Origin of the sequence: Amycolatopsis sp. NPDC059657, from assembly GCF_042734395.1 — a bacterium.
Lineage (GTDB): Bacteria > Actinomycetota > Actinomycetes > Mycobacteriales > Pseudonocardiaceae > Amycolatopsis.
This window is the reverse complement of record NZ_JBHWEB010000072.1, coordinates 1-48,929: the sequence shown is the minus strand read 5'-3', so window position 1 is coordinate 48,929 and position 48,929 is coordinate 1. Positions and strand designations below refer to the sequence as shown.

Genomic DNA, 48,929 nt, shown 5'->3' with positions numbered 1-48,929 from the left:
CGGTTAGAACCGCCCGCAACGCTCACGAGCCTGCCCAGTTCGTCGACGCGTAGACGACGATGTTGTCCCGATACGACCGTTTCGCCGCGTCGAAGCTGCCGCCGCAGGTGATCAGCCGCAGCGCGCTGCCCGGTGCCGGGCCGTAGACGGCGGCGGTCGGGAACGCGTCCTTCGGGTACCGCTGCACGGTGTCGACGCTGAAGGTCGCGGCCTGCCCGTCCGAGCGGCGCACGGTCACCTGGTCACCGGGTTTCAGGTCGCGCAGCCGGAAGAAGACCGCGGGACCCGAGTGCGAGTCGACGTGCCCGGCGAGCACGGCCGGTCCCGCGTCGCCGGGCACGGGCGCGCCGGTGTACCAGCCGACGCGTTTGAAGTCCGACGGCGGCGTGAGCTGCCCGGCTTGATCGAGGCCGAGCGGGACGATTTCCGACTCCTCCAGGCCGATTGCCGGGATGGACAGGCCGACCGGGCGCACGTCGGCACGCCGCGGCAGCGATTCCACACTGGCCGGAATCGGTGCCGCCGTCAGCGAGGCCTGCGGGAGCGGCTGCGGGGGCGCGGGTGTACAGCCTGCGGCGAAGACCAGGCACAGCAGGAAAAACTCAGCGCGTCGCACGGCGCCAGGTGAGCCAACCGAGTCCTAAGAGGACGCTCGCGGCCAACGCGAGCCAGCCGCCGTAGCCACCGGGTGCGGTTCCGCCACCGCCGGTCTCAATGCCCATCTTGGGCGGATCGGCCATGGTGGCGCCATCGGCGAGTGTCTCGGTTTTCAAGCCACCGCCCGGATTCTCGGTCACCAGCACGGTCGTCACCGAGCCCGCGCGGACGTCGACCGAGGCCTGCGACGAGGTGCCCCCGCCGGACAGCTGGAACGGCCACCGGCCTTGCGGGACGTCCGTGTACGGTGTCGCCAGCCCGTAGGCCGCGTCCTTCGCGACGACCATTCCGTTGGGGCCGTTGACGGTCACCGGCGCGACCGCGGCCGAACCCTGCACCAGCCGCACCCGGCCGGAGCCCGCTTTCGGCGGGGTGAGGTCGTCGGTGATCAGCTCGCCCTTCAAGGTCCCGTCGGGACCGTTGGCGAAGACGAACAGTGAATACGCGGTCTGCGCGCTGATCGACACGGTCGCGGTGAGCGCGGGCGGGGTCGACGGCGCCGCGTCCGCAGGGCGCATCGACAATGTGTACGCGCCGGGATTGAGCGACGAGTACGGCGTCACCGCGCCGTAGCCGGCCTTGCGGATGACCACCTTCTCCTGGCGGCCGAAGGCGGCGACGTAGATGTCGACCGGCGGCACCTTGGGGGAGAGGTGGCCGACCCTGATCCAGCCGACCGACGGCCCCGGCCCGGTGGCGGCCTCGGCGACGGACGGGGTGAGCGGTAGCGCGGCGAGCACCAGCACCGCCGCCAGTCTTCGGAAGCGCTTCATCTCGACTGCCTTTCAGGGAGTGTCGAACGGCGCGAGCAGGCCGCCCGGCGGGAACAGGGAGTAGGTCACCGTGACCCGGCCGTCCGCGGTGGCGACCGCCGCTGGACGGTAGATGTCACGCTGGCCGCCGAAGAACTGCGCGATCCTGGCGGGATCGTCACCGGTCAGCACCACCTTCCGGCGCGGCTGGCCCGCCGAGTCCTCGCCGGGGATCGCGGGCAGTGCCACGATCTTCAGCGGATCGAGCGAGACGTACGCCGCGATCGTCGCCAGCAACCGGGGGTCCACCCGGCCGCCGCGCAACGTGTCGGCGTCGCCGAGCAGCTGGATGCGCGGGGAGGCCGCGAGCATCGCGCCCGCCCGCGCGCGCGAACCCTGCTCCCTGGCCGCCGGGACCACATCGACGATGCTGATGCGCGAGACCTCCACCTCGTCGAACCGGGCGGCGGGTTTCGCGAACGTGAGCACAGTGGCGAGCCCCGGCAGCGCGGGCACCTGGTCACGGAGCGCTGGCGTCGAAAGCACCCAGTCGGCGGTTTCGCAGTCGGTCGCGCAGTTCGACGCGACCATCAGTGAGCCGGTCGGCCAGCCGGCGGCGGCGAGCTCGGTCCAGCCCGCGTCGTCGGTCAGCACCCGCGAGCCGGAAGCGTTGTCCCGCAACCACTGCGCGGCGTCGGAGACCGGGGACGGCGGTTGCTTGGTGCGGAGTCCGGCATAGCCGTTGATCCAGCTCGCGGCGGTTGCCGCGATCACCAGGTACACCGCGATCACCAACGGGATCGAGAACCGCCGCTGCCTGCCGGAATGCTTGCGCCGGCGTGGAGACCTGGCGAGTGCCGCCGCACGCACCGTGCCCGCGGTCGTCAGCAGCGCGAACGGCATAGCGAGCGTCAAGCCGCCGGGGCCTTGCCACAGAGCCGCGACCGCGAGCAGCAGCATGCCGACGCCGAACGGCCGCCACACTCGTGACCACAGGCTGGCCACGGAAACAACGACGGCGATCGTCACGACGACCGGATCGAGGCCTACCCACGCGGCGAGCCCGGAACCGGGGCCGAGCGACGGCCGCAGCAAGCCGGCGGCGGGACCGAACGCGATGCCGAGCCCGAGCGTGAAGGTCACGCCGATCGTCACCGCGCGGTCCGGGTCGCGGCGGCGGACCAGCAGCCAGCCCGCCGTCGGCAGCATGGCGAACGCGAGTGGCGAGGTGAGCACTGCGGCCAGCAGGAAGACCGGAATCAGCAGATCACGGCCCAGCCCGCCCGGCGTGTAGATCAGGAGCAGCGCGGCGAGCAGCCAGAGCACGGCCAGGTTCTCGGTCAGCGCCAGCCGTTGCACGCCGATCGCCAGCGGGGACACCGCGAGTACGGCCACCGTGATCGTCGCGACCCAGCTCGGCAACCCGGCGCGCCTGGCCAGTAGCCACAGCAGCACCGCGATGCCGAGTGCCGCGACGACCGCGGCCTCGCGCACGGCGTTGACCGGGGACTGGCGGACGAACGCGCGGGTCAGCAGGTCGTACCCGGCGAGCTGCGCCCAGCCGAACGGGCTCGACGCGCCGTTCGTCATCCCGGGATACGACTGCAGATGACTGAGCGCGAAGACCCGGGCGACCGGCTGCGCTTCGAAGTCCGGCTTCCCCGCCGCGAGATGGACGAGCCGGAGCCCGCCGGTCAGCGCCAGCAGTGCCAACAGGACATCGACCGACTCGAGCCGGCGCCGCCCGAAAGCCCGGTGCGCCGTCGAGAGTTCACTGAGCGCGACCTGAGTCATCGTCGGCACAGCGTAGTCCGCCATTCGCACCGACGTAAGCGTCCAGCCGGGCGTCACCGATACGGCCTATCGCCGGCCCGCCATTTTGTTGGGAGATAACAAAGATCAGGTCAGCGCGCGGGACAACGCGAGCGCCGCGGTCCGTACCGCGGGGCCGACCCGCTCGGTGCGCACCCGGTTGACCCAGCCGGAGATCGACAGCGCCGCCACGGGTTTCCCGTCACCCCCGAGCACCGGGCTGGCCGCGCACACCACGCCGGTCCCGGATTCCTCGCGCTCGTAGGCGATCCCCTCGGCGCGGATCTTGGTCAGCTGCCGTTTCAGCAGGCCCGGCGCGGTGATGGTCCGGCTGCTCACCCGCGCCAGCCCGCCTGCGATCACACCGTCCACTTCGGACTGTTCGGAGAAGGCGAGAATGGCCTTCCCCACCGCGGTGGCATGAGCCGGGAACCGGCCCCCGATCCGCGACGGCAGCCGCGGCGCGTCCGGCCCGCGCAGAATGTCGAGATAGACGACCTCGGTGCCTTCGAGCACCGCGAGGTGCACGGTGTTGCGCGTGGCTTCCCGCAGATCGGCCAGATGCGGCCGGGCGGCGTCGACCAGCCCCCGCTGCCGGATCGCCAGCTGCCCGATTTCGAACAGCTTGAGCCCCAGCCGCACCGAGGTGCCCTCGCGTTCCAGCAGGCCGTTCGTGACGAGATGCCCGATCAGCCGGTGCACACTCGACTTCGCGATCCCCGTCCGCCGAGCCAGCTCGGACACCCCGAGCGGCCCGTCGCCCGGCCCGAACGCGGTCAGCACCGCGGTCAGCCGCAGCGCGGTCACCCCGGCGTCGTTCTCGACTTCGTTCCGCACAGCGGCACACATGAGGTGAGTGTGCCGCATTCCGGCCTCGCGCAGGTCACTTGTCGGCGTTGAGTACCAGCGCGACGCAATGGCGGACCAGCCGGTCGCGCGGCACCTCGAGCGTCCCGTCGAGATAAGCGATGAAAAGGTTCGCCAGCGCGCCGACCAGCCCGATCGCGGTCATCTGCCGGTCCAGGTCATCGGCGCCGTTCGACAACTGGTCGCGCACGAGCGCGGCGAACGCGGGCAGTAGCTCGACGCCGCGCCTGCTCAGCGCGGGTTCGGTCATCGGCGCGAGCAGAAGCACCCGGCCCTGGCGCGGGTCGTCGACGATCAGCTCGACGAACGCGGTCACCGCCGCCTCGGCGCGGGCGTCCGGGGTGGGGGCGGCTTGGACCGCGTCGACGAGCACCTGGTGTGCCAGGGCTCCGACGTGCTCGTAGGCGGCGGCGACCAGTGCTTCGCGGTCGGTGAAGCTCTCGTAGAAGTAGCGCTCGGTGAGTTTCGCGTGGCGGCAGGCCGCGCGGACGCTGAGCGCGGGGCCGTCTTCGGCGCCGAGCAGGTCGACGGCCGCGTCGATGAGCTGGGAGCGGCGGGCGGCCTTGCGGTCCTCGAGCTTCGTGCCCGCCCAGCTGCTCATTACCTACTCCTCGGTTGACTACGGCCGTTGTCAATTCTAACCTGACAACGCGCGTGGTCAGTTAACCATCTCGACGAGGAGTGGTCATGCCGGAACCGCTGGGTCCCGATTCGCTCACGTGGAAGTACTTCGGCGACTGGCGTGGGCTGCTGATCGGCCTGTGGGCGGGGTCGATGCAGAACATGCACCCTGAGCTGGGCGCCGGCGTGGAAGAGCACTCACGCTTCTTCGAGGAACGCTGGCAGCGGCTCTTCCGCTCGCTCTACCCGATCGGCGGAGTCGTCTACGACGGGCCGAGGGCGCACGCGACGGCGCTGGCCGTGCGCGGCTATCACGACCTGATCAAAGGCGTCGACAAACACGGCCGCCGCTATCACGCGCTGAACCCGGACACGTTCTATTGGGCGCACTCGACGTTCTTCATGAGCGTGGTGCTGATGGCCGACCACTTCATGGGCGGCCTCGACGAAGCCGCCAAGCGACGGCTGTTCGACGAGCATGTCCAGTGGTACCGGATGTACGACATGAGCATGCGGCCGGTGCCGGAGAGCTGGGAGGCGTTCCAGGTCTACTGGAAGCACATGTGCGAGGAAGTGCTCGAGGACAACAAGGCGACCCGCGATGTGCTGGACCTCAGCGGCCTGCCGAGCCCGATCTCGTGGCTGCCGGACTTCGCGTGGCGGCCGATGCGGGCGATCGTCGCGCGGAACTTCGTCTGGCTGACCGTCGGGCTGTACGACCAGTCGATCCGGGACCTGCTCGGGTACCGGTGGACCGCGCGGGACGAGCGCTGGCATCGACGGGCGGGGAAGGCCATCGACTTCGTGTTCAAGTTCGTGCCGTTCGACCGCCGCTACCATCCGCGGGCGCGCGCGGGCTGGCGGCGCGTGCGCGGTGAGATCCCGTTCGACGCGCCGCTGGTGGAGACGCCGCGGCGCAACCTCCCGCCGATTTCCCGCCGCGACAATCCCGCGCACTACTCGCCGAAGGTGTAGGCATTGACTATGAAACTGGGCTATCACCTCGGGTACTGGTCCTCGGGTCCGCCCGCGGACGCGCTGGAGACGATCAAGGAGGCCGAGGCGCTCGGCTTCGACTCCGTGTGGACGGCGGAGGGCTACGGCTCGGACGCGTTCACCCCGCTCGCCTGGTGGGGCGCGTCGACCGAGCGGATCAAGCTGGGCACCAACATCGTCCAGATGTCCGCGCGCACGCCGACCGCGACCGCGATGAGCGCGCTGACGCTCGACCATCTCTCGGGCGGCCGGTTCGTGCTCGGGCTCGGCGCGTCCGGCCCGCAGGTGGTCGAAGGCTGGTACGGCCAGCCGTATCCGAAGCCGCTGGCGCGCACCCGCGAATACGTGGAGATCGTGCGCAAGGTCATCGCGCGCGAGGAACCGGTGACCATCGACGGCAAGTTCTTCCAGCTGCCGCTGCAGGGCGGCACCGGGCTCGGCAAGCCGCTGAAGTCCACTGTGCACCCGCTGCGCAAGGAGATCCCGATCTACCTGGCCGCTGAAGGCCCGAAGAACGTCGCGCTGTCGGCGGAGATCTGCGACGGCTGGCTGCCGTTGTTCTTCTCGCCCAAGACGGACGGTTTCTATCGCGCGGCGCTGGAAGAAGGCTTCGCGCGCCCGGGTGTGCGGCACGCCATCGACGACTTCGAGGTCGCTGCCTCGGTGCCGGTGATCGTGCACGACGACGTCGAAGCGGCCGCCGGCTTCATTAAGCCTTCGCTCGCGCTGTACATCGGCGGGATGGGGGCCAAGGAGGTCAACTTCCACCACGACGTGTTCGCGCGGATGGGTTACGAGGACGTCGCCGACAAGGTGCAGGAGCTCTACCTCGCCGGGCGCAAGGCCGAGGCGACCGCGGCCATCCCGACCTCGCTGGTCGAGGACACCGCGCTGATCGGACCGGCCGCCAAGATCCGCGAGGAGCTCGCGCAGTGGGAGTCCACAGTGGTCACGACGCTGTTGCTGCGTGGTGACGCGGCGACCCTCCGCTCGGTCGCCGAGGTTCTTTCCTGAGCCCGGGGTCGTGAGTGGTACGGCCGGTTCTAACCGGCCAAAGCACTCACGATCCCTGCCTGCGCTCCCGTCAGGCCTGCCGCGACACGCGCACCCGGCAGGCCTGAGCCAAGCCTCGTCTTGCGCCCGTGACGCGGATCACTTAACGTGAAAGTAGTTCGCGTTTGGAGGCGCTATGACGGTGAGCCGTAGGCATGTGCTGGCTGGAGCCGCGGCATTGCCGCTGGTCGCGGGCCTGTCAGGGCAGGCGGGAGCGGCTCAGGCGGCCCCCGCGAGCGACGGGTACCTGGTCGGCGTCGGCATCGCGGATGTCACCGGGCCCGCCGCCGAGAACGGCATGATGGGTTACTCCATGCCGCAGCAGAAGACCGCGGGCATCCATCTGCGGACGCGGGCGCGGGCCTTCATCGTCGCGGACGGGACGAACCGGATCGTGTTCGTGACCGCCGATCTCGGCGCGATCTTCCAGTCGGTGCACCAGGGTGTGCTGCGCAAGCTCGCCGCCGCGTTCGGCGACCTCTACACCGAGCGGAACCTGCTGCTCAACGCCACGCACACGCACGCGGCCTGCGGCGGCGATTCGCATTACGCCGCCTATGACCTGTCGATACTCGGGTTCCAGGAGCAGACCTACAACGCGGTCGTCGACGGGATCTTCGCGGCGATCTCGGCCGCGCATCGCAATCTCAAGCCCGGCACGCTCACCCTCGGCAGGACCACGCTGGAGACCGCCAGCGTGAACCGGTCGAGGCCCGCCTTCGAGCTGAACCCGGCCGCGGACAAGGCACATTTCCCCAAGGCGATCGACCCGGCGGTGACCGTGCTGCGGTTCCGCCAGGGCAGCACCGACATCGGCGCGATCAGCTGGTTCGCCACCCATGGCACCTCGATGAACAACGCGAACCAGCTGATCAGCGGTGACAACAAGGGGTACGCCGCGTACGAGTGGGAGCACGACAACCGCGGTGTCCGCTATCTCGACGGGCCCGCCGGGTTCGTCGCGGCGTTCCCGCAGACGAACTCCGGTGACATGTCGCCGAACCTCGACCTGAAGCCGAGCAGCACCGCCGAGGAACTCACGCGCACCAAGACGATCGGTGACCTCCAGTTCCAGGCGGCCAAGCGCGCGTTCGACGCGGCGAGGGAGCCGGTCGCCGGCGGGGTCGACCATCGGATGACCTATGTGGACATGTCCGCGGTCGTCGTCGACGGGAAGTACACCACCAGCGGCAAGGAGCAGCGCACCTGCGCCGCGGCGATCGGCGTCTCGATGCTGGCAGGCAGTGTCGAGGACGGGCCTGGCATCCCGATCCTGCCCGAGGGCGTGAAGAACCCGTTCATCGACTGGCTCGGCGGTGCGGACGCGCCGATCCCGCAGGCGCTCGCCGACGCGCAGGCGCCCAAGGTGGTCGCGGTCCCGTTCGGCCTGATGAAGCCGTATCCGTGGGCGCCGGAAGTGCTGCCGCTGCAGATCGTCCGCATTGGACAGCTGTATCTGGTCGGCGGGCCTGCCGAGTTCACCATCGTCGCCGGGCTGCGCATCCGCCGCACGGTCGCGGCCGAACTCGGGGTGCCGCTGGAGAACGTGCTCGTGCAGGGCTACGCCAACGCGTACAGCCAGTACGTGACGACCCCGGAGGAGTACGACTCGCAGCAGTACGAGGGCGCGTCGACGCTCTTCGGCCGCAACACTTTGCCCGCGTACCAACAGGAATTCGGCAAGCTCGCGGCCGCGATGAAGGCAGGCACTTCGGTGCCGCATGGGCCGGTGCCGCGTGACCTGCGCGGCAAGCTGATCAACTTCCAGACCGGCGTGGTCTTCGACAGCCCGCCGCTGCTCAAGAACTTCGGCGACGTGCTCACCGACGCCGCCGCGACGTACCGGCGCGGGGACACGGTCACCGTCGAGTTCGTCACCGGGCACCCGAAGAACAAGCTCCGCCCGACGTTCTTCGAGGTCCAGCGCTACGACGGCGGCCAGTGGGTCCGCCACGCCGACGACGGCGACTGGGACACGAAATACCGGTGGACCCGCACCGGCGTCGCCGATTCGAAAGCCACCATTACCTGGGATGTCCCGCCGAATGCCCCGGCGGGCAAATATCGCGTGGTGCACTTCGGGGACTGGAAGAACGGCTGGAACGGCGCGATCAGCTCGTTCAGCGGCGCGTCTCGCGCGTTCATAGTGTCGTAAAGGGGATTTTGTGCGGAAACTCGGTGTGCTCGGCGCGGTCGTTCTCAGCGTCACAGCTGCCCTGTTCGGCTTCGCGATGCCCGCGCACGCGGCGGGCGAGCTGAACGTCTTGGCGTTCAACCTCTGGCAGCTGCCGTGGATCGCGAACCCGAACACCTCCGACAAGGAGGCCAGGGCCCGCGCCGCCGAGTCCGTCATCCGCGCGCGGGACGCCGACGTCGTCGTGCTCTCGGAGGCGTTCAGCGCACAGGCCGAGGATCTGCGCGCACGGCTCGCCAACACGTGGCCGCACCAGACCCCGCTCGTCGGGCAGTACTGCTCGACCTCGTCGGGCTGGACGACGGTCGACGGCAACTGCTCGTCATCGCCGTTCATCATCAGCGGCGGCGTCACAGTGCTGAGCAAATATCCCATTACCGAGAAGCACCAGCTCGTCTACCGCAACTCCTTGAGCGGCACCTGGGACAACTGGTCCAACAAGGGCGCCGCGCTCGTCCGGATCGCGGCGAACGGCCGTCCGCTGTGGATCGCGGGCACCCACATGCAGGCCGACGAAGGCCCCGAGACACTGCCGAAGGCACACCAGACCCGGATGGCCCAGCTGGCCGAACTCCGAGACCTGGTCGCGAAATACGCACCGGCGGACGAGCCGGTGGGCATCGCGGGCGACCTGAACATCGAGTATTTCGCCGGGCAGCGGCGCACGGACGCGCAAGGCCGGACCCAGGTCCAGCAGGGCGAGGCCGCGCTCGGCGGCACACTCAGGACAGCGGACGGCTACACCTACGACGCCGTGACCAACCCCAAGGCCGCGCCCGCCGGGTACCGCGACGCGCTGGACTACATCGGCTCCGTGTCCGGCCGCGTACCCGCCGGGGTCGGCCCGGTACGAGTGGTGCATTACGACGGTGGCACGATTCCCTCCGACCACTATCCGGTGGAGGCGAAGCTCCAGTACTGATCTCCTGGAGATTCGGGGTGACCCGCGACAGGAGGACCATGGCGGCGCTGCCAGCAAGCACGAGGTTGAATTACTCGTTCGGCTCGTTCGTCACCGGGACCTTCGGCACCGTGCCAGGCCTGCTCCTGCTGCCCTACCTCACGGACACGATGGCCGTGCCCGCCGCGGCGGCCGGCCTGATCGTCTTGGTGCCGAAGGCATGGGATGTCGTCTTCAACCCGATCGCGGGCAGGCTGTCGGACGCCAGCCTGGTGAAACGGGGGAGCAGGCGGCCGTTCCTGCTCGGTGGCGGCATCGGCGTCGCGGTGCTGTTCGCGCTGATGTTCGGGCACCCCGGCTTCGGCAAGCCGGCGCTCGACGCGACCTATGTGGTCATCACGTTCTTCTTGTGCGCCACCGCATACGCGTTCTTCCAGGTGCCGTTCAACGCGCTGCCCGCCGAACTCACCGAATCACCCGCCGAACGGACCAAGCTGACGAGCTGGCGGATCGGCTTCCTCGCCGTCGCGATCCTCGTCGCCGGTGGCGGCGCGCCCGCGATCACCGATCTCATCGGCGGCGCCGGTGGCTACCGGGTCATGGGCGTGGTCATGGGGCTCGTGACGCTCGGCGGCACGCTGGTCGTGTACTTCGGGCTGAAGGGCGCGCCGGTCGGCTCACTGCGCCCGAACACCGTGAGCTTCCGCGAACTCGTCCGCACGGTCGCGGGCTGGCGGCCGTTCCGCTGGCTGCTCGGCGTCTATTTCGTGCAGGCGCTGGGCATCGGCACCGTGCTCGCCGGGATCAGTTACTACGCCTCGCACATCCTCGGCAGCTCCGGCTATCGCACGGTCATCTTCGCCGTGTTCGTGCTGCCCGCGCTGGGGATGATGCCGGTCTGGCCGATCATCGGCTCGCGCTGGGGCAAGCTCGCCGGATTCCGCATCGCGACGGCCATCTTCGGCGTCGCGCTCGTCGGCCTGCTCGGCGGACTGGCGTTCCCCGTGTGGCTCTCGCTCTTCTTCGCGGCGCTGGCCGGGGTCGGCTACGCGGGCATCTCCGTGTTCCCGCTCGCGATCCTGCCCGACCTGATCAGCGCGGAGGAGGAGCGCACCGGCGCAACCCGCGCGGGCATCGCCGCCGGTGTCTGGACGGCCTCGGAGACGCTCGGCCTCGCCGTCGGGCCGTTCCTGTTCAGCGGTGTGCTCGCTGCGGGCGGGTACCTCTCGAGTGACGCCGAAACGGTCGTCACCCAGCCGGACAGCGCGATCACCGCGATTCTGCTCGGCGTGAGCGTGCTGCCCGCGATCCTGATCTCGGCGGGTATCCCGCTGCTGCGCCGTTCAGTGCTGGAGGAGCACATCAGTGCCTGACGACGTGCTCGCCGAGCTCAAGGCCCTGTGCGCGGGCGACCTGCCCACGCACGGCGGCCGCACGCTGGCCTACGTCTACGACAGCGGGCTCGCTGGTGTCGACGAACTCGCCGCGTCCGCGCACGCCATGGCCTCATCGGCCAACGGGCTCGACCCGACCGCGTTCCCGAGCCTGCTGCGCATGGAGAACGACCTGGTCGCGGCCGCGATCGCGTTGCTCGGCGGCGAGGTCGGCTCGGTGACCTCCGGCGGGACAGAGTCGTGCATGCTCGCTGTACTGGCCGCGCGCGACGCGCACCCGGAGATCTCGGCGCCGTCGGTGGTGCTGCCGGTCACCGCGCACGCGGCTTTCCTGAAGGCGGCCCATTTCTTCGGCGTCCGCGTGATCGCGGTGCCGGTCGACGCGGGGTTCCGCGCCGACCCCGCCGCGATGGCGGCCGCGATCGACGAGACCACCGTGCTGGTCGTCGCCAGCGCCCCGTCCTACGCGCACGGTGTGGTCGACCCGATCCCGGAGATCGCCGCCGCCGCGTCGGCGCGCGGCGTCCGGATGCACGTGGACGCGTGCATCGGCGGCTGGGTATTGCCGTACCTGAAGCGCTTGGGCGAGCCGGTGCCGCCGTTCGACTTCCGGGTGGACGGCGTCACCAGCATGTCGGTGGACCTGCACAAGTACGCCTACTGCCCGAAAGGCGTGTCGGTTCTCTTGCACGCCAACGCTTCACTGCGCCGCTCGCAGTACTTCGCGAGCGCGGACTGGCCGGGTTACACGATGCTCAACACCACCCTGCAGAGCACCCGGTCGGGTGGCCCGCTCGCGGCGGCCTGGGCGGTGCTGCGCCACATCGGCGATGACGGCTACGAGAAGCTGGCCGCGGCCGCCCGTGACGCCGTCCGCGCGATCCGCGCCGGGGTCGACGCGATCGACGGCCTGCGTGTGCTCGGCTCGCCGGATTCGACGCTGCTGTCGATCGTCGCCGACGGCGAGGACTTCGACCTGTTCACCGTGGCCGACGAGATGAAGGCGCGTGGCTGGTACGTCCAGCCGCAGTTCGCGCATCTGTCGTCGCCGGTGAACCTGCACCTGACGATCACGGCGGCCAATCGTGGCCACGAAACGGAATTCCTCGACGACTTCGCCGCGTCGGTCACGGCCGCGCGTGTCGCGGGGCCGGTGGTCGTCGACGAGAACGTGGCGGCGTTCGTCGCCGCGCTGGATCCGGATTCGCTGACACCGGAGCAGTTCGCCGGACTGCTCGCCGCCGCGGGGCTCGGGGGAGCGGCCGGGCTGCCCGAGCGGATGGCCCCGATCAACGCGCTGCTCGCGACCGCGCCCGCCCGCCTGCGTGAACGCCTCCTCCTCGAATTCCTGGGCGCCCTCTACACCCCGCCCGAGGCACCGACGACGACGTGAACGCCACTTCCGCAACGTTGAAGGTCGCGAAAGTGGCGTTCACGCGGAAGAGGCGCGCGCGGTGTCGCACGGAAGGGTGAGAGCGTCGGGTATCGGCCGGAAAAGTCGATCTTCTGCTGCTAGCGTCGCGTCCACTTCGGACAGAAAGGGGCCAGCTCGCCATGACGCTCACGCACGCGGCGCACACCGACCACCCGCACCAGCACGGCGACGGCTGCGGCCACGTCGCCGCACCGCACGGTGATCACGTCGACTACGTGCACGACGGCCACCTGCACCGCGCGCACGACGGGCACTACGACGAGTGCGAGCCCGCCGACCACGCCGTGCACGAGGCACACGACCACGTGCACGGCGAGGGCTGTGGCCACACCGCCGTCCCGCACGGCGACCACGTCGACTACCTGCACGACGGCCACCGCCACGCCCTCCACGGCGACCACTACGACGACCACTAGTGGATGTGCGGGGCGTCCCACTCCGGGAAGAGGTCGTCCCCGATCAGGCAGCCGGCCAGCGCGCCGAGCAGGCCCGGTTTGTCCAGCCCGGTGCCGATGAACGCCAGCTCCTGCCGAGGGGCCTGGCAGACGCCGTGCGGTTCGAACCGGGCGACCGAGCCCGCCTGTGACCACAGGCCGAGCACACCGGGCCGTGAGGCCAGGCTGAAGAAGCCCTTCGACCGCAGGATGGTGCCGAACTCCTCGGCGTCCAAGGAGTTCACGAACGTCCACAGCAGACCTGGGTCGAACGGCCGGTCGGCGCGGAAGACCACGCTGGAGATGCCGTACTCCTCGGTCTCCGGCACGTGGTCCCCGTTGAGCTCGGCCACCCAGCCCGGCGCCTCCTGCGCGCGGAGCTCGTCGTAACGGCCGGTGCCGAGCACCTCCTCGACCGGCACCTTGCCGTGACTGGAGACCAGCACCCGCGCGGCCGGGTTGAGCCGCCGCAGTGTCGCCACCAGACGGTCCACTTCGGACACCGGGACCAGGTCGGTCTTGTTGAGCAGGAGCACATCGGCGAACTCGACCTGGTCCATCAGCAGATCGCTGACCGTGCGGGTATCGCCGTCGTACTGGTCGAGCCGCCGCTCGGTCAGCGAGTCGCCCGCGGCCAGCTCGGCGAGGAACCGCACCGCGTCGACCACGGTGACCATGGTGTCGAGCCTGGCGACGTCCAGGAAGCTGAACGTCGCCGCGACCGGCATCGGCTCCGAAATCCCGCTCGACTCGATGAGCAGGTAGTCGAACCGGTCTTCGGCGCACAGCCGCGCCACCTCGTCGAGCAGGTCCTCCCGCAGGGTGCAGCAAATGCACCCGTTGGTCATCTCGACCAGGCGTTCCTCGGTGCGGGAGCGGACGAGCGCGGCGTCGATGTTGATCTCGCTCATGTCGTTCACGATCACCGCGACCCGCAGCCCGCCGCGGTTGGCGAGCACGTGGTTGAGCAGCGTCGTCTTGCCGGCGCCGAGGAAGCCCGAGAGCACCGTGACCGGCGTGGTCACTTGGCGAGCCGCTGGAAATGCTTGATCAGCCGTCGCGGCACGAGCTGCTCGACGCCGTCGACCTTGATCGGCACCAGGTCCGGCACGGCGGCCTTCCACTGCGCGCGGCGGGAGCGGGTGTTGCTGCGCGACATCTTGCGCTTGGGCACGGCCATTACTTGCGCCTCCCGTACCGGCGGTGGAACTTCTCGACCTGGCCCGCGGTGTCCATGACGCGGGCCGTGCCGGTCCAGAACGGGTGCGACGAGGCGCTGACCTCGACGTTCACCAGCGGATAGGTGTTGCCGTCCGTCCACTCGATGGTGTGCTCGGACGTGATGGTCGAGCGGGTCAGGAACGCGTCCCCGCTGGCCGTGTCCTTGAAGACCACGGGGTGGTAGTCGGGGTGGATGCCGGGTTTCACTGGTTTTCTTCCTTTCGGTTCGAAACGGGCTGCAGGTCTTCTTCGGTGTCCTCGCACGGTTCTTCGTGCCATGAGCCGAAGGGGTCGGGGTAGCACTGCCACGCGGGCGGCCCTGCGGCGAGTTCCTCGTCGGTCAGCAGCGCGCCGGTGAGCGCGGCCTCGACCTCGTCGGGGGTCGCCCGGTCGGTGACGACCACGATCTCCTGCGCGCGGTCACCGTGCTCCGGATGCCAGCGCAGCGAGGCCAGCGTCCGGCGTTCGGGGGAGACGTCCGCCCAGTCGGGGCCGTCGTCGGCGGCGAGCCACGGCCCGGCGTGCCCGATACCGAGCCCGCCTCCGGCCGACTCGATCCAGAACGCCACGTCCGGCTGGCTCGCCACCCAGGCGCGGCCCCGCGTGCGGATGACGCCGTCGAGCAGCACGTCGATGGCCTCGTGCAGGCGTTCCGGGTGGAACGGGCGCTGCGCGGTGAACGTCAGCAGCGCGATCCCGCAGTCGGTGTGCAGTGGCGGCTGACCACGCAGCAGCGCGCCGTGCATGTCGGTCACGGCGCCACGGCGCGCGTCGGCGGGCACCAGGCCGAGCACGGTCGTGGAGTCCAGAGTGGACAGTTCGACGCGCGGGATCGACGGCGCGACGCGGTCGAGGATGGCCGACGCTTTGGCCGCGGTCCAGGCGTCGGGGGCGGCGCCGCTCAGCACGAGCACGTCCGCGGCCTCGACCTGGGCGAGCGCGACCTGCGCGACCGTGCGCTCGTCTTCGGGACTGGCGAGCAGGCCACGCTCGCCGAGCAGGTCGTCACCGGAGACGTCGTCAAGCCAGCTCTCGCAGTCGACGACGGTGAACACGCCGACCGGCTCGACGTCGTCGATCACCGGGGTCTCGCCGACGAGGACGTTGCGCAGCGCCCAGCCGACCGGCTCGGGCTCCATGGCCTCGTCGAGCTTGAGCACGATCCTGGTCACCTGCGGCATCCGGGAAAGCTTGCGCAGCAAAGGAAGCAGGTCCTCGCGCAGGGTGCAGGACACGCAGCCGTGCGCGAGTTCGAGCGTGGTCGTCTGGTCCCGGCCGCCCAGCTGGACGCGGCGGCGCACCACACCGGAGGTGATCTCGCGCAGGTTGTGGTGGACGACCGCGGTGCCTTCGGTGCGCAGCAGTGCGGCGAGGGTGCCGCTGCCGGGGGACAGGCCGCTGATGAGGACGAGGGGCACTCGCTGGTTTTCGATCACGCGTGTAGAGTAGATGAAAACGATAACCACTACCAACTTGGGAGGGCATGTGTCCGCCGTGTGCCAGGTCACCGGCCGCAAGCCGGGCTACGGCAAGCAGGTCTCGCACTCGCATCGCAGGACGTCCCGGCGCTGGGAGCCGAACCTGCAGGTCCACCGCTACTTCCTGGCCAGCGAGAACCGCTGGATCCGGCTGCGGCTGTCCGTCAAGGGCATGAAGACCATCGACAAGCGCGGCATCGAGGCGGTCGTCGCCGAGCTGCGCGCGAAGGGGGTGAAGCTCTGATGGCCAAGAGCAACGACGTCCGGCCGATCATCAAGCTGCGGTCCACCGCGGGCACCGGGTTCACGTACGTGACCAAGAAGAACCGGCGCAACGACCCCGACCGCATGGTGCTGAAGAAGTACGACCCCGTCGTGCGCAAGCACGTCGACTTCAAGGAGGAGCGCTGATGGCGAAGAAGTCCAAGATCGCGAAGAACGAGCAGCGCAAGGTGATCGTGGCCCGCCACGCCGAGCGCCGCGTCGAGCTCAAGGCCGTCATCGCGTCGCCCCGCTCGTCCGTCGAAGAGAAGAACGCCGCCGTTTCCGCGCTGCAGAAGATGCCGAGGGACGCCAGCGCCACCCGGGTGCGCAACCGCGACGCCGCCGACGGCCGCCCGCGCGGCTACCTGCGCAAATTCGGGCTGTCCCGTGTCCGCATGCGGCAGGCCGCGCACAACGGCGAGCTGCCCGGCGTCTCGAAGTCGAGTTGGTGAGGCCGATGAAGAAGGAACCCAGGCAGCTGAAGCGCAAGCGGAACCTGCTCATCGCCGAGGGTGTGTCCGAAGTGGATTGGAAGGACGTGAACCTCCTGCGCAAGTTCATCTCCGACCGAGGCAAGATCCGCGCGCGGCGGGTCACCGGGCTGACGCCGCAGCAGCAGAAGCAGGTGGCCGTCGCGATCAAGAACGCGCGGGAGATGGCGCTGCTGCCGTACCCGTGAGAAGGCGCACCTGCTGGTGCGCGGCGGGCGCTGGCCAGGCATGCTGTTCGCCATGCCAGATGATCCCCACTATCTGTCCGGGCTCGACCTGACCGGCCGCCGTGTCGTGATGGTCGGCGGTGGAACCGTCGCGCAGCGCAGGCTGCCCCGGCTCGTCGGCGCGGGCGCACGCGTCGAAGTCGTCTCCCCGGAGACCACGCCGTCGGTGAGCGCGATGGCCGACGCCGGCGAGATCGTCTGGCATGAGCGGGCTTATCGAGACGGCGACCTCGCCGACGCCTGGTACGCGCTGGCCTGTACCAACAACCCCGAGGTCAACGCCGCCGTCTGCGCGGAAGCCGAGCGCGCACGCGTGTTCTGCGTCCGCGCAGACGACGGCACCCAGGGCACGGCCGTCACCCCGGCGTCCGGCCGCCACGGCGGGCTGCTGCTGGGCGTGCTCTCCGGCGGCACGCCGCTGCGGTCGGCCTCGGTCCGCGACAGCATCCTCGACGGGCTGCGCGCGGGCACGATCGAGGACGGCCGTGTCGCCCCGGAGGAGCTGCCGGGTGTCGCGCTGGTCGGCGGGGGACCGGGTGACCCCGAGCTGATCACCGTGCGCGGCCGCAGGCTGCTGGCGCGCGCGGACGTCGTGGTGGTCGACCGGCTCGCCCCGCGCGAGCTGCTCGACGAACTCGCCCCCGAGGTCGAGATCGTCGACGCGGCGAAGATCCCGTACGGCAGGGCCGCGAGCCAGGAAGTGATCAACAGCACCATCATCGAGGCCGCGAAGGCGGGCAAGTTCGTCGTCCGGCTCAAGGGCGGCGACCCGTACCTGTTCGGCCGCGGCTTCGAGGAGTACCTCGCCTGCGTCGACGCGGGCATCCCGGTGACCATGGTCCCCGGCATCACCAGCGCGTTCGCCGTCCCCGCGATCGCGAACGTCCCGGTGACACACCGCGGCGTCGCGCACGAGGTCGTGGTCGTGTCGGGGCACGTCGCGCCGGACCACGCGGCCTCGCTCACCGACTGGGCGGCGCTGGCGAAGCTCAAGGGCACGATCGTGCTGATGATGGGCGTCGAGCGGCTGCCGCAGTTCGCCGAGGCACTGCTCGACGGCGGCCGTCCGTCGGACACCCCGGTGGCCATCATCGAAGACGGCACCATGCGCACCCAGCGCGTCCTCAAGTCCACATTGGACGTCGTGGCCGCCGAAGCGAAGGCCGCGGGGGTACGCCCGCCCGCGGTGATCGTCATCGGCCCGGTCGCGGGCCTCGTCTGAGCCTCGCTTGGGGTCGTGAGTGGTACGGCCGGTTCTAACCGGCCAAAGCACTCACGACCCCGCGCCAGGGCCACATCGGAAGTCCGGGGCGACGCCCACTCGCGAGCCCATCGTGAAGCGAGGGTGCCTCCGAGTGCGTACTAAGCACCCAACGGCCCCCTCACTTCACATCCGCCCGAGGCTTGAGAGCGCCTCACTGGACCTGGTGGAGCTCCCTTCGCGAGCCCAAGCTTTTGGGGCGTGAGTGGTACGGCCGGTTCTAACCGGCCAAAGCACTCACGACCCCATTGTATAACGACCTATACGGCTTGGCTTTCGTCGATTTCGTAGCAACGGCCGCAAAAAGACGCAATGGCGGTGGAGAGCCGCTGCGGGTCCATGCGGAGTTCGACCGGGCTGCGGGCCTGGATGAACTCCGCGTGCGGCATGTCGGCGGCGAGCGTGTCCGCGTCGCCGAAGGGGTGGATCGGGTCGCCTTGGTGCCCGATGACCAGCGTCGGCACCGTGATCTGCTTGCGGATCGACTTGGCTGGCGCGGTCCGGCCGAAGAGCACTCCGTGCAGCAGCGCGGCCATGCCCGCCGGCTCCTGCTCGAGGGTGTCGGTGATGACGTCGATCCACTGGCTGCCGTGTGGCACGAGGCTCGCCGCCAGCGCCACGGCGCGCACGCTGATCGGGACGAATCGGGCGGCCAGCAGCAGCGGGCCGAACACGAGCAGGCCCGCGACGATGGCGTTGTCGAGCACCGGCATCTCGACGACCATGCCGTGCAGCCGCTGCGGCGCGGCGACGGCGACCTCGAGCGAGACGTTCGCGCCCAGCGAGGTGCCGCCCATGACCGCCTGGTCGATGTCGAGATGGTCGAGCAGCGCGATCGCCTGCTCGCCGAACGCGGTCATCGAGTAGTGCCATGACTCGGGTGGCCGCTCGGACTCGCCGTGCCCGAGCAGGTCCATGGTGATCACCCGGAAGCCCTCGCGGGCGAGGCGCCTGGCCAGCGGCGCGTGCATCCGCCTGGTCAGCATGATGCCGTGCATCAGCACCACGACGCGGGGTCCGCTGCCGTACTCGGTGTAGTGCAGCCGGTGCCCTTGGTGGGTGAAGGAGCCGGACAGTTCGATCGGGCGATTCCGCTTGGCGGAACGCCGCCGTCGCCGCGGGAACTGAGTCAATGTCGTGACAGTCATCCGAACTCCCCTCGTTCCTACCCTCCAGGAAATCATGCCCTGACCAAGTTGGCACGGTGTCAACCGGATGAGTCAAGATGACAGTCATGACCGCTACCGCAAAGCTGCCCGATCTTGTCTCGCTCAAGGTCGAGGTGACCGGCCATGTCGCCGAAGTGACCCTGCTCGGCCCGTCCAAGGGCAACGCCATGGGCCCGGACTTCTGGCGTGAGCTGCCGATCGTGTTCGGCGCGCTCGACGCCGACCCCGAGGTGCGCGCGGTGGTGCTGACCGGCAGCGGCCAGCACTTCTCCTACGGCCTCGACCTGCCAGCCATGATGCCGAGCTGGGCGCCGATCCTCGGCGGCGAGTCGCTCGCGGGCCCGCGCACGGACTTCCTCGGCCATCTCCGTGAGTTGCAGGAGAGCGTCACCGCGGTCGCGCGGTGCCGCAAACCGGTCATCGCGGCCATTTCCGGCTGGTGCATCGGCGGTGGCGTCGACGTGATCGCCGCCGCGGACGTCCGGGTGGCCAGCGCCGACGCGAAGTTCAGCGTCCGCGAGGTCAAGGTCGCCATCGTGGCCGACCTCGGCAGCCTGCAGCGGCTCGCGCCCATCATCGGCGAGGGTCACCTGCGTGAGCTGGCGCTGACCGGCAAGGACATCGACGCCGCGCGCGCCGAGAAGATCGGTCTCGTCAACGACGTCTACCCGGACCAGGAGGCCTCGCTCGCGGCCGCGCGGCAACTCGCCGCCGACATCGCTGCGAACCCGCCTCTCGTGGTGCAGGGTGTGAAGGACGTGCTCTCGGTCAACACCGAGCGTCAGATCGCCGACGGCCTGCGGTACGTCGGCGCCTGGAACTCGGCGTTCCTGCCGAGCAAGGACCTGGCCGAAGCGGTACAGGCCTTCATGGAGCGAAGGGCACCCGAGTACAAGGGCGAGTAAGGGAGATCTGCGTGTTCCGTGCGGCGAGGGATTATCTGCTGGCGCACCGCGAGGACTACGACACGGCCTATCGGGACTTCGAATGGCCGCGGTTCACGGAGTTCAACTGGGCGCTCGACTGGTTCGACGAGATCGCCCGCGACCCGGCCAACGCCGGACGGTACGCGCTCTGGATCGTGGAAGAGGACGGCTCCGAGAACCGCTGGACGTTCCCGGAGATGGCGCGGCGCTCCGACCAGGTCGCGAACTGGCTGCGGTCACTGGGTGTCCGGCGTGGGGATCGGCTGATCCTCATGCTGGGCAACCAGGGTGAGCTGTGGGAGACGATCCTCGCCTCGATCAAGCTCGGCGCGGTCATCATCCCGGCGTCGACCCTGCTCGGGCCCGCCGACCTGACCGACCGCGTCGAGCGGGGCGCGGCCAAGCACGTGGTCATCCGCGCGGAGGACACCTCGAAGTTCGCGACGGTCGCGGGTGACTACACCCGGATCGCGGTCGGTGAGCCGGTCGACGGCTGGGTGTCCTACGCGGATTCTCTTGACGCGTCGGCGGAATTCGCTCCGGACGGCCCGACCAAGGCCGACGATGCGCTCCTGCTGTACTTCACGTCAGGCACGACCGCGAAACCCAAGCTGGTGCGGCACACCCAGGTGTCCTATCCGGTCGGCCATCTGTCCACAATGTACTGGATCGGCCTCGAACCCGGCGACGTACACCTCAACATCTCCTCGCCTGGCTGGGCGAAACACGCGTGGAGCAACGTCTTCGCGCCGTGGAACGCCGAGGCGACGGTGTTCCTGTACAACTACACCCGCTTCGACGCGGCCGCGTTGATGGCGCAGATGGACCGGTGCGGCATCACGAGTTTCTGCGCGCCGCCGACGGTGTGGCGGATGCTCATCCAAGCCGATCTGACGGCGTTGAAGGCGCCGCCGCGCAAGGTGGTCGGCGCGGGGGAGCCGTTGAACCCCGAGGTCATCGACCAGGTGCGCAAGGCGTGGGGGTGACCATCCGCGACGGCTTCGGCCAGACGGAGAGCAGCGTCCAGATCGCCAACACGCCTGGTCAGGACGTCGTGCCCGGCTCGATGGGCCGTCCGCTGCCCGGGTTCAAGGTGGCCTTGGTCGACCCGGTGAGCGGCGAAGTGGCCTCCGAGGGCGAGATCTGCCTTGACCTCTCGGAGCGTCCGGTCGGCCTGATGACCGGGTACGCCGATGACGACGAGCGCACCTCGGCCGCGTTCGCGGGCGGCTACTACCACACGGGCGACGTCGGTTCGGTCGACGCGAACGGCTACATCACCTACGTCGGCCGCACGGACGACGTCTTCAAGGCGTCCGACTACCGGATCTCGCCCTTCGAGCTGGAGAGCGTCCTGCTCGAACACGACGCGGTCGCCGAGGCCGCGGTGGTCCCGGCCGCCGACCCGATCCGCCTCGCGGTCCCGAAGGCCTTCGTGGTCCTCGCGGCGGGCCATGCGCCGACCGCCGAGACGGCCCAGTCGATCCTGGCCTTCTGCCGCGAGCATTTGGCTCCCTACAAGCGAATCCGACGCCTCGAGTTCGCGGAGCTGCCCAAGACGATCTCGGGCAAGATCCGCCGCGTCGAGCTCCGCAACCGAGCGGGCGACGCCGACCTCCGCCCGGCGGGCGAGTTCCGCGAGGAGGACTTCAAGGACTCGTGAGCGGTATCGCCGGTTCTAACCGGTCATATCACTCACGACCCAAGCGCGAAGGTTACAAATCAGACATCGCCGCACAAAAGGAGAATAGTTCCACCTCCGCGAGGGCAGCATTGGCAGCCGGTTCTCGCCTAAGCGCTCGCGGAGGTTCGGATGGGTTCGCAGATCTTCTCGATTTTCCTGCCGGCGGCGCTCGCGCTGGTGATGTTCGGGCTCGGGCTATCGCTGACCGTCGCCGACTTCGCCAGGGTGGTGAAATACCCGAAGGCCGCCATCGTGGCGCTGACCTGCCAGATCGTCGTGCTGCCCGCCATCTGCTACGGGCTGGTGGTGCTGTTCGGGCTCAACGGCGTGCTGGCGGTCGGCATGATGCTGCTCGTCGCCTCGCCCGGCGGGACCTCGGCGAACCTGTTCAGCCATCTCGCGGGCGGTGATGTCGCGCTGAACATCACCCTGACCGCGATCAACTCCGTGCTCGCGGTGTTCACCCTGCCGCTGGTGGTGGCGCTGGCGGTGGCCCGGTTCATGGCCGACGACGCGTCGATCGGGCTGCAGCCTGCGAAGCTGCTGCAGGTGTTCGCGGTCGTGCTGGTCCCGGTGGCGATCGGCATGTGGGTCCGCCGCCGCTACATCGGCTGGACCGAGCGGATGCAGAAGCCGGTCAAGATCGCGTCCGTCGTCGTGCTGGCGCTGGCGGTCACGTTCTCGATCGTCGGCAACTTCAAGCTGCTGCTGGCCAACAGCGACACGCTCGGCCCGGTGGCGCTGCTGCTTTCCGTGCTCAGCCTGGCTGTCGGCTACGGCGTTCCGCGGCTGCTCCGGGTGGAGCGGCGGCAGGCGATCGCGTCGGCCATGGAGATCGGCATCCACAACGCCGCACTGGCCATCACGGTCGCCGTGTCGGTGCTCGGGAGTGAGCCGATGGCGGTCCCGGCCGGGATCTACGGCTCGGTGATGTTCGTGCCCGCCGCGATCGCCGCCTACCTCCTGACACGCAAGCGCTCGGAGAAACTGGTAAACGTCGCGTGAGAAAAGAGGTCGTGAGTGGTATGACCGGTTCTAACCGGCCGTACCACTCACGACCCCTCAGGCGACGGTGCCTTCGACCTGACGGTCGTCCTCGGTCGAGCAGGTGGTCACCGGGTCGTTGGGACCGCTGCCGCAGGTCCACTCGCCGACCGCGATCGGGCCGGGGCCCTGCGGCGACTTCGCCTCGGCCGGGGTGAGCTTCTGGAAGTACTCCGTGACGACCTGGGCCGCCTGTGCGCAGTCGACCGCTCCGCCGCGGATGGTCACCTTGGCCTGCTTGTCCTTGGCGGGCACCTCGCCGCACTGGGTGCCCGCGGCCGCCGGGTTCGCGGCGGGGCTGGGCGCCGGGCCGGCGGGGGGAGCGGCGGCCACGGCCGACGGCGAGGGCGCCGCGGGCGGCGGCGTGCTGTCGTTGCCGCACGCGGTGAGCGTCAGTGATGCGGCGAGCAGGCAGAACACGGTGACTCTGGACATGTGCCCTTCTCGGTGAAAGTGACTTACTCGGTGGGGACGACCGCGGCGAGCACGGTCGCGTTGTCCTTGCTGCAGGTGGTGCCGCCCTGCGCGGCGGGCGCGCCGGACACGCAGAGCCAGCCGTCGACCGTGTCGCTGACCGGCTCGTTCGACTCGGCCGTCTGCTTGCCCGCGATCTTGCGCTGGAACCGCTCGACGATCTTCTTGCCGGTCGCGCAGTCGACGCCGCCAGCCTGCCCGCCGAGCACCTGCAGGGTCAGCCCGCTGGCGGCGGCCACGGTGCCGCAGGTGCCGTCGGCGGGCGGCGCGGTCGTCTTGGGTGGCTTCGCCGCGGGCGCGCTCGTCTCCGAGGGGATGGGCGGCAGCGACGGCGGGGAAGAAGCGGAGGTTGTCACCGGCGCGGGAACGAGGGACGGAGCAGGCGCCGGTGCGGGATCGCCGGAGCAGCCCGTCGCGAGCGCGGCCAGCGCGAGGCACGCCAGAACGGCGCGTCCGTGCGTCATGCCACCCTCCCGCGTGGTGTGAACCGAAGACGACGAGGGTACCCGGTGGGCCGGAGGAGCCGCTCGCCGCGGTGACCTCCGGCGACACCGGCCAAGAGTCCACTGTGGACTGTCGACTGGGTGAATCGCGTTGTCCTAAAGGGTGAAATCCGCGCGCCGGGGCTAACGATCCGGCCACGGCTGCCGACAAGGAAGGTGAGTAACCCGCCGTCCCCGACCCGTGAGAGCCATGAGTAACTCCGAAGTCCCCGCCGCAGACAACCCGCCTACAGACCCTTGCTCCGTCGTGTGGAGCCACGGCCGCCCTTTCGTGCTCGAGGCGCCGTCCGGCCGCCCGCGCTGGGTCGGCACCGACAATCGCGGCAGGCCGCAGGCCCTCACCCGCGCTGAGCTGGCCCGCAGGGGCTGGAGCCACCGCCGCGCGAGCTGATGCCGGGACACTAGGCTGAGCGGGTGAGCACCACCCCTGAAGAGCCGTCACTGCTTCGGCAGGCGTTCAACGTCCCGAATCTGCTCTCCATCCTGCGCCTCGCGCTCGTCCCCGTCTTCCTCTGGCTCCTGCTGGGGCCTGAGGAAGACGGCTGGGCGCTCGCGGTGCTCATGTTCAGCGCGCTGACCGACTGGCTGGACGGCAAGCTCGCCCGCTGGCTCAACCAGATGAGCAGGCTGGGCCAGCTGCTGGACCCGGCCGCCGATCGGCTGTTCATCCTCGCGACCCTCGTCGCCTTCCTGATCCGCGACATCGTCCCGTGGTGGGTGGTGGCCCCGCTGGTGCTGCGCGAGGCCGTGCTCGCCGTCTGCGTGCTGGTGCTGCGCCGCAACGGCTTCGCGCCGCCCGAGGTCACGTACATCGGCAAGGGTGCGACGTTCGTGCTCATGTACGCCTTCCCCTTCCTGCTGTTGACCACCGGCGCCTCGGATCTGGCCGCCTTCTGCCGCCCGATCGCGTACGCCTTCACCACCTGGGGTGGCGTGCTCTACGTCTGGTCCGGCGCCCTCTACGTCATCCAGTGCGCGCGGGCCGTGCGCGGCGACGGGGATCGGGATGCGCCCGCCGTGGCGTAGGTGAGAGACTCCGCGCCAGCCGTTGTCAGAGCACGAAAGGGGAGCGGCTTTGACCACTCCAGAAGAACTCCGCTACACCGAAGAACACGAGTGGGTCGCGACCCGCGGCGAGACCGTGCGCGTCGGCATCACCGAGTACGCGCAGGATCAGCTCGGCGACGTGGTCTTCGTCGACCTGCCCGAGGTCGGCAGGCAGGTGAGCGCCGGTGACGCGTTCGGCGAGGTGGAGTCCACCAAGAGCGTCTCCGAGCTGTTCGCGCCGCTGGACGGCGAGATCGTCGCGGTCAACGACGGCGTCGCCGACCAGCCCGAGCTGATCAACAGCGATCCTTATGGCGAGGGCTGGCTCATCGAGATCAAACTCGATGACCCGACGAGTGTCGACAGTCTCCTGGAAGCCGAGGCCTACCAGGCGTTGACCAAGCAGTAGCGGCCGATCTTGCCTGGCTGGGAGGCCGCGGGTCCGGTTGGGGGAGCCGCGGCAGCCCTGATCGATCAGGCACGGTACGTTTGCACACACACGTTCTTTTGAGGCAAAGCAACATCAGCTGGTGAGGAGAGCTCAGGTGAGCACGAACGACGGACCCGGCGTTCCCCCGGAGTCTTCTCCGGAGCGGACGTCTGTCTTCCGCGCAGACTTCCTGGCCGATGTCGAGGGTCAGCAGGCGGCGGCGCAGCCTGCCCCCGCGACGCAGGATGCCGGTCTGGACGCGCTCCGCGCGAACCAGGCACTGCTCGTCGTGAAGCGTGGCCCGAATGCGGGCTCGCGTTTCCTGCTCGACGTGGACACCACGAGCGCGGGACGGCACCCGGACAGCGACATCTTCCTCGACGACGTCACGGTTTCCCGCCGCCACGCCGAGTTCCGGCGTGAGGGTGGCGAGTTCGTGGTGATCGACGTCGGCAGCCTGAACGGCACCTACGTCAACCGCGAGCCGGTCGACCAGGCCGTGCTGACCGGCGGCGACGAGGTCCAGATCGGCAAGTTCCGCCTGGTCTTCCTGACCGGCTCCGGCACCGGGGGTCAGGGGGCGCAGTGACGGCGGCCGGGCGGCCACAGCGCGATGGGTTGAGCATCGGGGCCGTGCTGGCGCAGCTGCGCTCAGACTTCCCCGATGTCACCATCTCCAAAATCCGGTTCCTGGAGTCCGAGGGTCTGGTCCAGCCGGGCCGGACCCCGTCGGGTTACCGGCAGTTCGCCGCGGCGGACGTGGAGCGCCTGCGCTTTGTGCTGTCCGCGCAGCGGGATCACTATCTGCCGCTGAAGGTCATCAAGGAGCAGCTGGACGCGGCCGATCGCGGAAACGCGGAGGCCGCGTCCCTCACGTCCGGTCCGCGTCCGCCACGCAAACTCGTCTCGCTCGACCTGAGCGGGAACGAGGATTTCGGCGCACGCATGCCGGGGCCGGACGATTTCGCCACCGAGCGGGAGATCCGGCTGACGCAGGAGGAACTGCTCTCACAGGCTGGGATCGACCTGGCCATGCTCGCGGAACTACAGCAGTTCGGCCTGATTCGTCCCGGCGCGGCCGGTTTCTTCGACCCGGACGCGGTACTGGTCGCGAAGACCGTCAAGGCGATGACCGAATTCGGTATCGAGCCGAGGCATCTGCGCGCGTTCCGGGCTTCCGCTGACCGGGAAGTCGGGCTGCTGGAACAGATCGTGACCCCGGTGTATCGCCACCGTGACGCCGACGCGAAGGCACGCGCGGACGAGATGGTCAAGGAGCTGGCCGCACTCTCGGTGGCGCTGCACACGCTGCTGGTCAAAGCCGGCATACGAGGCGTCACCGGCGGCTGAACAGCGCGCGGAGTGTCAATTCCGCATGCCTGTTGTCACGCCCTATGTCAATGGCTGAATATGCGGCTGGCAATGCCGTACGGTTATACCCAGGTTTGCGTAGCGTGAACCCACCGATGGTCAGGACGACGAGCACAGCGCCGCCAAGACGGGTAGCGTCGACGGAGTCGAGGCTTGCCGCTCAAGGAAGCGCTGAAGCCCGTGTGCAGGAGAGGGAGGCGAGGCCCGATGAGCGAAATGCGCGTCGTCGGAGTGCGGGTCGAACTGCCCGCGAATCAGCCGATCTTGTTGCTGCGGGAGACCGAAGGCGAGCGGTACCTGCCGATCTGGATCGGCTCGGTCGAAGCCACCGCGATCGCCTTGGAGCAACAGGGAGTCCGCCCCGCCCGCCCGCTCACCCATGACCTGCTCAAAGAGGTCATCGGTGCGCTCGGCAGGGAACTGGAACAGGTCGTCATCACCGACCTCCGCGAAGGCACCTTCTTCGCGGAGCTGGTGTTCGACGGCGACATCCGGGTTTCGGCCCGCCCCAGCGACTCGGTGGCCCTGGCGTTGCGGATCGGCGTGCCGATCCACGCGGAGGACTCCGTGCTCGAAGAGGCAGGCCTGATCATCCCGGACGAGCAAGAGGACGAGGTGGAGAAGTTCCGCGAGTTCCTCGACTCCGTGTCCCCTGAAGACTTCCGAGGCGCGGACACCTGAGCCGCACTCACATCGCGTAAGGCCCCTGGCACCTGGCGTGCCGGGGGCCTTCACGCTTGCGTGGCCTTGACGAACAGGTCGCCTAGCTCCTTGGCGTAGGCGTCGTAGTCGATGGCCGGGTCCGCGGCGGCTGCGGCGGCGACCCCGTCGATGGCCTGCGCGATCGACATCGCCATCACCTTCGGGTTGAACGCCCCGAACGCGCCTTCGTTCTGGCCTTGTACCAACTGCCGTTCGATCCGGCCGGTCCGCAGCTGCTCGATCATCGGGCCGGTCATGAACCAGCCGTCCTCGTCATCGCTGTTCGCGGCGAGCTCGGTGAGCACACGGACGAACTGCGGGTGCGAGCGCAGGAACTCGATCTCGGTGTCGATGTAGGCGCGCAGCAGTTCGGACCGGTCCTTGAGGTCGGCGACGCGGTCGGCCAGGAACTGCTCCTTCGGCGCGATGGCCGAGGTGAGCACGTTCTGCATGAGCCCGGCCTTGTTGGTGAAGTGGTAGGTGATGATGCGGGTGCTCGACAGGCCGGCCCGCTCCTTGATCTTGGCGAAGGAGGTCTTGCGGTAACCGAGCTCGGCGATCGTCGCGATGGTGGCGCTGATGATCTGCGCGCGGCGTGCCTGTTCGGTAACGGAGAGGCCTAGCTCCGGTTGCGTCTCGGGTGTTATCTGCATGAGTAAAAATTAACACGACCGAGTAACCGAGGCAACCGGGTAGCAAAGTCTCAATGTAAGCTTGAGGTCTCCGCGCGTCGCGTTGACCGGCCCCGGTCGGCGGCTTACCGTCAAAGGCGGTAAATCGCCACGATGTGATTCGACACCTGGGGACTGTCGTGGCGTGTTGCCGTACCGAGCGTCCCGATCATGGGGATACTCGGCGTGTTCGCCGGCCGCCAGGTCGGGCGAGGGGAGGCATACTGTGGTCGAGGCTGGTCAGCACTCCGCATCGGAGCCGAGCCAGGTCGCCGAGCAGGGTGAGTTGTTCCCGGATGCCTCGTTGCCGGATGAGCTGGTGGGCTACCGCGGTCCGGCCGCGTGCCAGATCGCCGGTATCACCTACCGTCAGCTCGACTACTGGGCGCGCACGAAGCTGGTCGCGCCGAGCATCCGCACCGCGCACGGGTCCGGTTCGCAGCGGCTCTACTCCTTCAAGGACGTCCTGGTCTTGAAGGTGGTCAAGCGGCTGCTGGACACCGGTGTCTCGCTGCAGAACATCCGGGTCGCCGTCGACCACCTGAGCGTTCGCGGGGTCCGTGACCTCGCCAAGGTCACGCTGTTCTCCGACGGGACCACGGTGTACGAGTGCACCTCGCCCGAGGAGATCGTTGATTTACTGCAGGGCGGGCAGGGCGTCTTCGGTATCGCCGTCAGCGGCGCGATGCAGGAGATCAGCGGCACCATCCACGAGTTCCCCGCCGAGCGGGCCGACGGCGGTGTCATCGAGACCATGACCCCCGACGAGCTCACCCAGCGACGCAACGCCCGCCGCACGGGGTGATCACGCGCAGGGTAGGCTCTCGTTCGTAGTCGCCGACCCCACGCGGGAGAGCCCGGGTCAGAACACTGAGCCCGGCGCCGAAGGAGCAAGTCCTCCCCGGAACCTCTCAGGCACAAAGGACCGCGTGGGTCAGACGCCTCTGGAAAGTGGATTGCCCGGGTATCTCCGGGTAACCCCGCCGACGGTGCAAGCCCGGCTCAACCTCGGGTGAAACTCTCAGGCGTCCTCGAAGGACACGGACAGAGTGGGGAGGGCCAACCGGCCCTTTCCCCGCCGTCCGGAGGTCGTTATGGCCCGTATCTCGTTGTCCGAGCTCGAGCAGGGAACCCCGTTCGCGGACCGGCACATCGGGCCACGCCCCGAAGAACTAGCCCGCATCCTCGAAGTCATCGGCGTCGGCTCGCTCGACGACCTCGCCGAGCGTGCGGTGCCCGCGTCTCTGCGTGACCCGGCCCCGGAGATGCATCTTCCCGAGCCCGCTTCCGAAGCGCAGGCACTGGCCGAACTTCGTGCGCTCGCCGCGTCGAACCGGCCCATGATCCAGATGATCGGGCTCGGCTACCACGACACGATCACCCCGCCGGTCATCCGCCGCAACGTGCTCGAGAGCCCGGCCTGGTACACGGCCTACACGCCGTATCAGCCGGAGATCTCGCAAGGCCGCCTCGAAGCGCTGCTCAACTTCCAGACCATGGTCGCCGACCTGACCGGCCTGCCGATCGCCAACGCCTCCATGCTCGACGAGGCGACCGCCGCGGCCGAGGCCATGACACTGGTGCGCCGCGCGGGCAAGTCGAAGTCGGTCAAGTTCGTCGTCGACGAGGACACGCTGCCGCAGACCATCGAGGTCGTGCGCACCCGTGCCGAGCCGCTCGGCATCGAGATCGTGCTCGCCGACCTGTCGCAGGGCATCCAGGGATTGGGCCTCGGCGGCGACTTCTTCGGGATCCTGCTGTCCTACCCGGGTGCCTCGGGCGCGGTGCGTGACCACGAGCGGGTCATCGAGGAGGCGCACGCCTGCGGTGCCTCGGTGGTCGTCGCGGCCGACCCGCTCGCGCTGACGCTGCTGCGCCCGCCCGGTGAGATCGGCGCGGACGTCGTCATCGGGTCGACGCAGCGGTTCGGCGTGCCGATGGGCTTCGGTGGTCCGCACGCCGCGTATATGGCGGTGCGCAAGGGTTTCGAGCGGCAGTTGCCCGGTCGCCTGGTGGGCGTTTCGGTCGACGCCGATGGCGCGCCCGCGTACCGGCTCGCGTTGCAGACGCGGGAACAGCACATCCGCCGTGAGAAGGCGACCTCGAACATCTGCACCGCGCAGGTGTTGCTCGCGGTGATCGCGTCGATGTACGCGGTGTACCACGGTCCCGAAGGCCTGCGGACGATCGCGTTGCGCGCGCACCGGATGGCGACCGTGCTCGCGGGCGGGCTCACCGAGTCCGGAATCGATGTGTTGCACGGGGAATTCTTCGACACCGTCACCGCGGTGGTGCCGGGCCGGGCTTCGGCGATCGTCGCGACGGCGCGGGAGCTGGGCGTCAACCTGCGGCTCGTCGACGGTGACCACGTCGGCATCGCCTGCGACGAGACGACGACCCGTGAGCATCTTTCGCTGGTGTGGAAGGCTTTCGGGGTCGCGGTGTCCGATGTGGACGCTCTCGACGCCGACACGGCCGACGGCCTGCACCCGGAACTCGCGCGCACCTCGTCGTTCCTGACGCACCCGGTGTTCAGCACGCACCGCTCGGAAACGGCGCTGCTGCGCTACCTGCGCACGTTGTCGGACAAGGACGTCGCGCTCGACCGGAGCATGATCCCGCTGGGCTCGTGCACGATGAAGCTCAACGCCGCGGCCGAGATGGAACCCATCACCTGGCCCGAATTCGCCGGCCTGCACCCGTTCGCGCCCGCCGAGGACGCGAGCGGGCTGCTGAAGATCGTGTCCGATCTGGAGGACTGGCTCGCCCAGATCACCGGCTACGACGCGGTTTCCTTGCAGCCCAACGCGGGCAGTCAGGGTGAGTTCGCCGGTCTGCTGGCGATCCGCGCGTATCACCGCTCACGCGGGCAGAGCGCGCGTGACGTCTGCCTGATCCCGTCGAGCGCGCACGGCACCAACGCGGCGAGCGCGGTGATGGCGGGCATGCGCGTCGCGGTGGTCCGCTGTGATGACCAGGGCAACATCGACCTCGATCACCTCAAGGCCTCGGTTCTCGAGCACGCGGACGATCTCGCGGCGATCATGATCACCTACCCGTCGACGCACGGCGTGTACGAGGACACCGTGCGCGAGGTGTGCGGGCTGGTGCACGACGCGGGCGGTCAGGTCTATGTGGACGGTGCGAACCTCAACGCGCTGATCGGCCTCGCCCAGTACGGGAAATTCGGCTCGGACGTCTCGCATTTGAATCTGCACAAGACCTTCTGCATCCCGCACGGCGGCGGCGGACCGGGCGTCGGCCCGATCGGCGTCCGCTCGCACCTGGCCCCGTTCCTGCCGAACCACCCGCTCCAGCCGCTGGCCGGACCGGCGACGGGTGTCGGCCCGATCAGCGCGGCGCCGTGGGGGAGCGCGTCGATCCTGCCGATTTCCTGGGCCTACGTCCGCATGATGGGCGCCGACGGCCTCCGCAAGGCGACTTTGACGGCCGTCGCGAGTGCCAACTACATCGCGCGGCGGTTGAATGAGCATTTCCCGGTGCTGTACTCGGGCCACGACGGCCTCGTCGCGCACGAGTGCATCCTCGATCTCCGTGCGATCACCAAGCAGACCGGCGTCACGGTCGACGACGTCGCCAAGCGCCTCGCCGACTACGGCCTGCACGCGCCCACGATGTCGTTCCCGGTCGCGGGCACCCTGATGGTCGAGCCGACCGAGAGCGAAGACCTCGCGGAGCTGGATCGCTTCTGCGAAGCCATGATCTCCATCCGCCGCGAGATCGACCACGTCGCCGCGGGCGAGTGGCCACTCGAAGACAGCCCCCTCCGCAACGCCCCGCACACCGCCCGCTGCGTCTCCGGCGAATGGAACCGCGCCTACTCCCGCGAGGTGGCCGTCTTCCCTGCCGGCCTCACCGCGACCAAGATCTGGCCACCCGTGCGCCGCATCGACGGCGCCTCAGGTGACCGCAACCTCGTCTGCTCCTGCCCACCGCTTGAGGCCTTCGCTGAGTAGCGGGGGTCGTGAGTGTTTATGCCGGTTAGAACCGGCGTAAACACTCACGACCCTGGGTTAGGCGGGGACTTTGTCGAGGAAGCCGCCGACCGCGCTGATGCGGCCGTCGGTGACCACGACCACGTCGAAGCCGATGACCAGTGGTTCCGTGGCGCCGGGGGCGCCGAGGTGCCACTGGAAACGGGCCAGGTTGTGGTGGGCGTCGGGCTCCGCGGGCAGGGTGAAGACGAGGCCGGCGAACTGGGCCTGGGCGCCCGCGATGAAGGTGTCGATGCCGTCGTGGCCGCGGACCGCGCCGAGCGGGTCGGTGTAGGAGGCGTCCTCGGTGAACGTGTCCGCGATGAGGGCGCGGCGGCGGGCCGGGTCGGTCTCGTTCCAGACGGCGAGGTAGCGGTCGGCGATGTCGGACATGGTGTGAACCCCTTTCGGTTTGTGTTGGCACAACCTTGACCGGGAGACCCGCCGCCCGTCGATTACGCGAGAGGTAATGGCGACCGCACCGCGAAATCCGTAGCGTCGCCAAGGTGACTACTGCGACGCGTCAGCGACCCGTGGGCCAGCTCCTGCGTGAATGGCGTGACCGCCGCCGCATCAGCCAGCTCGACCTGGCCATCGAGGCGGAGATTTCGACCAGGCACCTGAGTTTCGTCGAGACCGGGCGCTCACAGCCGAGCCGCGAGATGGTGCTCAAGCTCGGCGAACACCTGGACGTGCCGCTCAGGGAACGCAACCATCTCCTGCTCGCCGCCGGTTACGCGCCCGCGTACGCCGAGACCGGGCTCGCGGACCCTGAGATGGCCGTCGCCCGCCAAGCCGTGCGACAGCTGCTCACCAGCCACGAGCCGTATCCCGCCGCGGTGGTCGACCGGCACTGGAACCTGATCGAGGCCAACGCCAGCATCGGGATCATGGTCGAGAACGTCGACCCGGCACTGCTCACCAACGTCCTGCGCGCGACGCTGCATCCGGACGGCATGGCGCCGCACATCGTCAATCTGGGGGAGTGGCGGGCACATCTGCTGGGACGGCTGCGCAGGCAGGTCGCGCAGACCGCGGACCCGGTGCTCACGGAGCTGCTCGACGAACTCCGCGGCTACCCGTGCGACCAGCCGGTGCCCGAGGTCGAGATCCCGGCGCCCGGCGACATCATCATCCCGCTGCGGATGCGCCATCAGGGCACCGAGCTGACCTTCTTCTCCACGGTCGCGACCTTCGGCACGCCACTGGACATCACGCTGGCCGAGCTGGTGATCGAGTCCTTCTTCCCTGCCGACACGCCGACGGCTGAGTATCTGCGGCGGGGATGGCAGGATACGCGGGGGTAGAGGAATCCGACGCAGAGGACGCCACGCCATGGCCGACGTGCCCACCATCCGCCTCAACAACGACGTCAAGATCCCCCAGCTCGGGTTCGGTGTCTGGCAGGTGCCCGCCGACGGCACGGCCAAGGTCGTCACCACCGCGCTGGAAGCCGGATACCGCAGCATCGACACCGCCGCCATGTACCAGAACGAAGCCGGTGTCGGCGAGGCGATCCGCGCCTCGGGGATCCCGCGCGACGAGCTGTTCGTCACCACGAAACTGTGGAACGCCCACCACGGCTACGACAAGGCGCTCAAGGCTTTCGACACGAGCCTGGCCGCGCTCGGGCTCGAGCAGATCGACCTGTACCTGATCCACTGGCCGCTGCCCCGGCGTGGCAGCGCGGGTGAGACCTACCGCGCGCTCGAGACTATTTACCGCGACGGCCGGGCACGCGCCATCGGCGTCTCGAACTTCACCGCGGCGCACCTGCGGTCGTTGTTCGAGGAGACGGAGATCGTGCCGGCGGTCAACCAGGTCGAGCTGCACCCCGCGCTGCAGCAGGTGCCGTTGCGCGAGTTCCATGCCGAGCACGGCATCGTCACCGAGGCGTGGAGCCCGCTCGCGAAAGGCTCGCTGCTGGGCGAAGAAGCCATCACAGGGCTCGCGTCCAAGTACGGCAAGAGCCCCGCGCAGATCGTGCTGCGCTGGCACCTTCAGCTCGGGAACGTGGCCATCCCGAAGTCGGTGACGCCGTCGCGGATCGCGGAGAACATCGACGTCTTCGACTTCGAGCTGGCCGACGACGACATGATGGTCATCGCGGAGCTGGACAACGGCACCAGGACCGGGCCCGACCCGGACACCTTCGACTACGCCTAGAGAACGGGGCCTAGGTGCCCTTGATGCCGGCGCCGGTGAAGTCCTTCTGCTGGTCCGGCTGCTTGAGGAAGTCACGGAAGGCCTGAGCGGCGCGCTTCTGGGTGTCGTCGACGCTGCTGTCGCCCAGCCCGACGTACGGGTAGTCGGCCGACATGGCGTTGGCCACCGACAGCGGCGGCGCGCTGACCAGTTCCGGCTTCTTGGACTGCAGCTCGCCGACCCAGAACGAGGACTCGGGGATCCAGGCGGTGGGCAGCCCGCCGATCTTGTCCATCGGCGCGTCACCGGTGAGCGAGGCGAGCACTTCGGAGGACTTGAACGGGTAGACGTCGACGTGGACGCAGTGGTCGCGGACGACCGTCTTGGCCTTGTTCCACTTCGCGGCGGCGAGCGCGACGGGCTTCTCGATCGACTGCGTGGTGATCACGCGGATGTTCGAGTTACCGGCGTCACAGCTGACGGCTTGTGCTTCGGCGCGGCTGTTGGACATGCTGTCCAGCCAGTTCCAGCCCGCGATGCCGAGGCCGATGAGCAGGACGAGCACGATACAGGCGATGGGCCACTTGGCCATCCGGCGGCGCGGCGCCTTCTTGCCGACGATGCGATGGGAGCCGGTGCTTTCGCCGCTTCCGGCCTGTGCACGACGGGCGGGCGGGTCGAGGGGGTGAGGCAGCGGTTCCTCGGCCAGGGTGTGACGCCCCATCGTTATCCTTTCGCTACCGGTCCATGCGCTCTGTAGGCGCAATCAAAACGTTATCACTCTAACAGGTGTATTCAAGGGGGGAAATGCAATGACGCACAGTTGTAGCACGGGGCGTCAACGCGCCCAAGGTGTGAACTTTCCTTAGCTCGGGTAACGATAGGCGCGGCGTGACGTGCCCCTCACGCTGCGGGGTCGATGAATACGCGGAATTCAGAAAAGAATGGTCAATTTCGCGCAGGTTTCGGAAATTCCTTCGCGCAATGGTGCCGCGCGGCGCGCGAATTCCGCCTGGCTATGGGCATACTCACGGCGTCCGTCCGCCGTCTCGATGCGGACCGGTGGGTACCCGTGGTCCGCCAGGTCGTACGGACTGGCACGCATGTCCAATTCCCGGATTTCCGCCGCCAGCTCGAAACAGTCGCCGAGCAGCTCCGACGGCACGAACGGATCGAGCTTCGCCGCCCACTTGTACAGATCCATGTTCGCGTGCAGGCAGCCGGGCTGCTCGAAGTCGGCCTGGGTCTCCCTGGTCGGCTGCAGCTCGTTGCGCGGGCGAGCCTCCGGCGTGAAGAACCGGAACGCGTCGAAATGCCCGCACCGCACACCCATCGACTCGACCACCTCGTCGGTGCCGGGTGAGCCGAGTCTCAGTGGCAGCTGGGCGTGCCGGAGCTCACTCGCGGGCTGCCGGTAGACCATCGCCCACTCGTGCAGCCCGAAACAGCTGAGCCGCGGCGCGCGCGACGCGGTCGCCTTCAGCAGTGCGCCGATGTAGGTCACCGTCCGCTGGGACGCGGCCGACGGGTCGACCGCGATCCCGCCCGGCACCTCGTGATAGCCCTTGCGGTCGAGGAACCGGCGTGCGTCCGGTCCCTCCAGCACCACGCCGAGTCCCGGGCTCCACCGCTCGAGATGTGACGGCTTGTGCGAGTAGTAGGTGAACAGGAAGTCCAGCACCGGGTGCTTTTCCTGCCGCGCACGCCGCTGCGTGTGCGGCACCGTCCAGCGCCGCATCCGCTCGGCGTGCGCTTCCTCGCGGGGACGCCATTCGGTCTCGGTCAACACGGTCATGCCCGCACGTGCGTCCCATCGCGCACGGTGCCGACGTACTCCTCGACCAGATCTTCCAGCGCCACCACGCCGATCGCCTTGCCGTCGGCGTCGAGCGCGCGGGCGAGGTGACTGCCTTCCTTGCGCATCGCCGAAAGCGCGACGTCGAGCCGCGCGTCGGCGGGCAGCTCGGTGAGCGCACGCGTCTTCGTCGCGGGGATGGTGCTCGACGGGTCTTCGCCGGCCTGGTCGAGCACGTCCTTTACGTGGAGATAGCCGATCAGTTCACCGGTCTCGGCACGCAGCGGGAAACGCGAGAAGCCGGTCGAGGACACGATCGCCTCGACTTCGCCGAGTGTCGGCGTGCTCGGCAGCGTCTTCAGCTCGGCCGTCGGCACGAGCACGTCGGCGACGGTCTTGCGCACCGACGACAGCGTCTGGGTCAAGCGCTGGTGTTCGGACTGTTCCAGCAGGCCTTCGCGACGCGACTCACTGAGCAGCTCGGCGAGTTCCGCTGAGGTGTAAGCGGTTTCGAGCTCGTCCTTGGGTTCCACCTTGACCAGCCGCAGTGCCGAGTTGGCGACGAAGTTCAGCAGCCAGATGAACGGGTTCGCCAGCTTCACCCACGCCACGTGCAGCGGCACCAGCCACAGCGCGAGCCGTTCTGGCTCGGCGATCGCGAGGTTCTTCGGCACCATCTCGCCGATCAGCACGTGCGCGATGGTGATGAACGCCAGCGCGATCGCGAACGAGATCGCGTGCCGCAGCACCTCGGGCACGCCGAACAGGTCGAAGAACACGGCCAGCCGGTGCGCGATCGCCGGTTCGCCGAGACGGCCGAGCAGCAGCGAGCAGATGGTGATGCCGAGCTGCGCGCCCGCGAGCATCAGCGAGACGTTCTTCGACGCGTTGATGACCGTGCGCGCGCGGGTCTTTCCCTGTTCCAGCAACGCTTCCAGCCGGTCGCGGCGCGAGGAGATGAGACTGAACTCGGCGCCGACGAAGAAGGCGTTCAACAGCAGCAGCACGACCACGAGGAAGATCGAGAACCAGTCGCTCATCGGACCAGCTCCTGATCGGCCTGGGTGAGTTCGAGCGAGCGCACGTTGACCTCGGCGATGCGCAGCCGGTCCATGGTGGTCACGGTGAGCCGCCAGCCGTCCACATCGGTCCACTCACCCTCGGCCGGGATCTTGCCGAGGCGTTCGAGGATGAGCCCCGCGATGGTCTCGTAGTCGCCGTCCGGCATGTGGAAGCCGGTGACGTCGGTGATCTCGTCGGCGCGCAGCTGTCCGGACACCATCCAGCTGTCGGTGCCGAGTCGTTGCGCCGCAGGGGTTTCGTGCTCGTCGTGCTCGTCGCGGACGTCGCCGATGATCTCCTCGACGACGTCTTCGAGCGTGACCAGCCCCGCCGTGCCGCCGTACTCGTCGACGACGATGGCGAGCTGGAAACGCGAGTCGCGCAGGCGGTTGAGCAGCGAGTCGCCCGGCAGCGACTCCGGCACCGTCGGCACCGGGCGCATGACCGAGCCGACGCGGACCGTGTCGCGCTCGGAGCCCGCCACCGTGAACGCCTGCTTGATGTGGACCGCGCCCTGCACGTCGTCGAGGTCCTCGGAGTAGACGGGGAAACGGGAGAAGCCGGTCTCGCGGGACAGCGCGATGAGCTCGTTGATGGACTGGTCCACCGTGAGCGATTCGAGCTGGACGCGAGGGGTCATCAGTTCTTCCGCGGTCCGCTCGCCGAAGCGCAGCGACTTGTCGAGCAACTCCGCCGTCGACGTGTCGAGCGTGCCGCTCTCCGCGCTGGAGCGCACGATCGAGCCGAGTTCCTGCGGCGAACGGGCCGAGCGCAGTTCCTCCTGCGGCTCGACGCCGAACTTGCGCACCAGGAAGTTCGCGCTGTTGTTCATGATCGTGATCAGCCAGCGGAACAGCGACGAGAACCGCGAGTGGTACCCGGCGACCGCGCGGGCGGTCTGCAGCGGGCGCGCGATCGCGAGGTTCTTCGGGATCATCTCGCCGAGCAGCATCGACAGTGAGGTCGCCAGCAGCAGCGCCACCGCGAGCGAGAGCCCGGACGCGACCGCGTCGGACAGGCCGACCGCGGTCAGCAGCGGGCGCAGCAGCTCGCCGATCAGCGGTTCCGCGAGATAACCGGTGATCAGCGTGGTGAGCGTGATCGCCACCTGCGCGCCGGAGAGCTGGAACGACAGGCTCTGATGGGCCTTCTGCACGGCGATCGCCCGCTTGTCGCCGACCTGGCGGACGTTGGCGTCCACAGTCGAGCGCTCGAGCGCGGTCAGCGAGAACTCAGCGGCGACGGCGAGGCCGGTGCCGATGGTCAGCAGCAGGAAGAAGAGGACACCCAGAACGGCGAGAAGGACGTCCATCATCGTCGCCCGCTGGGGGAGAAGCCGGGTTCGCCACCCGGCTCGATACTGTCACCAGGTGACTGCGCGTCGCGCACGAAAAGAGTCACTCCTCAAGAAGATGGTCGCGGCGTCGCCAATCTTACCGGGTGACCAGCGGTTCTACGCGCGGTATGGCCTTCGTCCCAATAACGCGACCAGCCGGGTGGGCGCGTCGGCGGTACGGGAGACGGCGACCGGCGGGTCGAAAATGCCGAGTCCCTGCCACTCGTCGAGCTGCGGGCGCAGGACTTCCAGCAGCTCGGCGGCCACAAACGGGTCGATCGGGTTCGGCCTCCCGATGGCCGTCGCGAGGTCCCACGCGTGCACCGCGAGATCGATGGTCATCTGCCAGCCGTAGTCGGAGCACTCGATCAGCCCGCTCGACACCTGCACGTTCCGGGTCAGCACGCCGGGCTCGTGGAAGGCCTCGCGCGCGGCGGCGGCCGCCTGCTCCCAGGTCTTGAGCGGATCGTCGCCGAGCACGTCGCCGTCGAACCGGTCACCGACGTCGTCCATGGTCGCGCCCGCGAGCAGGTGCGGCACCCACAGCTGCTCGGCGGTCAGGTGATTGACCAGGTCACGCACGGTCCACTCACGGCACGGCGTCGGCAGCCGCCATGCCTCGGTGCCGACCTCGCGCAGGACCCGGTCGAACGAGTCCATCGCGGCGGCGTGCGCTTCGAGAAGAGCCACCAGGACAGTTCACCATGATCGGGGTCGCTATGCCGGACGGATCTGCGCGTTCACGCGATGCCGCCGCACCGACTCCTCGACCAGGTCGAGCACGGGGCCGAGGTTGTCGGCGGGCAGTCCCATGGCCAGATGCGAGACCAGCCCTTCGAGCACGAGCTCCAGGAAACTGGTCAGCACGGCGACGTCGACGTCATCACGCAGGTTGCCTGCCTCGCGCTGCCGGAGCAGCCGCTGGCGGGTGGCGGCGGTGAGCTGCTGCGACCGCTCGGCCCACCGCGCCCGGAACTCGGGATCGGTCCGCAGCCGCCGCGACACCTCCAGCCGGGTGCCGAGCCAGTCGGCGGGATGATCGCTGCCCTCGGCCAGCAGATCGCGCATGACCTGCACGAGGCCCTGCTCGGCGACGACATCGGCCATCCGGACGGCGTCATCCTCGGCGAGCGCGAGGAACAGCGACTCCTTGTCGCGGAAGTGGTGGAAGATCGCGCCGCGCGAGAGCCCGGTCGCCTCCTCCAGCCTGCGCACGGTGGCGCCCTCGTATCCGAAGCGAGCGAAACACACGCGGGAGCCATCGAGGATCTGGCGCCGTCGTGCGTCGAGGTGATCCTGGCTCACTCGTGGCATCCTTAGTTCTTAACACCGCGAGCCCCGACTTAGCAATCCGTACGTACGGTTTGTTGCACTCGGCCGAACGTAATGAACGCCGCTTTCACAACGTTGAGCGTTGTGGAAGCGGCGTTCGTTACGTCGCGCTAGGGGATGGTGAGCACGGCCGCCGTCTCGGGCGACGCCGCCGTCTGGACCCGGTTGTCCGTCGCCAGCCGCCAGCCGGTGACACGGGGCGGGATGCGGTCGAGCGACCACGCGCTCAGCAGCAAAGCCACCTTGGACTGCATCTCGGTGCGCAGGCGCTGGAAGGAGTCGGCGGGGTCGGCGCCGACCTCGCCGAGCAGAAGCCACCAGGCCCAGGCGGCCGCGCCCGCGTTGGCGACGAAGTCCGGGATCACCGGGATGCCGCGGGCCGTGAGCAAGTCCTCCGCTTCGGGGGTGGTCGCCGCGTTGGCGGCTTCGATGACCACGCGGGCCGCCACCGAGCCCTGGTTGCCAGTGGTGATCGCGTACGAGATCGCCGCCGGGACGAACAGGTCGGCCTCGATCGACAGGACCGCGTCGCGGGGGAGCCGGGTCACCTCGGCCGGGACCTGGGAGCGGTCGATCTCGCCGAAACCGTCGCGGAGTTCGAGCAAGGCCGGGATGTCTAGGCCGTCCGGGTGAAACAGCGTGCCGGCCGCGTCGGCGACGGCGACCACCTTCATGCCTGCCTCGTGCAGATAGAAGGCCGCGCCGCCGCCCATGGTGCCGATGCCCTGGATCGCGACGGTCGTCGCCGCGCACTCCTGCTCCCACGCCGCCGAGACGCCGAGGCAGGCTTGGGCGACGCCGTAGCCGCCGACGACGTCGCCGAGCAGAAGGCCGCCGGGGACGGGGGCGTTGAGTCCCGCTTGGACCCGGCGCAGTGTCCGTGCGGGATCCGCCGAACGGCTGATCGCCGCGTGATACGACTGCTCGAGGCCGAGCCGGGCGAACACGTCGTCGATGAGGTGCTGGGGGACGCCGAGATCCTCCGCGGTCACCCAGTGCGCGTCGAGCCATGGCCGGAAGAAGGCGCAGAACCGCTCCAGCACCTCGACGGCGCGGGGGTCCTTGGGATCGAAGTCGATGCCGCCCTTGGCACCGCCGACAGGAAGATTGAACGTCGCGGTCTTGTTGGCCATGCCGCGAGCCAGATCCTCGACCTCGCTCAGCGTGCAGCCCGCGCGCATCCGCGTCCCGCCGGTCGCCACACCGGACACCAGTGAATGGATGACCAGGTAGCCGTGCGCGCCGGTCACCGGGTCGATCCACGTGGTCCTGGCCAGCGGCTCGGATTCCTGCCTTCTCAACATGTCCACCCTTCGTCGCTTTCCCGCCTGCCACCAGCGTGCGGCCGGGGTGGCGCGCGCGTCCAGTTAACGAAAGTGCACGAAGTTGTTTAGGGTTTCTGCATGGAGCTTTCGCTGCACCGCTTGCGGATGCTCCGGGAGCTGCATCGCAGGGGCACCGTCACGGCCGCCGCGGTGGCGTTGCACTACACGGCTTCCGCGGTGTCCCAGCAGCTCGCCCAGCTCGAGCGTGACGTCGGGGCGAAGCTGTTCGAACGGCTCGGCAGGCGCGTCCAGCTGACCGAGCTCGGCCGCCTGCTGACCGAACACGCCGAGGAGATACTCGGTTCGGTCGAACGGGCGACGCACGCGCTGGAGGAGGCGCAGGAGCCGCTCACCGTCAAGCTGACCGCGGGCGTCTGGGCCTCGGTCGCGTCAGGGCTGCTGCCGTCCGCGCTGACGACGCTGGCGGACGAGCATCCAGGGATCCAGGTCCGTACCAGGGAACTCGCGCCGGAGGACACCGCCGACGCCGTCCGCGACGGCGCGCTGGACCTGTCGTTCGTGCTCGACTACAGCGACGCGCCGACCCGCTGGGATCCCGGGCTGGAGCGGGTCGTCATCGCGGTCGAACGGCTGCACGCCGCGGTGCCGATCGGGTCGGTGCCCTCCGGTGCGGCCGCGCTGGCCGATCTCGCCGAGCACCCGTGGATACTCGCCAGCCCGAAGAGTCATTTCGGCAAGGCCGTGCGGGTCGCCTGCGCGCGCCACGGGTTCGAGCCGAAGATCAACCACGAGGTCGAGGAGCAGTTCACCGCGATGGCCATGGTGGCGTCGGGACTCGGCGTCACGCTCGTGTCGGATCTCGGGCTGACACTGCGCCCTCCGGGTATAGATGTGGTGCCGCTGACCACCCCGCTGCTGCGCACCGTCTCCATCGCCTACCGCACGAAAGCCTCACGCCGGCCCGCGTTGAACCTGGTCATCGAGGCCGTGCGCGGCGCGGCCGCCGAGCTGGGTTTGGCCGTCTAGCCCGGTTCGTGGGTTCTTACGGTCCGCGTACCCGTGCGGGGCGCCGCCGAGCCGAGTGCTGCGAATTGTCGTACCCCGCGTGTAGCGTCCGAAGGAGGTTTCCCACTCATCGGATGGCGGTGAAAACATGACGGCGGTACGTGAATTCCCGGAGAAATCCGGGAGTGCGGTGAACCGCACGGCCAGGGTGCTGGCGGACAGGGCCGCGGGCGAGGCGTATGTCGCTTCGGTCTGTTTCAAGCACGGGCCACCCAGGCTGCTCGGCGTCGAACTCGAGTACACGGTCCACTATGCGGACGATCCACGAAGACCACTGAGCCCGGATGACCTGGCAGCCGCGCTCGGGCAGCACACCCCCAGGACGCTCCGCCCCGAAAGTCCCGCGATCCCGTTGCCGGGCGGCTCGCCGATGAGCCTCGAACCCGGCCTGCAGGTAGAGATCTCCGCCCAGCCCCAGTCTTCACTGAGCGCGCTGGCCGAGGTGGTCTCGGCAGACCTGGCCCGACTATCCGAACTTCTCGCCCGCCGCGGCCTGCGGCTGGGCGAATCCGGCATCGACGCACATCGCGAACCCGTCCGGCGCCTGCGCACGGAGCGCTACGCGGCCATGGAGCGCCGCTTCGCCCCGATCGGCACCGGCGGCGTCACGATGATGGCGGGCACCGCGGGCCTGCAGATCTGCGTCGACGCAGGCGAGGAAGCCCAGCTGGCCAAGCGCTGGGCTGCCGTGCACGCGCTCGGCCCGCCGCTGCTCGCGCTGTTCGCGAACTCCCGCGTGCACGCGGGCCGCGACACCGGCTGCGCTTCGGCGCGCTGGCTCGCGGTGATGAGCACCGAGCCGGTGCGCACCCAGACCACCGGGTCCACTTCGGACCCGCCGTCGACCTGGGCGAAGAGGCTGCTCGACACGCCGCTCATGGTGCTGCCGCGCGAAGACGCGCCATGGGACGCGCCGAACGGCCTGAGCTTCGCCGACTGGATCGACGGCCGCGGCGCCGGCGCGTTGCTGCCGAAGCCGACCGAGGCCGACCTGGCGTACCACCTGAGCACGATGTTCACCCCGGTCCGCCCACAGGGCTACCTCGAGGTCCGCTATCTCGACGCGCAGCCCGGTGCCGGCTGGCTTCCGCCGGTCGCGCTGTTCGCCGCGCTGCTGGCCGACGAGTCCACAGTGGACATGGTGCTCGACCTCTGCGCACCGGTGCTGGACCAGTGGGAGACCGCCGCGAGGTTCGGCCTCGCGGACGCCGGAATCGCCGCGGTGGCGAGGAAGGTGGCCGATCTCGGCTGCGCCTCGCTCAACCGCACCGACCTTCCACATCCGGCGATCACCGAGATCGCCGACGCCGTGCAGAAACGTGCTGGCGCTTAGGAGACTTCCGCAATGACCACAGTAGAAGAGAACCCGCTCCGTGAACTATCGCCGCAGGACCTGCGCGCGCACGCCGCCGAGGCGCTCACGCGTGCCAGGGCCCGCAGCCTGGTGCTGACCGACGTCGACGACGAAACCCTGACCCGGCAGCACTCGAAACTGATGTCCCCGCTGGTGTGGGACCTCGCGCACATCGGCAGCCAGGAGGAACTCTGGCTGGTCCGCGACGTCGGCGGCCGTGAGCCGGTGCGCGGCGACCTCGACGAGATCTACGACGCGTTCCTGCATGCCCGCGCGGACCGGCCGTCGCTGCCGATGCTCGGGCCGGAGGACGCACGCGGCTATGTCCTTGAGGTGCGCGAGAAGTCGTTGGAAATACTGGAAAAAGTGCCGCTGAACGGGCGCAGGCTGCTGGAGGACGCGTTCGCCTTCGGCATGATCACCCAGCACGAGCAGCAGCACGGCGAAACCATGCTGGCCACTCATCAGCTCCGCCAGGGCGACCCGGTGCTGCACGCGCCGAATCCGCCGAAGAGCGCCGGGCTGCCGGCCTCCGAGGTCCTGGTTCCGGGCGGGCCGTTCCTGATGGGCACGTCGGCCGAGCCATGGGCGCTGGACAACGAACGTCCCGCGCACGAAACCATGGTCGAGCCTTTCTTCATCGACACCACCCCGGTCACGAACGGCGCGTACACCGAGTTCCTCGAGTCGGGTGGCTACGACGACCCGCAGTGGTGGAGTGAGCCGGGCTGGGCGTATCGCGAGGAGCACGGCATCATCGCGCCCCGGTTCTGGAGGCGGGAGATCGACGGCTGGTGGCGCACGAGATTCGGCGTCTACGAGCGTGTGCCCGCCGCCGAGCCGGTCGTGCACGTGTCGTTCCATGAGGCCGAGGCGTACGCGAAATGGGCGGGCAGGCGGCTGCCGACCGAGCCGGAGTGGGAGAAGGCCGCCAGGTTCGACCCGGTCAGCGGCCGGTCACGCCGGTTCCCGTGGGGCGACGACGAGCCGCGCGAAGAACACGCCAACCTGGGGCAGCGGCACCTGCGGCCCGCCGAGGTGGGCGCGTATCCGGCCGGTGCGTCGCCGCTGGGCGTGCACCAGCTGATCGGTGACGTCTGGGAGTGGACCAGCAGTGACTTCCACGGTTACCCGGGCTTCGCGGCATTCCCCTATCGGGAGTACTCGGAAGTGTTCTTCGGACCGGAATACAAGGTTCTGCGCGGTGGTTCCTTCGGTACGGACGCGGCGGCGATCCGGGGCACCTTCCGCAACTGGGACTACCCGATCCGGCGGCAGATCTTCTCCGGCTTCCGCTGCGCCAGGGACGCCGGACCAGGGGAAAGCAGCCCAGGGGAAAGCAGCTGAGCCATGTGCAGGCATTTGGGGTACCTCGGGCCGCCGTGTGCGCCGGGCGAAACGATCTTCACGGCGCCGCATTCGCTGCTGCGCCAGTCCTACGCGCCCGCGGACATGCGCGGCGGCGGCACGGTCAACGCCGACGGCTTCGGGCTCGGCTGGTACGCGGAGTCCGGCGAGACGCTGCGGTACCGGCGGATGAATCCACTGTGGGCGGACGAATCGCTGCCCGCGCTGGCACAGTCCTTGCGCACCAACGCTTTCGTCGCCGCGGTGCGCAACGGCACCACCGGCATGCCGGTGACCGAGGCCGCGTGCAGCCCGTTCACCGACGGCAGGTGGCTGTTCAGCCACAATGGACTCGTCACCGGCTGGCCTGCCTCGATGGCCCCGCTGGCGGAGAAACTGCCGGTCACGGACCTCTTCACGGTCGAGGCGCCGACCGACTCGGCGTTGCTGTGGACGTTGCTGCGTGACCGGCTGCGTGACGGCGCCGACCCGTTCGAGGCGGTCACCGGGCTGGTGCTCGCCGTCGAAGCGGCGGCGCCGGGGTCCCGGCTGAACTTCCTGCTCACCGACGGGCAGCAGCTCATCGCCACCGCGTGGACGCATTCGCTGTCCCTGCTGCGGCAAGGCGACGCCGTGTACGTCGCCTCCGAACCGTTCGACGGGAATCCCGGCTGGACCCCGGTACCCGAGCGACACGCCGTGCGCGCCGATCGCGCGTCGGCGGAGATGATCCAGATCGGCCAAGAACCAGATCGGAGTGCTCGACCCTGATGACCGAAGCCGACCTCGAAGTGCACCACAGTGCCGAGTCCGCGGCGGGCGCACTGCGCGCCGACGTCCGCGAAGGACTGACGGCCGCCCAGAAGTGGTTGCCGGCCAAGTGGTTCTACGACGCACGTGGCAGCGAGCTGTTCGAAGCGATCACCGCGCTGCCCGAGTACTACCCGACCAGAGCCGAACGGGAGATCCTGCGCCGCGAGGCAGGCGAGATCGCCCGCCTGACCGCCGCGCACACGCTGGTCGAGCTGGGCTCCGGCTCCAGCGAGAAGACCAGGCTGCTGCTCGACGCGCTGACCGAGCACGGCACGCTCGAAAGCTTCGTCCCGCTGGACGTCTCGGCGTCCGCGCTCGCCGAGGCGACCACCGCCATCGCGGCCGACTACCCGAAGCTCGAGGTGCGCGGTGTCGTCGGCGACTTCACCCAGCACCTGGACTTGCTGCCGGGTGAACAGCCACGCGTGGTCGCCTTCCTCGGTGGCACGATCGGCAACTTCCTCCCGGCCGAGCGCGCGAAGTTCCTGAGCTCCGTGCGCGAAGTGCTGGCGCCGGGGGAGTGGCTGCTGCTCGGCACCGACCTCGTCAAGGATCCGGCGACGCTCGAACGCGCCTACGACGACGCGGCCGGGGTCACCGCCGACTTCAACCGCAACGTGCTGCGCGTGATCAACGCCCAGCTCGGCGCCGACTTCGACCCCGACGCCTTCGCCCACGAGTCGCACTGGGACGCCGAGGCCGAGTGGGTCGAAATGCGGCTGCGTGCCCGCGAGGCCGTCACCGTGCGGATACCCGGGGCCGACCTCGAGGTCCCGTTCGCGGCGGGCGAGTACATCCGCACCGAGATCTCCGCGAAGTTCCGGCGGGCGCGTGCCGAGGCCGAGCTGGCGGCGGCCGGGTTCGAGCTCGACCACTGGTGGACCGACGGCGAGGAGCGCTTCGGCCTGAGCCTGGCCCGCTCGATCGGCTGACGCCCGGTCGCGGAAGGATGAGGTGGTGCGTAACCCTCTTGTGGCAGTGGCGCGGGCGCTGGGGACCAGGCCGTGGCTGATGAGCCTGGCCCCTGGGATCATCTGGGCCGACCAGAAGCTGCACCGGGCCTCGTCCGGCCGCTTCAGCCTGGTCGCGATGGCCGGGCTGCCGTCGCTGCGGCTCACCACCACGGGCCGCAAGTCCGGCCTCGCCAGGAGCAACAACCTGCTGTACTTCCCCGACGGTGACGGGTTCGTGCTGACCGGCTCGAACTGGGGCAAGCCGAGCGACCCGGCGTGGACGTTCAACCTGCGCACCAAGCCTGAGGCGACGATCGCGATCAAGGGCCGCGAGATCGCGGTCGTCGCCCATGAGCTCACCGGCGACGAGTACGACGTGATGTGGCAGCGGCTGCTCGACTTCTGGCCCGGTTACGCCATGGAGCGTACGGCCGCGGGCAGGCGGTTACCGATTTTCTCACTCTCCCGGTCCATTTGACGGGTTTGCTCCATCCTTTCGGCCGGTGACGGCGGTCACCCGACTGTGGAAGGGTCGGAGCCTGTGACTCACCGTGACCGACGGTGGCCTGTGGGAGGAGAAGTCTTGCCGAGATCCACGAGGAGGCCGGTGCGGGTATTCGCGCTGGTGGGGGCGCTCGTAGCCGGGACGGTGCTGGCGGGAGCGACGGCGGCCGGAGCGACGGAAGACGGCGGGAAGGTCTTCCCCGCGCCCGTCGGTGCCACGCCGCCGGTGAAGTGGGGGATTCCCTGCCCGGCAGGGACGCTGAACGGGGTGCCCGCCGACAAGCTGAAGGAATACAGCTGCGGCAGCTACCGCATGCCGATCGACCATGACAACGCGTACCTGGGCACCATCGACATCGGGCTGCTCAAGCACTCGGCGAACACCCCGGACAAGAAGATCGGGTCGCTGTTCCTCAACCCCGGTGGTCCCGGTGGCGCCGGCCGCCGCATGGCCATCTCGGGGACGCGGTTCCTGCAGCCGTCGGTCGTCGACAAGTTCGACCTGATCGGCTTCGACCCGCGCGGCGTCGGCATCAGCAACCCGCTGAAGTGCTTCACCACGCAGGAGGACGCCGACGAGGTGTTCGGCGCGCAGATCGCCGTGCCGATCACCCGTGCCGAGATCTCCGGCACGCTCGCCGCGTACCGGGACTACGGCCAGTTCTGCAAGAACAACGCGGGCGCGCTGCTCAACCACATGTCCACCAAGGACGTGGTGCGTGACCTCGACGTGCTGCGCGCCGCTGTGGGCGACCAGAAGCTGACCTACGTCGGCTTCTCGTACGGCACCCTGATCGGGTCGACCTACGCCGCGATGTTCCCGAAGCAGTCCCGCGCGATCGTGATCGACGGCAACGTCGACCCGCAGCTGCGCACCTCGGACGGCGTCCAGTACGACCGCGAGCGGGCCACCGGCTTCGAGATCGCGCTCGACGCGTTCCTCAAGCGCTGCCAGCAGGTCGGCAAGAACTGCGCGTTCAGCGCGGGCCAGCCGCGCGAGAAGTTCGACCAGCTCCGCACCTACCTGAGGTCGAAGCCGATCACCGGGCCGGACGGCAAGCCGTACGACATCAACAAGTTCACCAACGCGGTCTCGGGTGCGCTGTACGACCCCGCGGCGTTCAGCGGTCTCGCTTCCGACCTGCAGCTGTTCTACAACACCGCCTTCCCGGCCGGCGCGCAGGCGCAGTCGATGGCGGCGCCGGAGCTGAAGGTGCTGAACAGCGGCGCCACCGGCCGTCACGACGGGCGCGGCGACTCGCCGTACACCGGTGACGACTCGTACTTCGGCGTGAACTGCCTCGACAAGCAGTTCAAGGGTGTCAAGCAGGAGAGCGTGCCCGCGATCGCCGCGAAGTGGGAGCAGGAGTCGCCCACCTTCGGCCGTTACCAGGCGTTCTCGGACACCGCGGGCTGCCCCGTGTGGCCCGCCAAGAAGCCGGACGTCTACCGCGGCCCGTGGCGCGTCGAGACCGACACACCGGTACTGGTCATCGGCAACTACTACGACCCGGCGACGCAGTACAAGTTCGCGCAGCGGATGACCACGGAGCTGGGCAACGCCCGTCTCCTGACGGTCGACGCGTTCGGTCACTGCATCCTCGGTGACGCGCTCGGCGTGGACAAGGCCACCGCCGAGTACCTGGTCGACCTCAAGGTGCCCGCCGCCGGTCAGGTCTTCCAGCCGAACGTCCAGCCGTTCCCGGCCGCCGCGGCCGCAGACCAGAGCTAGTCCGCTCGGCCCGGGATAAAGCCTGCTTTATCCCGGCCAAGCATTCTTGGGTCGTGAGTGTTTGGGCCCGGGTAGTGCGGCGGGGGCACACAACCCCCCGTGGGGTTTTGTGGGGGGGGGTGTTTAAACGA

General features: G+C 69.1%; 51 protein-coding genes, 1 pseudogene and 1 riboswitch. Of the genes and pseudogenes, 31 read left to right on the top strand and 21 right to left on the bottom strand.

The features are described from left to right. Positions 1-22 precede the first annotated feature (22 nt). The 5 genes from ACFV15_RS31510 to ACFV15_RS31490 all read right to left on the bottom strand — a co-directional run bounded on the left by ACFV15_RS31510 (position 23) and on the right by ACFV15_RS31490 (position 4,689). A complete protein-coding gene (locus ACFV15_RS31510) occupies positions 23-616 on the bottom strand; it encodes a class F sortase (RefSeq protein WP_378354843.1) in 594 nt (197 codons plus the stop codon). Continuing rightward, entirely contained in the window at positions 603-1,430 is an 828-nt protein-coding gene (locus ACFV15_RS31505; RefSeq protein WP_378354841.1) for a DUF4397 domain-containing protein, read from the bottom strand. The genes ACFV15_RS31510 and ACFV15_RS31505 overlap by 14 nt, the downstream gene beginning before the upstream one ends. Positions 1,431-1,442: 12 nt before the next feature. Then, a complete protein-coding gene (locus tag ACFV15_RS31500; RefSeq protein ID WP_378354839.1) occupies positions 1,443-3,227 on the bottom strand; it encodes a glycosyl transferase in 1,785 nt (594 codons plus the stop codon). 81 nt (positions 3,228-3,308) lie between these two features. Continuing rightward, positions 3,309-4,070, bottom strand: a complete 762-nt coding sequence (locus tag ACFV15_RS31495; protein WP_378354837.1) for an IclR family transcriptional regulator — start codon at positions 4,068-4,070, stop codon at positions 3,309-3,311. 34 nt (positions 4,071-4,104) lie between these two features. Beyond that, positions 4,105-4,689: a TetR/AcrR family transcriptional regulator gene (locus tag ACFV15_RS31490; protein WP_378354836.1), complete on the bottom strand. Its 585-nt coding sequence runs from the start codon at positions 4,687-4,689 to the stop codon at positions 4,105-4,107. A gap of 86 nt (positions 4,690-4,775) precedes the next feature. Here ACFV15_RS31490 and ACFV15_RS31485 point away from each other — a divergent pair, with 86 nt between their 5' ends. The 7 genes from ACFV15_RS31485 to ACFV15_RS31455 all read left to right on the top strand — a co-directional run bounded on the left by ACFV15_RS31485 (position 4,776) and on the right by ACFV15_RS31455 (position 13,098). Further along, positions 4,776-5,684 (top strand): oxygenase MpaB family protein, encoded by a 909-nt coding sequence (locus tag ACFV15_RS31485; protein WP_378354834.1) that lies wholly within the window; start codon positions 4,776-4,778, stop codon positions 5,682-5,684. Positions 5,685-5,693: 9 nt separating this feature from the next. Continuing rightward, on the top strand, positions 5,694-6,719 hold the full coding sequence (locus ACFV15_RS31480; protein WP_378354846.1) for an LLM class F420-dependent oxidoreductase: 1,026 nt from the start codon (positions 5,694-5,696) through the stop codon (positions 6,717-6,719). Between the two features lie 175 nt (positions 6,720-6,894). Next, positions 6,895-8,913 carry a neutral/alkaline ceramidase gene (locus tag ACFV15_RS31475; protein WP_378354833.1) on the top strand — a complete coding sequence of 673 codons (2,019 nt, stop codon included), beginning with the start codon at positions 6,895-6,897 and terminating at the stop codon, positions 8,911-8,913. A gap of 10 nt (positions 8,914-8,923) precedes the next feature. Beyond that, a complete protein-coding gene (locus ACFV15_RS31470; RefSeq protein ID WP_378354831.1) occupies positions 8,924-9,874 on the top strand; it encodes a sphingomyelin phosphodiesterase in 951 nt (316 codons plus the stop codon). A 38-nt stretch (positions 9,875-9,912) separates the two neighbouring features. Further along, a complete protein-coding gene (locus ACFV15_RS31465) occupies positions 9,913-11,226 on the top strand; it encodes an MFS transporter (protein ID WP_378354844.1) in 1,314 nt (437 codons plus the stop codon). Beyond that, positions 11,219-12,640: a pyridoxal phosphate-dependent decarboxylase family protein gene (locus ACFV15_RS31460; RefSeq protein WP_378354830.1), complete on the top strand. Its 1,422-nt coding sequence runs from the start codon at positions 11,219-11,221 to the stop codon at positions 12,638-12,640. The genes ACFV15_RS31465 and ACFV15_RS31460 overlap by 8 nt, the downstream gene beginning before the upstream one ends. Before the next feature lie 161 nt (positions 12,641-12,801). After that, positions 12,802-13,098, top strand: coding sequence for a hypothetical protein (locus tag ACFV15_RS31455; protein ID WP_378354828.1), 297 nt, complete (start codon positions 12,802-12,804; stop codon positions 13,096-13,098). Here the strand turns inward: ACFV15_RS31455 and ACFV15_RS31450 are convergent. Genes ACFV15_RS31450 through mrf form a run of 4 tightly spaced genes read right to left on the bottom strand, consistent with a single transcriptional unit; the run spans position 13,095 to position 15,773 of the window. Further along, on the bottom strand, positions 13,095-14,141 hold the full coding sequence (locus ACFV15_RS31450; RefSeq protein ID WP_378354826.1) for a GTP-binding protein: 1,047 nt from the start codon (positions 14,139-14,141) through the stop codon (positions 13,095-13,097). The genes ACFV15_RS31455 and ACFV15_RS31450 overlap by 4 nt on opposite strands. Further along, positions 14,138-14,296 (bottom strand): 50S ribosomal protein L32, encoded by a 159-nt coding sequence (rpmF, locus tag ACFV15_RS31445; RefSeq protein ID WP_091286280.1) that lies wholly within the window; start codon positions 14,294-14,296, stop codon positions 14,138-14,140. The genes ACFV15_RS31450 and rpmF overlap by 4 nt, the downstream gene beginning before the upstream one ends. Further along, positions 14,296-14,544, bottom strand: coding sequence for a type B 50S ribosomal protein L31 (locus tag ACFV15_RS31440; protein WP_378354824.1), 249 nt, complete (start codon positions 14,542-14,544; stop codon positions 14,296-14,298). Before ACFV15_RS31440 ends, rpmF begins: the two co-directional genes overlap by 1 nt. Further along, on the bottom strand, positions 14,541-15,773 hold the full coding sequence (mrf, locus tag ACFV15_RS31435) for a ribosome hibernation factor-recruiting GTPase MRF (protein WP_378354822.1): 1,233 nt from the start codon (positions 15,771-15,773) through the stop codon (positions 14,541-14,543). Before mrf ends, ACFV15_RS31440 begins: the two co-directional genes overlap by 4 nt. A 49-nt stretch (positions 15,774-15,822) precedes the next feature. Here mrf and rpmB point away from each other — a divergent pair, with 49 nt between their 5' ends. Genes rpmB through cobA form a run of 5 tightly spaced genes read left to right on the top strand, consistent with a single transcriptional unit; the run spans position 15,823 to position 18,019 of the window. Next, positions 15,823-16,059 carry a 50S ribosomal protein L28 gene (rpmB, locus tag ACFV15_RS31430; protein WP_091286289.1) on the top strand — a complete coding sequence of 79 codons (237 nt, stop codon included), beginning with the start codon at positions 15,823-15,825 and terminating at the stop codon, positions 16,057-16,059. Continuing rightward, the gene (gene rpmG / locus ACFV15_RS31425; protein WP_378354820.1) at positions 16,059-16,226 is read left to right on the top strand and encodes a 50S ribosomal protein L33; all 168 of its coding nucleotides are present in this window, start codon (positions 16,059-16,061) and stop codon (positions 16,224-16,226) included. Before rpmB ends, rpmG begins: the two co-directional genes overlap by 1 nt. After that, entirely contained in the window at positions 16,226-16,531 is a 306-nt protein-coding gene (rpsN, locus tag ACFV15_RS31420; protein ID WP_378354818.1) for a 30S ribosomal protein S14, read from the top strand. Before rpmG ends, rpsN begins: the two co-directional genes overlap by 1 nt. Before the next feature lie 5 nt (positions 16,532-16,536). After that, positions 16,537-16,758 (top strand): 30S ribosomal protein S18, encoded by a 222-nt coding sequence (gene rpsR, locus ACFV15_RS31415; protein WP_378354816.1) that lies wholly within the window; start codon positions 16,537-16,539, stop codon positions 16,756-16,758. Positions 16,759-16,810: 52 nt separating this feature from the next. Beyond that, positions 16,811-18,019: a uroporphyrinogen-III C-methyltransferase gene (gene cobA / locus ACFV15_RS31410; RefSeq protein ID WP_378354814.1), complete on the top strand. Its 1,209-nt coding sequence runs from the start codon at positions 16,811-16,813 to the stop codon at positions 18,017-18,019. A gap of 299 nt (positions 18,020-18,318) precedes the next feature. On the opposite strand, the gene ACFV15_RS31405 is transcribed toward cobA, so the two are convergent. Further along, the gene (locus tag ACFV15_RS31405) at positions 18,319-19,206 is read right to left on the bottom strand and encodes an alpha/beta fold hydrolase (protein WP_378354812.1); all 888 of its coding nucleotides are present in this window, start codon (positions 19,204-19,206) and stop codon (positions 18,319-18,321) included. Between the two features lie 86 nt (positions 19,207-19,292). Here ACFV15_RS31405 and ACFV15_RS31400 point away from each other — a divergent pair, with 86 nt between their 5' ends. From ACFV15_RS31400 to ACFV15_RS31390, 3 genes and pseudogenes are all read left to right on the top strand, one after another. Next, on the top strand, positions 19,293-20,132 hold the full coding sequence (locus ACFV15_RS31400) for a crotonase/enoyl-CoA hydratase family protein (protein WP_378354808.1): 840 nt from the start codon (positions 19,293-19,295) through the stop codon (positions 20,130-20,132). A gap of 5 nt (positions 20,133-20,137) precedes the next feature. After that, positions 20,138-21,816, top strand: a pseudogene (locus tag ACFV15_RS31395) (AMP-binding protein). A gap of 150 nt (positions 21,817-21,966) precedes the next feature. Further along, positions 21,967-22,842, top strand: coding sequence for a bile acid:sodium symporter family protein (locus ACFV15_RS31390; RefSeq protein ID WP_378354807.1), 876 nt, complete (start codon positions 21,967-21,969; stop codon positions 22,840-22,842). A gap of 57 nt (positions 22,843-22,899) precedes the next feature. Here the strand turns inward: ACFV15_RS31390 and ACFV15_RS31385 are convergent, their stop codons facing one another. Together ACFV15_RS31385 and ACFV15_RS31380 are read right to left on the bottom strand one after the other, a co-directional pair. Continuing rightward, positions 22,900-23,316: a hypothetical protein gene (locus ACFV15_RS31385; protein ID WP_378354805.1), complete on the bottom strand. Its 417-nt coding sequence runs from the start codon at positions 23,314-23,316 to the stop codon at positions 22,900-22,902. A gap of 23 nt (positions 23,317-23,339) precedes the next feature. Continuing rightward, positions 23,340-23,819: a hypothetical protein gene (locus tag ACFV15_RS31380; protein ID WP_378354803.1), complete on the bottom strand. Its 480-nt coding sequence runs from the start codon at positions 23,817-23,819 to the stop codon at positions 23,340-23,342. A gap of 453 nt (positions 23,820-24,272) precedes the next feature. Here ACFV15_RS31380 and ACFV15_RS31375 point away from each other — a divergent pair, with 453 nt between their 5' ends. The 5 genes from ACFV15_RS31375 to ACFV15_RS31355 all read left to right on the top strand — a co-directional run bounded on the left by ACFV15_RS31375 (position 24,273) and on the right by ACFV15_RS31355 (position 27,387). After that, complete coding sequence (locus ACFV15_RS31375; protein ID WP_378354802.1) at positions 24,273-24,884, top strand: CDP-alcohol phosphatidyltransferase family protein; 612 nt, start codon at positions 24,273-24,275, stop codon at positions 24,882-24,884. A 49-nt stretch (positions 24,885-24,933) separates the two neighbouring features. Further along, entirely contained in the window at positions 24,934-25,314 is a 381-nt protein-coding gene (gene gcvH / locus ACFV15_RS31370) for a glycine cleavage system protein GcvH (protein WP_378354800.1), read from the top strand. Between the two features lie 136 nt (positions 25,315-25,450). After that, complete coding sequence (gene garA, locus ACFV15_RS31365) at positions 25,451-25,924, top strand: glycogen accumulation regulator GarA (protein WP_378354798.1); 474 nt, start codon at positions 25,451-25,453, stop codon at positions 25,922-25,924. After that, positions 25,921-26,685: a MerR family transcriptional regulator gene (locus ACFV15_RS31360; RefSeq protein WP_378354797.1), complete on the top strand. Its 765-nt coding sequence runs from the start codon at positions 25,921-25,923 to the stop codon at positions 26,683-26,685. The genes garA and ACFV15_RS31360 overlap by 4 nt, the downstream gene beginning before the upstream one ends. 228 nt (positions 26,686-26,913) lie before the next feature. Then, on the top strand, positions 26,914-27,387 hold the full coding sequence (locus ACFV15_RS31355; RefSeq protein WP_091286322.1) for a bifunctional nuclease family protein: 474 nt from the start codon (positions 26,914-26,916) through the stop codon (positions 27,385-27,387). A 50-nt stretch (positions 27,388-27,437) separates the two neighbouring features. On the opposite strand, the gene ACFV15_RS31350 is transcribed toward ACFV15_RS31355, so the two are convergent. Continuing rightward, entirely contained in the window at positions 27,438-28,061 is a 624-nt protein-coding gene (locus ACFV15_RS31350; protein ID WP_378354795.1) for a TetR/AcrR family transcriptional regulator, read from the bottom strand. Positions 28,062-28,305: 244 nt separating this feature from the next. Between ACFV15_RS31350 and ACFV15_RS31345 the strand changes: the two genes are divergently transcribed. Both ACFV15_RS31345 and gcvP read left to right on the top strand, forming a co-directional pair. Continuing rightward, on the top strand, positions 28,306-28,884 hold the full coding sequence (locus tag ACFV15_RS31345; protein ID WP_378354793.1) for a MerR family transcriptional regulator: 579 nt from the start codon (positions 28,306-28,308) through the stop codon (positions 28,882-28,884). Between the two features lie 33 nt (positions 28,885-28,917). After that, positions 28,918-29,017: riboswitch (glycine riboswitch) on the top strand. Between the two features lie 156 nt (positions 29,018-29,173). Then, complete coding sequence (gene gcvP, locus ACFV15_RS31340) at positions 29,174-32,056, top strand: aminomethyl-transferring glycine dehydrogenase (RefSeq protein WP_378354791.1); 2,883 nt, start codon at positions 29,174-29,176, stop codon at positions 32,054-32,056. Between the two features lie 57 nt (positions 32,057-32,113). Here the strand turns inward: gcvP and ACFV15_RS31335 are convergent, their stop codons facing one another. Continuing rightward, a complete protein-coding gene (locus tag ACFV15_RS31335) occupies positions 32,114-32,467 on the bottom strand; it encodes a nuclear transport factor 2 family protein (RefSeq protein ID WP_378354789.1) in 354 nt (117 codons plus the stop codon). 113 nt (positions 32,468-32,580) lie between these two features. On the opposite strand from ACFV15_RS31335, the gene ACFV15_RS31330 reads away from it, so the two are divergent. Then, positions 32,581-33,381, top strand: coding sequence for a helix-turn-helix domain-containing protein (locus ACFV15_RS31330; RefSeq protein ID WP_378354787.1), 801 nt, complete (start codon positions 32,581-32,583; stop codon positions 33,379-33,381). A 28-nt stretch (positions 33,382-33,409) separates the two neighbouring features. Beyond that, positions 33,410-34,240 (top strand): aldo/keto reductase, encoded by an 831-nt coding sequence (locus ACFV15_RS31325; RefSeq protein WP_378354785.1) that lies wholly within the window; start codon positions 33,410-33,412, stop codon positions 34,238-34,240. Positions 34,241-34,250: 10 nt separating this feature from the next. On the opposite strand, the gene ACFV15_RS31320 is transcribed toward ACFV15_RS31325, so the two are convergent. The 7 genes from ACFV15_RS31320 to ACFV15_RS31290 all read right to left on the bottom strand — a co-directional run bounded on the left by ACFV15_RS31320 (position 34,251) and on the right by ACFV15_RS31290 (position 41,048). Further along, a complete protein-coding gene (locus tag ACFV15_RS31320; protein ID WP_378354783.1) occupies positions 34,251-34,943 on the bottom strand; it encodes a hypothetical protein in 693 nt (230 codons plus the stop codon). Between the two features lie 210 nt (positions 34,944-35,153). Then, the gene (locus ACFV15_RS31315; RefSeq protein WP_378354782.1) at positions 35,154-36,014 is read right to left on the bottom strand and encodes a 3-methyladenine DNA glycosylase; all 861 of its coding nucleotides are present in this window, start codon (positions 36,012-36,014) and stop codon (positions 35,154-35,156) included. After that, positions 36,011-37,054: a hemolysin family protein gene (locus tag ACFV15_RS31310; RefSeq protein WP_378354780.1), complete on the bottom strand. Its 1,044-nt coding sequence runs from the start codon at positions 37,052-37,054 to the stop codon at positions 36,011-36,013. Before ACFV15_RS31310 ends, ACFV15_RS31315 begins: the two co-directional genes overlap by 4 nt. Next, the gene (locus ACFV15_RS31305; RefSeq protein WP_378354778.1) at positions 37,051-38,391 is read right to left on the bottom strand and encodes a hemolysin family protein; all 1,341 of its coding nucleotides are present in this window, start codon (positions 38,389-38,391) and stop codon (positions 37,051-37,053) included. Before ACFV15_RS31305 ends, ACFV15_RS31310 begins: the two co-directional genes overlap by 4 nt. Positions 38,392-38,529: 138 nt before the next feature. Beyond that, positions 38,530-39,102, bottom strand: coding sequence for a TIGR03086 family metal-binding protein (locus ACFV15_RS31300; protein ID WP_378354776.1), 573 nt, complete (start codon positions 39,100-39,102; stop codon positions 38,530-38,532). A 27-nt stretch (positions 39,103-39,129) separates the two neighbouring features. Beyond that, positions 39,130-39,726 carry a TetR/AcrR family transcriptional regulator gene (locus ACFV15_RS31295; RefSeq protein ID WP_378354774.1) on the bottom strand — a complete coding sequence of 199 codons (597 nt, stop codon included), beginning with the start codon at positions 39,724-39,726 and terminating at the stop codon, positions 39,130-39,132. Positions 39,727-39,854: 128 nt separating this feature from the next. Then, positions 39,855-41,048: a Glu/Leu/Phe/Val dehydrogenase gene (locus tag ACFV15_RS31290; RefSeq protein WP_378354772.1), complete on the bottom strand. Its 1,194-nt coding sequence runs from the start codon at positions 41,046-41,048 to the stop codon at positions 39,855-39,857. Positions 41,049-41,147: 99 nt separating this feature from the next. Here ACFV15_RS31290 and ACFV15_RS31285 point away from each other — a divergent pair, with 99 nt between their 5' ends. The 7 genes from ACFV15_RS31285 to ACFV15_RS31255 all read left to right on the top strand — a co-directional run bounded on the left by ACFV15_RS31285 (position 41,148) and on the right by ACFV15_RS31255 (position 48,798). Beyond that, complete coding sequence (locus ACFV15_RS31285) at positions 41,148-42,056, top strand: LysR family transcriptional regulator (protein ID WP_378354770.1); 909 nt, start codon at positions 41,148-41,150, stop codon at positions 42,054-42,056. Positions 42,057-42,183: 127 nt separating this feature from the next. Then, positions 42,184-43,428 (top strand): glutamate-cysteine ligase family protein, encoded by a 1,245-nt coding sequence (locus tag ACFV15_RS31280; RefSeq protein ID WP_378354769.1) that lies wholly within the window; start codon positions 42,184-42,186, stop codon positions 43,426-43,428. A 12-nt stretch (positions 43,429-43,440) separates the two neighbouring features. Further along, on the top strand, positions 43,441-44,796 hold the full coding sequence (gene egtB / locus ACFV15_RS31275) for an ergothioneine biosynthesis protein EgtB (RefSeq protein ID WP_378354768.1): 1,356 nt from the start codon (positions 43,441-43,443) through the stop codon (positions 44,794-44,796). Positions 44,797-44,799: 3 nt separating this feature from the next. After that, positions 44,800-45,567, top strand: a complete 768-nt coding sequence (egtC, locus tag ACFV15_RS31270) for an ergothioneine biosynthesis protein EgtC (RefSeq protein ID WP_378354766.1) — start codon at positions 44,800-44,802, stop codon at positions 45,565-45,567. Then, positions 45,567-46,541, top strand: coding sequence for an L-histidine N(alpha)-methyltransferase (gene egtD, locus ACFV15_RS31265; RefSeq protein WP_378354764.1), 975 nt, complete (start codon positions 45,567-45,569; stop codon positions 46,539-46,541). Before egtC ends, egtD begins: the two co-directional genes overlap by 1 nt. Before the next feature lie 25 nt (positions 46,542-46,566). Next, positions 46,567-47,040 (top strand): nitroreductase family deazaflavin-dependent oxidoreductase, encoded by a 474-nt coding sequence (locus ACFV15_RS31260; protein ID WP_378354763.1) that lies wholly within the window; start codon positions 46,567-46,569, stop codon positions 47,038-47,040. A gap of 129 nt (positions 47,041-47,169) precedes the next feature. Beyond that, a complete protein-coding gene (locus ACFV15_RS31255; RefSeq protein ID WP_378354761.1) occupies positions 47,170-48,798 on the top strand; it encodes an alpha/beta hydrolase in 1,629 nt (542 codons plus the stop codon). The last annotated feature ends 131 nt before the right edge of the window (positions 48,799-48,929 follow it).

Bases quoted from the DNA above. Each gene is read 5' to 3' on its own strand.
- ACFV15_RS31475 (WP_378354833.1), top strand. From the start codon at position 6,895: ATGACGGTGAGCCGTAGGCATGTGCTGGCTGGAGCCGCGGCATTGCCG.
- ACFV15_RS31320 (WP_378354783.1), bottom strand. From the start codon at position 34,943: ATGGGGCGTCACACCCTGGCCGAGGAACCGCTGCCTCACCCCCTCGAC.
- ACFV15_RS31385 (WP_378354805.1), bottom strand. From the start codon at position 23,316: ATGTCCAGAGTCACCGTGTTCTGCCTGCTCGCCGCATCACTGACGCTC.
- ACFV15_RS31505 (WP_378354841.1), bottom strand. From the start codon at position 1,430: ATGAAGCGCTTCCGAAGACTGGCGGCGGTGCTGGTGCTCGCCGCGCTA.
- ACFV15_RS31380 (WP_378354803.1), bottom strand. From the start codon at position 23,819: ATGACGCACGGACGCGCCGTTCTGGCGTGCCTCGCGCTGGCCGCGCTC.
- ACFV15_RS31335 (WP_378354789.1), bottom strand. From the start codon at position 32,467: ATGTCCGACATCGCCGACCGCTACCTCGCCGTCTGGAACGAGACCGAC.
- ACFV15_RS31280 (WP_378354769.1), top strand. From the start codon at position 42,184: ATGACGGCGGTACGTGAATTCCCGGAGAAATCCGGGAGTGCGGTGAAC.
- rpsR (WP_378354816.1), top strand. From the start codon at position 16,537: ATGAAGAAGGAACCCAGGCAGCTGAAGCGCAAGCGGAACCTGCTCATC.
- ACFV15_RS31495 (WP_378354837.1), bottom strand. From the start codon at position 4,070: ATGTGTGCCGCTGTGCGGAACGAAGTCGAGAACGACGCCGGGGTGACC.
- ACFV15_RS31350 (WP_378354795.1), bottom strand. From the start codon at position 28,061: ATGCAGATAACACCCGAGACGCAACCGGAGCTAGGCCTCTCCGTTACC.
- ACFV15_RS31390 (WP_378354807.1), top strand. From the start codon at position 21,967: ATGGGTTCGCAGATCTTCTCGATTTTCCTGCCGGCGGCGCTCGCGCTG.
- ACFV15_RS31485 (WP_378354834.1), top strand. From the start codon at position 4,776: ATGCCGGAACCGCTGGGTCCCGATTCGCTCACGTGGAAGTACTTCGGC.
- ACFV15_RS31285 (WP_378354770.1), top strand. From the start codon at position 41,148: ATGGAGCTTTCGCTGCACCGCTTGCGGATGCTCCGGGAGCTGCATCGC.
- ACFV15_RS31325 (WP_378354785.1), top strand. From the start codon at position 33,410: ATGGCCGACGTGCCCACCATCCGCCTCAACAACGACGTCAAGATCCCC.
- ACFV15_RS31310 (WP_378354780.1), bottom strand. From the start codon at position 37,054: ATGAGCGACTGGTTCTCGATCTTCCTCGTGGTCGTGCTGCTGCTGTTG.
- ACFV15_RS31355 (WP_091286322.1), top strand. From the start codon at position 26,914: ATGAGCGAAATGCGCGTCGTCGGAGTGCGGGTCGAACTGCCCGCGAAT.
- rpmG (WP_378354820.1), top strand. From the start codon at position 16,059: ATGGCCAAGAGCAACGACGTCCGGCCGATCATCAAGCTGCGGTCCACC.
- ACFV15_RS31295 (WP_378354774.1), bottom strand. From the start codon at position 39,726: ATGCCACGAGTGAGCCAGGATCACCTCGACGCACGACGGCGCCAGATC.
- cobA (WP_378354814.1), top strand. From the start codon at position 16,811: ATGCCAGATGATCCCCACTATCTGTCCGGGCTCGACCTGACCGGCCGC.
- ACFV15_RS31290 (WP_378354772.1), bottom strand. From the start codon at position 41,048: ATGTTGAGAAGGCAGGAATCCGAGCCGCTGGCCAGGACCACGTGGATC.
- ACFV15_RS31455 (WP_378354828.1), top strand. From the start codon at position 12,802: ATGACGCTCACGCACGCGGCGCACACCGACCACCCGCACCAGCACGGC.
- ACFV15_RS31315 (WP_378354782.1), bottom strand. From the start codon at position 36,014: ATGACCGTGTTGACCGAGACCGAATGGCGTCCCCGCGAGGAAGCGCAC.
- ACFV15_RS31405 (WP_378354812.1), bottom strand. From the start codon at position 19,206: ATGACTGTCACGACATTGACTCAGTTCCCGCGGCGACGGCGGCGTTCC.
- ACFV15_RS31490 (WP_378354836.1), bottom strand. From the start codon at position 4,689: ATGAGCAGCTGGGCGGGCACGAAGCTCGAGGACCGCAAGGCCGCCCGC.
- rpmF (WP_091286280.1), bottom strand. From the start codon at position 14,296: ATGGCCGTGCCCAAGCGCAAGATGTCGCGCAGCAACACCCGCTCCCGC.
- ACFV15_RS31500 (WP_378354839.1), bottom strand. From the start codon at position 3,227: ATGGCGGACTACGCTGTGCCGACGATGACTCAGGTCGCGCTCAGTGAA.
- gcvP (WP_378354791.1), top strand. From the start codon at position 29,174: ATGGCCCGTATCTCGTTGTCCGAGCTCGAGCAGGGAACCCCGTTCGCG.
- ACFV15_RS31305 (WP_378354778.1), bottom strand. From the start codon at position 38,391: ATGATGGACGTCCTTCTCGCCGTTCTGGGTGTCCTCTTCTTCCTGCTG.
- egtC (WP_378354766.1), top strand. From the start codon at position 44,800: ATGTGCAGGCATTTGGGGTACCTCGGGCCGCCGTGTGCGCCGGGCGAA.
- ACFV15_RS31480 (WP_378354846.1), top strand. From the start codon at position 5,694: ATGAAACTGGGCTATCACCTCGGGTACTGGTCCTCGGGTCCGCCCGCG.
- egtB (WP_378354768.1), top strand. From the start codon at position 43,441: ATGACCACAGTAGAAGAGAACCCGCTCCGTGAACTATCGCCGCAGGAC.
- egtD (WP_378354764.1), top strand. From the start codon at position 45,567: ATGACCGAAGCCGACCTCGAAGTGCACCACAGTGCCGAGTCCGCGGCG.
- ACFV15_RS31400 (WP_378354808.1), top strand. From the start codon at position 19,293: ATGACCGCTACCGCAAAGCTGCCCGATCTTGTCTCGCTCAAGGTCGAG.
- ACFV15_RS31465 (WP_378354844.1), top strand. From the start codon at position 9,913: ATGGCGGCGCTGCCAGCAAGCACGAGGTTGAATTACTCGTTCGGCTCG.
- rpsN (WP_378354818.1), top strand. From the start codon at position 16,226: ATGGCGAAGAAGTCCAAGATCGCGAAGAACGAGCAGCGCAAGGTGATC.